Genomic DNA, 57,145 nt, shown 5'->3' on the forward strand with positions numbered 1-57,145 from the left:
CTGGTTCTCCGAGGAAGCCGTCCGCATCGGCGGCGACCAGGCCACCTCCGTGGACGGCAACACCCGGATCATGATCACCAAGGAGCCTGTCGGCCCTTGCGTGCTGGTCACTCCGTGGAACTTCCCACTCGCCATGGGCGCGCGCAAGATCGCCCCTGCCGTCGCCGCCGGCTGCACCATGGTGTTCAAGCCCGCGGAGCTCACCCCGCTCACCTCCCTGGCCTTGGTGCAGATCTTCCGCGAGGCAGGCCTTCCCGACGGCGTCCTTAACGTCGTCACCACGGCGAACGCCTCCAGCGTCGTGGGGACCTGGATGGGCAGCGGCATTGCCCGCAAGGTCAGCTTCACCGGCTCCACCGAAGTGGGCAAGATCCTGCTGCGCCAGGCGGCGGACAATGTCATGCGGTCCTCGATGGAACTGGGTGGAAACGCCCCGTTCATCGTCCTCGCCGATGCCGACATCGAAAAGGCCGTCGACGGCGCCCTGAAGGCCAAGATGCGCAACATGGGCGAGGCCTGCACCGCCGCCAACCGTTTCTTCGTGCACCGCTCCGTCGCCGGGGAATTCAGCGAGAAGTTCGCCAAGCGGATCTCCGAGCTGCAGGTGGGCAACGGCGCCCTGGAAGGGACCGACGTCGGACCCCTTATCGAACAGAAGGGGCTGGACAAGGTTGAGAGCCTGGTCGCCGACGCCGTCTCCAAGGGCGCACGGATCCTGACCGGCGGAAGCCGTCCGGACGGTCCCGGATACTTCTACACCCCCACGGTCCTGACTGACGTTTCCCAGGACGCGGAACTGATGCGCACCGAGATCTTCGGTCCGGTTGCGGCCATCACCGCGTTCGACAGCGAGGACGAAGTGCTTCGGCTCGCCAACGACACTGAATGGGGATTGGTCGGCTACGTGTTCACTGAGAACATGGACAAGGCCCTCCGCTTCTCCGCCGAGCTGGAGGTTGGCATGGTCGGCCTCAACACCGGCATCGTCTCCAACCCTGCCGCCCCCTTCGGAGGCGTCAAGCAGTCAGGCCTGGGACGCGAAGGCGGCAAAATAGGTATCGAGGAATTTCTTGAAACCAAGTACACCGCAATTGCCGTGTAGTAACGCATGTAGCTAGCAAAGAATGAGATGAGGGGGATGTCGATGGCAACACCGGAAGGGCTTTTTGTACTGGAAGGAAGGCCAACGGCGCAGCTGATCGCCGATCAGCTACGGGAACAGATCGTCCAGGGAACTTTCCGCCCGGGGCAGCAGATCAACGAATCCGTCATGGCCGGCCAACTGAATACGTCGAGGGGACCTCTCCGGGAGGCGCTGCAGCGTTTGTGCCAGGAGGGCATACTTGTCAGCCATCGGAACCGTGGCGTGTTTGTCCTCGAGCTGGAAACCGAGGATATCCAAGAGATCTACGCGGTCCGTGAATCTGTCGAATCGGCTGCGGCAAACGCCCTGCTGGACGGCAGCCCGGAGCAGATCAAAGCCACATGTGAACTCCTGCGGGAGACAATCGGTGAAATGGCGAAACAAGTAGCCGTTTCCGATTGGCAAGCGATCGCTCGGCTGGACATGCAGTTCCACACATCCTTCGTTGCCGGCGCAGGAAATTCCCGCTTGATACGGATCTACAAGACCCTGGCCGCCGAATCGAGGATGTGTATCGTCAACCTGGAAGTTTCCTACCCCCGGGTGGACGTCCTGGTGGAGGAGCACCAAAACCTGCTGGATCTCCTCGAGGCGGGCGACCGGAAGGGACTCCTTAAGGCGATCAAACGGCACATGCAAAAGGCGGTCGAGGACCTGACCGAAAAACAACCTGACCAGCAGGTCACGGCCTAGCCAACGACAAACCCTGAACGGCTGTTGCAGACCCGGAGTGTACCGGGCTTGCAACAGCCGTTTCGGGTTAAATAAGGCCAGACCCCCAGCCCCCACGACAGGTCCCACGATCGGCAAATTGTTGACAATTTGGCCAAGGGGGCGTTCCATTGCGGATAGGTGGCCTGGAAAGGGTGCCAGCACTGAGGCCGAACTCGATTAGTAGGTGCGTCGTGGCCGCGAAGATTCATCACCACAGTAATAGCGCGACGAGCGGGATTGACCCTGCGCTCAAACCACGGCTCAAGCGCCGGAGCATCTTCGAATACGCAGCCTGGCTGGCCTGCGGCCTGCTTGCCGTCGGCGTCCTGTATTCCGTATCAACAAATCCAAACTTCAAGTGGCACGTGGTCGCCCGATACTTCACCCACGAAACTATCCTCCGCGGGCTCATGCTCACGATTTTCCTCACGATAGCAAGCATGGCCCTGGGAACTTTGCTCGGCCTCGCGATCGCCATCCTGCGCTCCTCGCGCGTGAAGCCGGTTTCCATCGCCGCGAGCCTCTACATCACCCTGTTCCGTGGCACCCCGGTCCTGGTGCAGCTGATCTTTTGGTTCAACATCGCGGCTCTCTACCCAAACCTGACGATTGGCATCCCTTTCACGAACATCGGCACCGCCGTCGACACCAATGCGTTAATGGGGCCCATCACAGCCGCCCTCGTCGGCCTGACGCTCAACGAAGCCGCCTATATGGCCGAAATCATCCGCGGCGGCTTCTCCTCGGTAGGCAAAGGCCAGATCGAGGCCGCCGACTCACTCGGCATGAGCGGCGCGATGAAAATGCGCAAAGTCATCATCCCCCAAGCCATGCCCTCGATCATCCCTGCAACCGGCAACCAGGTGATCGGCATGTTCAAGGAAACCTCACTGGTCAGCGTGCTCGGCGTGGCCGAGCTGCTCCAGAGTGCACAACTCATCTATGCCCGCACCTACGAAACCATCCCCCTGCTCATCGTCGCCAGCCTTTGGTATCTCGTCATGACCCTCCTGCTGAGCTACCCGCAATCCAAGCTCGAGCAAAAATACTCCCGCGCAACCTCAGCCCTTCCCCGCAGGGCCAGGCGGATTTTCCACACCGAACCGGAAGGCGCAGCCCGATGAGCACCGACAGCACCAGCGCAGCGACAACAGGAAGCCCCTTTGTCCTGGAGGGAAGGCCCACTGCACAGCTGATTGCCGACCAACTGCGGGAGCAAATCGTGCAAGGTGCATTCCTCCCGGGCCAGCAAGTCAACGAGTCCGTGCTGGCCGTGCAGCTGAATACATCGCGGGGCCCCATCCGCGAGGCCCTGCAGCGGCTAAGCCAGGAGGGAATCCTCGTTAACAAGCGCAACCGCGGCGTCTTCGTGCGGGAACTAACCTCCGAGGATATCCGGGAAATCTACGCTGTCCGCCAGGCATTGGAGTCAACGGCTGCGCAGGAACTTCTTGATGCTCCGCCTGAAACCATTGAGGAAACGTGCAGCATCCTCAAGGACACTCTTGCCGAAATGGCCAAGCAGGTAGCGGTCTCCGACTGGCCGGCGATCGCGCGCCTGGACATGCAATTCCACACGTCTTTCGTGGCCGGTACGGGAAACTCCCGCCTCATCCGGAGCTACAAAACCCTGGCCGCCGAATCAAGGATGTGCATCCTCAACCTCGAAGTGTCCTATCCGAGGGTGGATGTGCTTGTCGAGGAGCACCAGGTTCTCCTCGATCTGCTTGCACGCCGTGACAGGAAGGCACTCCTCAGGGCGATCCGCCAACACATGGAAAAGGCTGTCGAGGATCTGACCACGCAACATGACAAGGCCTTGGGCGCATAGGGGCTGCGCAGCCCTGCGTGGAGCGGGCACCCACTCCCCCGCCTAATTCGCACCACCCACCCCTTCAAATTGTCAACAATCGACGATATGCTTGTTCTCACGATCCTGCCGCTTCCCACGGCATTCCCATTCCCGGCCGCTTCGGTCCCCGCGGCGCCACGCCACCAGAAAGGTAGAAACGTGCGACAGAGCAGTCACACATCTCTATGGAAGTCCCTCGAGCAGGGTGACCTCGTCATCCTGAGCCAGGGCGGAGTCCCTTGCCATCGCGGCTCGATCGATGACCGGACTGAAGATGGGCAATTAATCTGGGTGACCGATGACATCGGCCACCGCCGGCTTTTCCATATCGACGATGACTACGAACTGATGATTTACCGCGATACGTTCTCTCGTTAAAGCCGCCTGCACGCCGCGGACAAGCGAACACATGCTCACTTTGATGGTCCTAATCGCGGCTGGTTTCCTCACCAGTTCCGCTGCTTGTGCAAGCCCGCGCAGGAAGGTCAGGGGCGGCCATCCATTGACCTCCCGGCACTGGAAGTCCAAGACCCACCTGATCAAAGCCTCCGCTGCCGTCCTGGCGCTCGGAGCCGTCACACTGGCAATCCACCTGCAGCTTGGGGCGTCGTCTTGACGGCGGAAGGAACACGCATGCCCGGGGAAGTCCCCGCCGGCGGCATTCGAGGGGAACCGACCTGGGCCAGCGGCATTTCCCGGCGTTAGGCAAGAACGCAAAGATGTTCAGTTGGGCGACATCCGGCCTTCCCTCCGTGGTTTCCTCGCCGGCCTAGATTTGCGGACACCGCATCTACCGATTCAATGGAGACCGTCATGCCCACGCGTAATCACTCCCGGTTCCTGGGGGCCGCCGCAGCCCTCGCCCTTCTTACTGCGACTGCAATTCCGTCCCAGGCTGTCACCCCTGCCGACGCGCCCGTGGACCAGCAGGCCGGTGCCTTCTCTTTTGCCGTGATCGGCGATGTTCCCTACGGCACGGCTCAGTTCGACCGCTTCCCCGGGATGGTGACCGAACTGAACCGCCAGGACGAGTTGGGTTTCATCACCCACGTCGGCGATATTAAGGCCGGATCGGCGCAGTGCACGGACGAATACTTCGCCGCCATCAAGACACAGTTTGACCGCTTTGAAGCACCGCTGGTCTACACCCCCGGCGACAACGAATGGGTGGATTGCCACCGCGTCAACAACGGCAGTTACGATCCCCTCGAACGGCTGGCTGCCCTCCGGGAGCTGTTTTTCGCCCAGCCAGGCAAGACCCTCGGCGGCACCATGCCCGTGAAATCCGCCGTGGACCAGGGTCTTCCCGAGAACGTCACCTTCGCTGAGCAGCGGATCGCTTTCTCCGTGGTGAACGTTCAGGGATCGAACAACTCGCTTTTGCCGTGGTCGGGCCTGGGCCAGGCGGAACCCAACCAGGCGCAGCTCGCAGAGGTACAGACGAGGACGGCGGCCGATGTCGCCCAGTTGGAGCGCACCTTTGCGGACGCCGCCAGGGCCAAGGCGAGGGCCGTCGTCGTCATGACGCAAGCCGACATGTTCGACCCCTACATGCTGGCCAACGGCGTCGAAGAAAACCCGGAACTGGTGAGCGGCTTCCGTCCGATCGTCGAAGCCATCGCCGAAGGATCCCGTACCTTCAACGGTCCGGTGTACCTGTTCAACGGCGACAGCCATATCTTCAATGACGACTCACCGCTGGCCGAAGGGTCTCCCTGGTTGAACGTCTACAACGAGAGCGCAGTCGAAAACCTGCACCGCGTGACGGTGGAAGGTGCGGCGAGCAGCAATGAGTGGCTGCGCGTTACCGTGGCACCCAACTCCGTCACAGGCAACGATGTCCTGCGCTGGGAACGGGTTCCCTACAGCGGCTCCTAGGCTCTTAAACGAAAACTGGCCGGCCCCCTTCTGTGGGGCCGGCCAGTCTCGTTAAGGCTGTTAGTCGAGGCCGAGTTCGTCCTTGCTGAAGGCGTAGAGGTACGGGACACCGGTCTCGGCTTCGATCTTTTCCTTGGCGCCGGTGTTGCGGTCCACGATCACCGCGACCGCCACCACGTTGCCGCCGGCGTTGCGGACGCCCTCGACGGCGGTCAGTGCCGAGCCGCCGGTGGTGGAGGTGTCTTCCAGGACCACCACGTTGCGGCCTTCCACGGAGGGGCCTTCCACCTGGCGGCCCATGCCGTAGGACTTCTGGGCCTTGCGGACCACGAAGGCGTCCACGGCACGGCCGGCGTCGGCAGCTGCGTGCATCACGGCGGTGCCGACGGGGTCGGCACCCATCGTGAGGCCGCCGGCGCACTCAAGCTGGATGCCGGCGTCGTCGATCATTTCCAGCATGACCTGGCCCACCAGCTTGGAGGCCTCGTGGTGCAGGGTGATGCGGCGCAGGTCGATGTAGTAGTCGGCTTCCTTGCCGCTGGACAGGATCACCTTGCCGCGGACCACCGCCAGTTCCTTGATCAGTTCAAGCAGGCGGGCACGGGCAGCGGAGGCGTCAGCAACGGGAGTCATGGCTCCTAGTTTAGACTGGCGCGCGATCCGGCCGCGGCACTGCGTTGTCCCACCGGACCCGCGGTCCTGCGATGCTTGGAGGGTGCCATCGATCTCCACGGGAACACCCAGGACCGTGCTCGGCTGGAAACTGCTGCCGGCCGGTCTCCTGTCGCTGTCCGCTGTGCCGTTGTTTGCGCTGCAGGAAGACCTCGCCGGGTACGGGCTGCTCGGTTTGGGCGTGGCTGTCGCAGCATTGATCGACCTGCAGCTGATGCGGCACCTTGCACTGATCGCGGCCGGGATGGTCATCATCAGCCTGGTGCCACTGAACGCCGATCTCAGTCTTGGCCACATGGCCCTGATGGGCGGTGCGCTGGGGGCCGCTGTCCTCGTCCCGTGGCTGGTGTCCAGGTTCGCCTACCGGGAGGACATCATCCGCTTTCCGGTGAATACGGGGCGGAAGTGGCCGGTGGCGGCGAAGCTTTACCTGATCGGCGTGGTGGCGCTGGGGTACTTCATCCTGCCCGCCTACCTGATCAACACGGGTGTCTACCGGAACTGGCCGGATGCCTCGGACCCTGCCATCTTTTGGCGGCTTTTCCTCGGCGTCAACAGCGTGGGCATCTGGGATGAGCTGTTCTTCATCTGCACTAGCTTCACCCTGCTGCGCCGGCATTTTCCGGACTGGCTGGCCAATCTCCTGCAGGCCGTGATCTTTTCGTCGTTCCTGTGGGAGATCGGCTACCAGGCGTGGGGTCCGCTGCTGACTTTCCCGTTCGCGCTCCTGCAGGGGTACACGTTCAAGCTCACCAAATCCTTGACGTACGTTGTGTCCGTGCACCTGCTCTTCGACCTGGTGCTGTTCCTGGCGCTGGTGCACGCCCACAACCGCGACTGGCTGCCGGTGTTCCTCTACTAGTTCATTACTCTTGACTCCTTATGCAGCGCGCCACAGTTGAGCCCTGCCGACGCGGCTGGCTAGTCTTGGTGCCATGCGCAAACTCCAGGCGAAGATCATCGAGGAAATGGGCGTCCAGCCCCGGATCGATCCTGCCGAGGAGGTGCGCAGGCGCGTCACGTTCCTGAAGGAATACCTCAAGGCCACCCATACCAAGGGCTTCGTGCTGGGGATCTCCGGCGGCCTGGATTCCTCGCTGGCAGGGCGACTTGCCCAGCTGGCCGTGGAGGAGCTCGAGGGCGAAGGCGTCGAGGCCAGCTTCGTGGCCGTCCGGCTGCCCTACGGCACCCAGCACGACGAGGACGACGCCCAGGCGGCACTGGACTTCATCCAGGCCAAGACCGAGTGGACCTTCAACATCTCTGCCGGCGTTGACGGTGTGGAAGACGAGTTCGAGAAGACCACCGGCGCAGCGATCTCGGACTTCCACAAGGGCAACACCAAAGCCCGCATCCGCATGCTGGCGCAGTACGCGCTGGCCGGCGAGCACAACTATCTGGTGATCGGCACGGACCACGGCGCCGAGTCCGTCACCGGCTTCTTCACCAAGTTCGGCGACGGCGGCGCGGACATCCTGCCGCTGTTCGGCCTGAACAAGCGCCAGAACCGGGCCCTGCTGGCCGAGTTGGGTGCCCCCGCACGGATTTGGGAAAAGGTCCCGACGGCGGACCTGCTGGACGGCCAGCCCGGCCGCACCGACGAGGACGAGCTCGGCCTGACCTACGACCAGATCGACGACTACCTCGAGGGCCGCGAGGTTCCCGAAGGCGTCGCGAAACTCATCGAGGACAAGTACCTGCGCACGCGCCACAAGCGGACCGTCCCGGTCACCATCTTCGACAGCTGGTGGAAGTAACCGTCAGCCCGCGTCGTGACCGGCAGTCTCTTGCAAGGTTGCCGGCCGTCCACCCGTGAGGGAATCGACCGCCGCAGCCAGCAGGGAGCGTGCATGGTCCGTGGAGACGAACCCGCTGAGCCACCGGCCGGAGATCCCTTCCACCAGGCAGGTAAGGATCTCGGCGGTGGCTGCTGCTTCGTCTTCACCGGCCCCGTGGCCCGCGGCGACGAGGGCACGGGCGATTTCGCGGTTCCATTCCGCGGTTGTCCGCGAGAGCGGTTCACTCAGGTCCGGTTCAAAGACTGAGCAGGCCCGGAGTTCGTTCCATGCCACCGAGTTCCGCCGGACTTCCGGGTCGTCCTTGATTTCGTCGAGGAGCAGGTGGCGCAGGTGCCTGTCGCCGTCCGCGGCTGCCGGTGAGGCGGGAGTGTCGTCCTTCCCGACCTGCTTGTTGATGTAGTCAAGGGTGGCGGCGAGCAGTCCGGCACGGTCGGTGAAGTGGTAGTACAGCAAGCCGGACGAAACACCGGCTTCCTTTGCTACGTCGTTGACCCGCAATCCCCGCACCCCGTTCCTGGCGATGCAGGTGGTGGCGGCAGTGAGGATCTTGCCCAGTTTGTCAGTCATGGTTCGACAGTAATACGTGCTCCGTTGCCGTGGAGCGTGGGAGCCTCTGCGGCTCCGGCCAGAACCGGACGGCAGCCAGGTAGCCGACGGCTCCGATGGCCGTGGAGCCGAGGAAACTGAGGTCGATGCCGCCGGCCAACTGCGAGAGGGGGCCCGTGTAGAGGGACGTGTCCGTCGCCAGCACGCCAAACAGCGATCCGATGGCCCACGGGATGACTGCACGGAGGTTCCAGCCGCGGGTGTTCCAGTAGCGGCCGGACGAAGCGTTGGCACGGAAAAGCTGCAGATCCCGTGGACTGTACTTGCCGCGCCGCACCGCCAGGAAACCCAGGACATTGATTGCCACCCAGGGTCCAGCGAATCCGTTGAGTACCAGCGTCATGGCGGTGATGGAGTCGACGGCGTTGAAGACGAAGACGCCGAGGTACAGCAACCCGACGGCTGCTGCCGAGGTGATGAGCGTGGTATGGACACGACGGAGCCGGGGAAAGAGCGCTTCCAGGTCCAGTCCGCTGGCGTACAGGTTGAGCACGCCCTGCCCGAGCCCGCCTGCCAGGGCGATGACAAGGATCGGCAGCAGATACCAGGCTGGCGCGGAACGGACCAGGTCCGCTACGTAGGAGCCGCCCAGTTCCGGGATGGCCGCGGCCGTGAAGGCGCCGAAGAGTGCCGTGACAAAGAGGCCCAGGAACACCCCGAGGCATGTGGCGGCAACCACGGAGCGGTCCGAGTGGAGCTTCCGCGAGATGCGCCGGCTGTAGTCTCCCAGCGTGGGCGCATAGGACAACGGGCCGCCCACGGAGATGACGGCGGACAGGATCCAGGTGGGCCAGAAGTCGCCCAGCAGGTAATCCGCCTGCACGGAGGTTGGGCTGAACGTGGGGGCGAAGGCAACCACCCCCATGATCAGGAGAACGCCGACCACCGGGGCCACGAACTTCTGCATCGCCACCACGGTCCCGTGGCCGAACAGTGCCACCAGGATGATTTCCGCGGAAATGACGGCGTAGCCGATGGCCAAGGTGGTGCCGTCAACAGGCGTTCCCAGCAGCCTCTCGGCGGCAGCCACCAGCGCGTCGCCCGAAGTCCAGACCGCGATGGCGGCGTAGGCCAGGGCGAAGAGCAGGGTGAGGCCGGATCCGATCAGCCGGCCGCGTGTGCCGAAATGCGCGGCGCTGGAAACGGTGTTGTTGGTGCCGGTCCGCGGCCCCAGCAGGGCCATCGGCGCAATAAGGACCGTCCCGACGATGAGGCCGGTGAAGCTGGCTGTTACGGCGCCAACGAAGTCCAGTCCGAAGGTGATGGGGAGCCATCCGAAAACGATGACGGAGAAAGCGAAGTTTCCCCCGAAAAATACAGTGAAGAGGTTCCGGGGGCGGGAGGTGCGTTGCCCGTCCGGAATGAACTCAATGCCGACTGTCTCAATACTGCCGAAGCGGTCCTTGTGCTGGGACACGGCACCGTCGGGACCCGCGTCTTTGCGGAAGCGCGTGCTCATCATCTCAAGCCTTTCGTGAACTGCATCACCATGATGCAACGCATCCAAGATACGCTTTGACTGAATTTTCAGTCAAGAGCGCTTCGACAGCTGCCGTAACGCCAAACCTTCCGACCCTCAGGCGAGGAAGCCGCGCAAGAGGGATGCGGTACCCTCCAAGTGCTCCACGGTGACCCGTTCCGCCGTGACTGCGTCTCCCCTGAGGATGGCCTCCGCGATTTCCGCATGCTGTTCATTGGCGTGCTCGAGGTTTGTGCCCAGGCGGGGAATGCGGTCGAGCAGATCGTTGAGCCGTGCGCGCGTCTCCGCCACGGCACCCACCAGGCTGGCTGATCCGGACAGTTCGGCGATGGCGATGTGGAACCTGGCGTCCCTTGGACGGTAGGTTTCCGGCGTCGCACTCGTCAATTCCGAGAGGCACTGCTGCAGATGTTGCCGCGCGGCGGCAGTCAGCGCGGCCTTTGCCGACAGTGCCGCGGCCGCGGGCTCGATGATTCCCCGGAACAAGAGAACGTCTTCGACCTCCGCACGTTCCAGTGGGCGGCTCTCCGTGGGGCGCTGGACAGCCGAACTCGAGACGTAGGTGCCGCCGTAGCGACCCCGTTGGACTTCCAAGTAGCCGGCATTTTGCAGTTCACCCAGGGCGTCCCTCAGTGTGGCCCGGGAGACGCCAAGCCTCTCCGCGAGTTCGCGCTCCGGCGGAAGCTTCTCCGACGGCGCGAATATGCCCAGCTTGATGGTCTGCAGAAGGTGCTCGATGGTCTCCTCGAAGGCGTTCCCGCCGCGCACCGGGCGCAGCACGGAATACGAAGGGCCGAACGGAGAGTCCTGCATGGCGGAGCCTCCCCTTCACTAGGGCCGGAAGCCGGGCTATCGATGTTGGACCCATCCTATCCGCGCCCTTCTCAATGGTCACGTAGACAACCATTCTTCAGCGCCAATCTTTCTCATCCGGCATCTTTTTCGCCAAAATGCTTGACCGTGGCCTCGATCACCTCCAAACTGTGATGCAGCTCTTGGACTAAAAACAGTCCTTTAGAACGTGCGCACTTCAGAATTTCCCACTGCATTCCTCCCCTCTTAGGAAGACACATGGAAACAACAGACACAGCACGCAACGACGATGCTTATTTGCAGCACCGCAGGCTGAACCGCGGCGCCGCCGGTTGGGTGCTCCTTGCCGGGCTGGGCGTTGCCTATGTTATTTCCGGCGACTTCGCCGGCTGGAACCTCGGACTCGCCCAAGGGGGCTGGGGCGGACTGTTGATCGCCTTCGTCCTGATGGGCGTCATGTACACCTGCATGGTCTTCGGCCTCGCCGAACTTTCCTCGACCCTCCCGACGGCGGGAGCGGGCTATGCTTTCGCCCGCCGGGCCCTGGGTCCCCTCGGCGGATTCGCCACCGGCATGGCCGTGTTGATTGAGTACGCGGTGGCGCCTGCTGCCATTGCCACGTTCATCGGCGGCTACGTTGAAGCACTGGGCCTCTTCGGCCTCACCAACTCCTGGCCCGTCTACTTGGTCACCTACGCCATTTTCATCGGCATCCATCTGCGGGGCGTGGGTGAGGCGCTCAAGCTCATGTTCGCCATCACGGCAGTGGCCACGGCCGCCCTGTTCGCGGCCGCCGTCGGGCTCGCTCCCAAGTTCGACGCCGCCCGCCTCTTCGACATCGTCCCGGACGGTTCCGCCGGATCCAGCGCGTTCCTCCCGATGGGCATCAGTGGCATCCTTGCGGCACTGGTCTACGGAATCTGGTTTTTCCTCGCCGTCGAAGGTGTTCCCCTGGCAGCCGAAGAGACCTCGAACCCGAAACAGGACATGCCGCGGGGGATCATCGTCGCAGTACTCATCCTGGTGGTCTTCGGCGCGCTGATGCTCGTCCTCGTGCCCGGGGCCGCAGGATCACTGGCCATGAGCACCTCGGACAACCCGCTTCCGGAAGCCCTCCGGATCGCCTACGGCGGCAACACCTTCCTGGCCGACTTCATCAACTACGCGGGACTCGCCGGCCTGGTAGCGAGCTTCTTCTCGATCATCTACGCCTACTCACGCCAGCTGTTCGCGCTCTCCCGCGCCGGCTACCTGCCGCGCTGGATGTCCCTCACGGGGAAGCGCCGCACCCCGTACTGGGCGCTCATCGTGCCGGGGACCATCGGCTTCCTGCTCGCCGCCATCACCCAGGACGGCGCCTTGCTGATCAACATCGCAGTCTTCGGAGCCACCGTTTCCTATGTCCTGTTGAACCTCTCGCACATCGTGCTGCGCAGGAAGGAGCCGCTCCTGGAGCGCGGCTACCGCACTCCCGGCGGCGTCGTCACCACCTCGATCGCGTTGGTGCTGTCCGCCGTGGCAGTTGTGGCGACCTTCGTCGTCGACGTCTTCGCTGCATCTATCACCGCCGGCATCTTCGCCGCCGCCCTGCTCTATTACTGGTTCTACAGCCGGCACCGCATCGTCGCCGGCGCCCCCGAGGAAGAGTTCGCCCGACTGGCCCGCGCCGAAGCCGAACTCAAGTCCTAGCCCCAGATTCCACTCCATCCGAAACCACGTTGCGGAGACAGAATGAACATCCAAGATACACACCGGCAGTTGACGCTTGAGACCCTCAGGGAACTGGTGGCAAGCGGCGAGATCGACACCGTCGTCGTAGCCATCACCGATGCCCTGGGCCGGCTCCAAGGCAAACGCTGCGGCGCACGTTCCTTCCTCGAAGACGTGCTGGACCACGGCGCCGAAGGCTGCAACTACCTGCTGGCCGTGGATGTCGAAATGAACACTGTTGACGGCTACGCCATGTCCTCGTGGGAAACAGGCTACGGCGACATGGTGATGAAGCCGGACCTGGCAACCCTTCGCCGCGTTCCTTGGCTCGAAGGCACTGCGATGGTGCAGTGCGATGTGCTCTGGACCGACGGTTCCCCGGTGGCGGCGTCCCCGCGGCAGGTCCTGAAGGCCCAGCTCGAACGCCTCGAAAAGCTTGGATACCGCGCCCACATCGGCACGGAGCTGGAGTTCATCATGTTCAGCGACTCCTACTCCCAGGCCTGGGACAAGGGCTACACCGGCCTCACTCCGGCCACCCAGTACAACGTGGACTACTCCCTGCTGGCCACGTCCCGCCTTGAACCGGTGATCCGCTCCATCAGGAACAACATGGAGGCCGCCGGCCTGGTGGTGGAGTCCTCCAAAGGGGAATGCAACCTCGGCCAGCAGGAAATTACCTTCCGCTTCGACGAAGCCCTGGCCGCGTGCGATAAGCACAGCTTCTACAAGAACGGCGCCAAGGAAATCGCGGACCAGCACGGCAAGAGCATCACGTTCATGTCCAAGTTCAATGAGCGTGAGGGCAACTCCTGCCACATCCACATCAGCCTCACGGACCTGGACGGCAACGCGGTGCTGGCCGGCGACGGCGAGCACGGATTCAGTCCTGTCATGGAACGGTTTATCGCAGGCCAGCTCGCGGCGCTGCGCGAACTGACCTACTTCCTGGCCCCCAACATCAACTCCTACAAGAGGTACGTCGAGGGCAGTTTCGCGCCCACGGCCATCGCCTGGGGGCTGGACAACCGGAGCTGCGCCTTGCGGGTGGTGGGGCACGGACCCGGCCTGCGCACCGAAAACCGCGTGGGCGGAGGCGACGTGAACCCGTACCTCGCGGCAGCCGCCCTCGTGGCGGCCGTTATCCACGGCCTGGAAAACGACCTTCCGCTTCCGGCCATCACCAAGGGAAACGCCTACGACTCCGACGCCGACCGGCTGCCCACGACGCTGCGCGACGCCCGCGCCCTGCTGGCGGAGAGCAGCATCGCCCGCAAGGCTTTCGGCGACGACGTTGTGGACCACTACGTCCATGCCGCCGGTGTGGAACTCGCCGCCTTCGAAGGCGCCATCACAGATTGGGAGCGTATCCGTGGCTTCGAACGACTCTAAGGCCTACCGCCCGAAAATTGCACTGACCAGCTACTACCAGGAAGCGTCCTGGGGAGTCTGGAAGGAGGCGGCCGCGATCCTGCCGGGCACCTACGTCGAGGCCGTCGTCGCCGCCGGCGGGACGCCGCTCCTGCTGCCGCCGGTGGGGACCGACGAATCGGTGCTGGATCTGGTGGACGGGCTGATCGTGGTGGGCGGTCCCGACGTCGACCCCTCCCTTTACGGGGCAGAGCCGCATCCGCTCACCGCACCGCAGCCGCTGCGGGATGCGCACGATGCAGCGCTCACCCGCGCGGCCCTGGAACGCGGCCTGCCGCTGTTCTCGATCTGCCGCGGGGCCCAGTTGCTCAGCGTGGCCCTGGGCGGTTCGTTGGTGCAGCACATCCCGGACATCAATCCGGGCGCCAACTACCAGCCGGCGCCCGGAGTGTTCGGTGAAGCCGCCTTCAGCACCGAGGCGGGCAGCCTGATCGAAGGCCTGCTGGGGTCCTCCGGAACAGCGCCCTGCTACCACCACCAAGCGGTGGACGCCGTTCCCGCGGAACTCCGGGTGACCGCACGTTCCGCGGACGGCACCATCCAGGCCTTGGAGAGCGAGGACGACAACTGGGTCCTGGGCGTGCAGTTCCATCCGGAGCAGAATCCGGCAGACCTTCGGCTCTTCCACGGCTTCGTGGCGGCGGCGGCCGCCTACCGCGCCGAACGCCCGCTGACCGCCACCGAGACTACGAAAGCGATGTCCACACCATGACCGCCACTGTCTTTGACGTCATCAATCCGGCCACAGAAGAGGTCATCGAGTCGGTGCCGCTGGCCGGCGCCGGTGAAGTCGACGCAGCGATCGCCCGCGCCGCCGCTGCCTATGAAAGCTGGCGCCTGGTTGCCCCGGCGGACCGGGCCCTGCTGCTGCGCCGCTTCGCCGCCGCCGTCGACGCCGACCTGGAAAACCTGGCGCAGCTGGAAGTCAGGAACGCCGGCCACACCATCGGAAATGCACGCTGGGAAGCCGGCAACGTCCGGGACGTGCTGCAGTACTACTCGGCGGCCCCGGAGCGGAACTTCGGCAAGCAAATCCCGGTGGCGGGCGGCGTGGACGTCACGTTCCAGGAGCCGCTGGGCGTGGTGGGCGTGATCGTCCCCTGGAACTTCCCCATGCCGATCGCCGGCTGGGGGTTCGCCCCCGCGCTTGCTGCCGGGAACACCGTTGTCCTCAAGCCGGCCGAGGTAACCCCGCTAACGGCGATCCGGCTGGCTGAACTGGCCTTGGAAGCCGGCATCCCCGCTGGCGTCTTCCAGGTGATACCGGGCAAGGGTTCCGTGGTGGGGCAGCGATTCGTCACGCACCCGGCGGTGCGGAAGGTCGTCTTCACCGGTTCCACCGGCGTGGGAAAGCAGATCATGGCCGGCTGCGCCGAGCAGGTGAAGCGGGTGACCCTGGAACTTGGCGGCAAGAGCTCGAACATCATCTTCGAGGACGCGGACCTGGAGCTGGCCGCGGCGGCCACCCCCGGCGGCGCCTTCGACAACGCCGGCCAGGATTGCTGCTCCCGTTCCCGCGTCCTGGTGCAGCGCAGCGTGTACGAGCGCTTCATGGAACTGCTCGAACCGGCGGTGCTCGGCATGGCGGTGGGCGATCCCTCGGATGAGGCCACCGCCATGGGGCCGCTGATTTCGGCCCAGCAGCGCGAAACGGTTTCCTCGTTTGTTCCCGACGGCGCCCCGGTCGCCTTCCAGGGGAAAGCCCCTGAAGGCGCGGGGTTCTGGTTCCCGCCCACCGTCCTCACCCCGGGCCTGGACTCCCCCGCGTTCCGGGAGGAAATCTTCGGACCGGTGCTCGCCGTCGTTCCTTTCGACGACGAAGCCGAGGCCATCCGGATCGCGAACAACACCGAGTACGGGCTCTCCGGGTCCATCTGGACGTCCAAGGTGGACCGGGCGCTGCGGGTGGCCCGCGGCGTCGAATCCGGGAACCTGTCCGTCAACTCGCATTCCTCGGTCCGGTACTCCACGCCGTTCGGCGGCTTCAAGCAGTCGGGCCTGGGACGCGAGCTCGGACCGGATGCGCTGGCCGCCTTCACCGAAACCAAGAACGTCTTTATCTCCACCACCCCGGCCTGAGCCGGGCACCCCGAGCAACCACAAGAACAAAGGAGCCCACCATGAACGCAGTCATCTCCAACCGCCTCGAAGGCCGCAGCGCCGTCATCACCGGCGGCGCAAGCGGCATCGGACTTGCCACCGCACGCCGCATGGCCGCAGAAGGCGCCAAAGTCGTCATCGCAGACATCGATCCCACCACCGGCGAAGCCGCCGCTGCGGAGGTCGGCGGCATGTTCGTCAAGGTCGACGTCACCAGCGAAGAACAGGTCCGCAACCTCTTCGCCCAGACCAAGGAGACCTACGGCAGCGTTGACATCGCTTTCAACAACGCCGGCATCTCCCCGGCGGACGATGCATCGATCCTGGATACCGGCATTGATGCCTGGCGCCGCGTCCAGGAAGTCAACCTGACATCGGTCTACTACTGCTGCAAGTACGCCATCCCGTACATGCAGGAGCAGGGCAAGGGCTCCATCATCAACACGGCGTCCTTCGTTGCCGTCATGGGTGCCGCCACCTCGCAGATCTCCTACAGCGCTTCCAAGGGCGGCGTGCTGTCGATGAGCCGGGAACTCGGCGTCGAATTCGCCCGCCAGGGCATCCGCATCAACGCCCTGTGCCCCGGACCGGTCAACACCCCGCTGCTCAAGGAACTCTTCGCGAAGGACCCGGAGAAGGCCGCCCGCCGCCTGGTCCATGTTCCCCTGGGCCGGTTTGCCGAACCCGAAGAGCTGGCCGCCGCCGTCGCGTTCCTCGCCAGCGACGACGCGTCCTTCATCACGGCCTCCACTTTCCTTGTGGACGGCGGTATTTCCGGGGCCTACGTCACGCCGCTGTCCTGACCGGGCTGCCCCGTTTCCGGCCGCTGTTTCCATCCCGGTGGAAACAGCGGCCGGCTGCCTTCTGGCGCGGTCCCCGGGGCAGGCGTAGGGTCATGCTTGGCTGACAAACCGTAACCGCCGGCGAAGCAACCGGTGGACCCGCCGTCAAGGAGCCGCCATGGCCGGATGGAACGCCGATACCGCTGCCGGTCCGCTGGGCGCGTCCGTGACGCTCGTGGACGGCGCCAACTTCAGCATCTCGGGCCTGGCCGGGGACATGTACTCGGACCGCCCGCACGGCGTTTTCCACGCCGACACCCGGATCATTTCCCGCTGGCGCCTGACGGTCAACGACGTCACCCTTGAGCCGCTGGCGGCCCGGAACCTTGAGCCGTACCGCGGCGTGTTCATCGGCCGTCCCGGACGCATTGCAGGGCGGGCGGACAGCCCGCTGATCGTCGAACGCCGCCGGGAGACCGGCGTCGGGATGGAAGAACAGATCACTGTCCGCAACCACGCCCGCGAACCCGCCGTCTGCAACCTCGAACTCACCATGGACGCGGACTTCGCCGACCTTTTCGAGGTCAAGGACGCCCGGATCACCCGTTTCTGGGAGCAGCAGCGGCGGGTGGAAGGCGATTCCCTGGTCATCGAGGGCTCGTGGCGCGGCGCCCGCAAAGGCGTCGCAATCCACGCCCCGGACGCAGCCGTCCGCCACGAAGGCCTGGGATACACGCTGGTGATCCCGGCCCACGGCAGCTGGAGCGTGACAGTCACCGTTTCCCCGTTGCCCGACGGCGGTGAGTCGCCAGGGACTTTCCAGCACCTTCCGTTCCGCCACCTGAGTTCGGCGGAGTCCCCGGCGGAACTGCGGCGCCAGGAATGGATCCGGAAAATCCCTGCCCCGGAAATCGGGAATCCGTCTTTCGCCAGGACCCTGCAGCGCAGCCAGGAGGACATCGGCGCACTGCAGATCGAAGACCCGGAACGGCCGGACCGCACTGTGATGGCGGCCGGGGCGCCGTGGTTCATGGCCCTCTTCGGCCGGGACGCCCTCCTGTCCTCCTATATGGCCCTCACCTTGGATCCCACCCTGGTCCTGGACACCATGTGGAACCTCGCCGAACGGCAGGGCAGCAAGGTGGACCCTCTCACCGAGGAGCAGCCGGGGCGGATCCTGCACGAGGTACGCCCGGGCATCGGGACCACCCTCGCGCTGGGCGGGAAATCCGCCTACTACGGGTCAATCGATGCCACCCCGCTGTTCGTGGGCCTCCTGGGAGAGGCGAGCCGCTGGGGCCTGGATGGGGAGCAGATGGCCGCGCTGCTGCCCTACGCGGACCGCGCCCTGGACTGGATCAAGGATTACGGGGACCGGGACGGCGACGGTTTCGTGGAGTACCAGCGGCTCAACGACCAGGGACTGGTGAACCAGGGCTGGAAGGACTCCTGGGACGGGATCAACTTCGCGGACGGCCGCCTGGCCGAGCCGCCAATCGCCCTGTGCGAGGTCCAGAGCCATGTGTACAGCGCCTACACGGCCCGGGCCTGGCTGGCCTACGAAACCGGGGATCTGGACCTGGCCCGCGAATACCGCGAGCGCGCGGCGGACCTGAAACGGAAGTTCAACGAGCAGTTCTGGCTGCCGGACCGCGGCTACTACGCCATCGCCCTGGACCGGGACAAGCGGCCCGTGGACTCCTGCGCCTCGAATATGGGGCAATGCCTGATCAGTAGCATCGTCGACGAGGACAAAGCTCCACTGATGGTGGAGAAGCTGATGTCGCCGGAAATGTTCAGCGGCTGGGGCATCCGCACCCTGGCCTCGGACATGGGCGCCTACAACCCGGCCAGCTATCACAACGGCTCGGTGTGGCCGCACGACAACGCCCTGATCGCCACCGGCCTGATGCGCTACGGTTTCGTGGCCGAGGCGCAGCGGGTGGCGATGGCGTTGTTCGAGGCCGCGGAATACACCGACCACCGGCTGCCGGAGCTCTTCTGCGGCTTCGACCGTGCCGAGTACCCCGAACCCGTGCCGTACCCGACGTCGTGCTCACCGCAGGCCTGGGCCGCTGCCACTCCGGTGCAACTCCTGCGGGTGCTGCTGCGCCACGATCCCCATGTGGCGCTGAACGGGCTGTGGCTTTCCCCGGTCCTGCCCCCGGAACTTGGGGACGTCAGGATCAGCAACTGTCCCATCGGCAACAGCCGCATGACGATCACGGTGAAAGACAATGTGGCAACGGTGGACGGTCTCCCGCCGGGCATTACCCTGCATCACACAACCAGGCCTGTGCTGGCGGAACTGGTGGAGCTTAAGGAAAAGCTGAGTCCCGCCACCTGAGGAGAGCCCGCCATGCGGATTGGCCTGATCGCGCCACCCTGGGTCCCGGTTCCACCGACCGCCTATGGCGGCACGGAGGCCGTGGTCGATGCCCTGGCCACCGGCCTTGAGGCAGCCGGGCACAGCGTGCTGCTCGCCGCCTCCTCGGATAGCACCTCCCGGGTGGAACGGCCCGGCGGTTTCGCCCCCGCGGTCCGCTCCGGGATGGGGCAGAGCATTTCCGAACTGCCGCACGTGATCAGGGCGTATGAGGCCCTGGCCGGAGTGGACCTCATCCATGACCACACGCTGTCCGGTCCCCTGTACCGGCACCGTCCGCCGGGCATCCCGGTGGTTTCCACGATGCACACGGTCATGACCCCCGAACTGCGCAGCGTCTACCGGATGATGGCCCGCGACACCGCCCTGGTGGCGATCTCCCGAAACCAGGCCGCGGCGGCCCCGGATGTGCCGATCGCCCGGGTCATCCACCACGGCGTGGATCCTGCCGCCATCCCGTTCGGCGAGGGCCGCGGCGGGTACGCGTTGTTCCTGGGCCGGATGGACCCGACCAAGGGTGTGGTGGAGGCTGTCATGGCGGCCCGTGCGGCGGGAATCCGATTGAAGATCGCGGCCAAGATGAGCGCCCGGGCCGAAGTGGACTACTACCGGGAGGCGGTGGAGCCGCTGCTCGGCGGCAACGAGGAATTCCTGGGCGAACCGGATGCCGCGGGGAAGCTCGAGCTGTTGGGCGGGGCGCTGGCGCTGATCAACCCGCTGCAGTGGGACGAACCGTTCGGGATGGTGATGATCGAATCGCTCGCCGCCGGGACCCCCGTGGTGGCCATTCCGCGGGGCGCGGCCCCGGAGATCATCGACGACGGCGTCACGGGCTTCCTCAGGAACGGCACCGAGGAGCTGGGCGAGGCTTTGCGCGCGGCGGCCGGGCTGGACCGGCACCGCTGCCGGACCGCCGTCGAGCATTCCTTCAGCGCCGAGCTAATGGCCCGCCGGCATGCCGCACTCTATGCGGAGCTGCTGGGCGGCCGGCCTTCCTAACCCTTGGATGTCCTAGTATATTTTGCAATTGAGCGGGCCCCGGCTGCGGACGGCCTGCGAAGCGAAAGGCACGCCATGACTGTCACCGAAGACTTCCGTGCGGCCCGCGACCGGCTCCTGGAGCTGCGCACGGACTACGCCCGGGCCCACCGTGAATTCCAGTGGCCGCGCTTCGAGCACTTCAACTTCGCGCTCGACTGGTTCGACGCCATCGCTCAGGACCCGGACAAGGGCGGCAAGCCGGCGCTGGTGATCGTGGAGCAGGACGGCAGCGCCACGCGCCGCAGCTTCGCGGACCTCTCGGAAGCCTCCTCCCGCCTGGCCAACTGGCTGCGCGGCCAGGGAGTGCGGCGCGGGGACCGGATGATCGTCATGCTCGGCAACCAGGTGGAACTCTGGGAACTGATGCTGGCCGGCATCAAACTGGGCTTGGTGATGATCCCCACCACCACCCTGATGGGCCCCCGGGACATCGCGGACCGGGTGGAACGCGGCGGTGCCCGCTGGGCCGCCGTCGGGAGCGCGAACATCGCCAAGTTCGCCGAAGTCCCCGGCGAGTACACGCTCATCGAAGTGGGGCTCGGCGTCACGGACGGGGCATTGCGCTACGCGGACCATGCAACGGAAACCGCGGAATTCGTCCCGGACGGACCCACCCGCGCCGACGAGACCATGCTGTTGTACTTCACCTCCGGCACCACCTCGCGCGCCAAGCTCGTGGAGCACAGCCACAGCTCCTACCCCGTGGGCCACCTGTCCACGATGTACTGGATCGGGGTCGAGCCCGGGGACGTGCACCTGAACGTGGCTTCCCCCGGCTGGGCCAAGCACGCCTGGTCCAACGTCTTCACGCCGTGGATCGCCGAGGCCTGCGTGTTCGTCTACAACTACGAACGCTTCGACGCCAAGGCCCTCATAGAGCAGATGGACCGCGAAGGAGTCACCAGCTTCTGTGCCCCGCCCACCGTGTGGCGCATGCTCATCCAGGCGGACCTCACCCAGCTGAAGAACCCGCCCACCAAGGTGGTGTCCGCCGGGGAACCGCTCAACGCCGAGGTGATCGGGCAAGTCGAACGCGCCTGGGGCCAGATCATCCGGGACGGCTTCGGCCAGACCGAATCCACCGTTCAGATCGCCAACACCCCGGGCCAGCCGGTCAAGACCGGCTCCATGGGCCGGCCGCTGCCGGGTTACGACGTGGTCCTGCTCGATCCCGCCACCGGTGAAGAAGCCGACGACGGCGAGCTCTGCCTGCGCCTGGCCCCCCGGCCCGTTGGGCTCATGACCGCCTACTACGGCGACCCGGAGAAGACCGCCGAAGCGTTCCGCGACGGCTACTACCACACCGGCGACATGGCCAGCCGGGACGAAAACGGCGTCATCACCTACGTGGGCCGCGGCGACGACGTCTTCAAGTCCTCCGACTACCGGCTCTCCCCCTTCGAACTCGAAAGCGTCCTCATCGAACACCCCGCCGTGGCGGAGGCCGCGGTCGTCCCGTCCCCGGACCCGGTGAAGCTCTCCGTGCCCAAGGCCTTCGTGGTCCTGGCCCCGGGGCTCAAACCCGGGCCCCAGCTCGCGGAGGACATCCTGCGCTACTGCCGCGAGCACCTGGCCCCTTTCAAGCGGATCCGCCGCCTGGAGTTCGCCGAACTGCCCAAGACGATCTCCGGCAAGATCCGCCGCGTGGAACTGCGCCAAAGCGAGGAGCGGCGGCACGGCGAGGACGGCAAGCCAGGGGCCGGCCCGCTGCCGGCCGGACTCGGCGTCGAATATTCGGACTCCGAGTTCCCGGGCCTGAAGGACTGAGGACGCCATGGGAACCCCGCTGCCGCGCGACCCGATCGCCGACGCCCGCCGTAACTGGGAGCGTCACGGCTGGGGTGAGGTCGCCGCGCCGATGGCCGCCATCACCGCCATCATGCGCACCCAGCAGATCCTCACGGCCCGGATCGAGGCGGTGCTCAAGCCCCTGGGACTGACGTTCGCACGCTACGAACTGCTGGCCCTGCTCGGCTTCGCGCGCAGCGGCGCGCTGCCCATGAACAAGGCGAGCGCCCTGCTTCAGGTCCATCCCACCTCGGTGACGAACGCCGTCGACCGCTTGGAAAAAGCGGGCCTGGTGGTCCGCTCGCCGCATCCGACGGACGGCCGCACCACCCTGATCGAGCTCACCTCCGAGGGCCGCACCCTGGCCAAACGCGCGACGACGGCCCTCAACGCTGAGGTCTTCGCCCAGTCGGGTTTCGAGGACGGCGACGTGGAGCAGCTGATCCAGGTGCTGGGCCGCTTCCGCAAGGCGGCCGGCGACTTCGAGGACTGACCCCTAGGTCAGTGCTGTGGCGTTGGCCGGCGAGCCGGTGGCGCCGGTGATGTTGAGCGGCTTGATGCTGAGGAAGGCGTCCCGGTGCCCGGTGGCTTCCATGTGCCTGCTGAGGGGTCCCAGCCGCCAGAGCTCGCCCAGGGGCATGCCGAGTTTGGCGAGGAGTTGCTGGTGCATCATGCCGTGGTCGTTGGGCGCCGATTCCAGGAAGGGGCTGCCGGGAACCACCGGGAGGCACTCGAAGGCGAAGGTATCGGCGGCCAGGACGGCGAACTGGTGGTCCCAGGCCCAGGCAACGAATTCCTCCGACTGCGCCACGCCCGTGGCCCGGCGGGCGGCGCGGAGCTCCTGCTTCCGTTCAGGCGAGAGGCCGAGGAACCATTCGCACCAGCCGGTGTGGAGCATGAGGATGTCTCCCGGCTTCAGCTCCACCCCTTGCACGCTGGCCGCCGCCTGGATCAGGTCCAGCCCCAGCGGCTCGCCGGACGCATGGTCGATGGGGGCATCCTGGGCCCGGCGGTACCCGTCAAGGTCTACCAGCACTCCCCTGCCGACAATGGGCCGGTCCGCCCATTCCTGGATGCCGAGGTCCGGGGTGCCTTCACCGACGCGGTCATCCGGCGTGCCGTTGTAGAAGCCGACGTCGTCGGCGCGGCGGTGCCGGAGCCCGTCGATCTGGGTGGTTCCCTGCAGGTAGTAGCCGTCGAGATAGTCGTCCCGGTGGGCCGGATGCGAGGAGTAGATGGTGTGCCGCGGAGCCCCGCGCTTGAGGGACATGCCGGGGTCGAAGGCGTCCGCCGGGTAATCCAGGCCGAACACGGCCCCGGTCCGGATGCAGTTCCGTGCGTCCAGGACGGCGTCCGGGGTAATGAAGGACGGCGTGCCGCGGTCAGGATCCGGGAACAGGCCCCAGGATGTTCCGGCGAGCCGGCCCTCCCGTCGGAGGAGTCCGGCGAAGTCCGGGTACGTCCCGGCCGCGGGTCCGGCGTCGGGGAAAGCGGTCATCGGGTGCCGGCCTCCTGCTTCACGCCCTGGTCCTGGCGGCTCTTGTAGCCGAGCAGGAACCCGGCCACCGCGCAGAGGGACGCCGCGATGCACATGGGCGGCTTGACGGCGTCGTCGAAGAACGCGAGCCACGCTCCCTGCCCGGCGGCCAGGGCGGCCGCCTGGCCAACCACGAACAAGATGCCGCCCACAAGGAGGGCCGCCAGGGTCAGGACGAAGATGGCTTGGAGGGCCCTGCGGATCTGGTGCATGTCGAGGTTCCTTAGATGGGGAGCACGCCGAGAATGATCAGGACACCGATGCCCAGCAGGGGCAGGGCGTAGTGGGTGATCAGCCGGGCGAAGGTGGTGATCGGGTTGACGTCGGCGATGCCGCAGGCCACGTACAGCGGCGCACCGCCGGGCGGGACCGCCGCCTCGCAGGAGGAGAACACCAGGACGGCGACGGCTGCCGTGGTGGCCGGAACACCAGCCGCCACGAGCGTGGCGACCCCCACTGTCCCGACGGCGGCCATGGTCGCCGTGGCGGACAGCGGCGCCGCCACGGCGATGACGATCAGGCCGATGAGGATGGCCAGCAGCCACAGCGGCAGGTTCAGCTGCGTCAGCAGTGCGGTCATCTGCTTCGGCAGCCCGGTGGCGGCGAGGGCGTTGGCGCCGGCGAAGGCGAATAGCACGGTGATGCCCACGACGCCGAACCGGGGCGCCGAATCCTGCAGCAGGGCCCGCCAGACGCGGGCTCCACGGGGCAGCAGCTTCCATCCCAGCAGGGCGCCGGTGATGATGAGCACCACGGGAATCCAGACGATGATGCTGACGGTCTTGGTGATGTCCCCGCCGGTCCAGTCAGACAGAGCGGTAGCGATGGCCCCGGAGGTGAGGATCAGCGGCACGGCGACCACCACGAACAGGAGTAGCGTCGCCCAACCCTGGCCGAACGCCGTCCGGACAGCGAGCCGGTGCGAAGAGTCCAGAGGTGCCATGCCGCTGCGGCGGACCAGCAGCCAGGTGACGATGAGCCGGTGGAGGAAGCACCATAGTCCGCCGACCAGCAGCGGCAGGACCAGTTCGTTGACGTTGAGCAGCGGCCCCACCGTTGCGGATCCCACCAGGACGAACATCGAGGCGCTGAACGGGAAGGTGATGCCCATGCCCGCGTTCCCGGCAACCAGCGTGGCGGCCGAGGCCTTGTCCAGCTTGGACTTTTCCATCCAGGGGATGGTCACGGAGCCGACGGTCGCGGCGATGGCGGCCTGGTTGTGCACCACGCCGCCCAGGCCCGCGGAGGCCACCGTGGACACCCAGGCCGGCCCGCCCTTGACCCCGCCGATCAGGGAGTTCAGCAGGTCGATGAGTTTGTCCAGCACGCCCGCTTTGTCCAGCAGGTAGCCCATGAAGACGAACGCCATGGTCGCATAGACGATTTCGTCGGTGGCTGCCGTGTACAGCGCCTCCCAGCCCACTTGGGCAGCGGCAGCGCCGGTGAAGGGCAGCACCACGAGGAAGCCGAGGATCATGGCCTCGCCGACGCTGCGCTTGAGGAGGGTGGTCCAGAGCAGGATGACGGCCAGGTACGCTCCGAGGGCCCAGATGCCGATCATGTTGGCGCTCCTGGTGGGAATGGCATTGCTGGTGGCTGGTTCACCGTTGGTTCTGTCCTGATTCTTCCTCTTGCCCTGATTCTGCCCGATGCACGGTTCAGCGCAAGGCTGGTGCGGATTCGGCGGCCATGCGGGTGAGCGCGGCCGCGGAGGCGGTGCTCATTTCGGCGGGCACCTGCAGTTCGGCCGAGAGGTATTCGGCGGTGTCCTGCATTTCCTTCGAGCGCCGCTGCGCGTGCTTGGCGGTGCCCACGAGGAACCTGTCGATGACTGCCTGGCCGTCGCCGGCCAGCTGCCGGGCGATCTGGCCGCGGATCCAGTCCTCCAGGCCCGCGGCGCGCCCCGCGGTGACCGCTTCGACGACCACCGACGCCAGGCCCTTCATCAGGACGCTGCGCAGCAGCTTGTGCGCCATGGCGGCGCCCGGTTCGCCGTCGGCAATCTCGACGGCGGCGCCCAGCGGCGTGAGCAGGTGGGCCACAGCCTGGGCTCCCGGGCCGCTGGCCATCAGGGGCGTCTGCGCGCCTTGGGTGGGGACGGGGCCGAGGATCGCGACGTCGGCGAAGAGGGCCTTGCCGGGCAGCCGGCCCAGTTCCCGCATGACGTGGGGCGAGGAGGACGTGAGGTCCGCGTAGCAGCTGCCCTCGGGCAGGACCGGGAGGCATTCCGCCGCGACACTGCGCGCGGCGGCCGCGCCCGTGAGGACGAGGACGATGTCCGCGCCGCGGCAGGCGTCCGCCGCGGTTGCTGCCCGGGTCACCCCGGCAGGGGTTGTGGGGGCAACGGGATCGAATCCCGTCACCTGGTGGCCCGCGGCGACGAGGGCCGAGGCGTAGATGGCGCCGGCTTCACCGAGTCCAATGACGGTGCACGCTGTCATGGTTCCTTTTCTTTCCTGCTTGGCGCTTATTTGCTGCGGTCCGCGATGATCGCGGCCCTGCGGTTGGTTTCGTCCGCGAAGACGGCTTCGGCGGCGTCGGCGACGGCGGCGGCCTGTTCGCGGGGAATGACCACCACGCCGTCGGAGTCAGCCACGATGACGTCACCCGGCATCACGGGGACGCCGCCGAAGGCGATGGGGGTGCCCAACCTGGAGGGGCCGTTCTTGTAGGGTCCGGCCGGGGTGACGGCGCGGGCGAAGACGGGCATCCCGATCTCCCCGAGCGCTTCGGCGTCGCGTGCCGCGCCGTCGAGGACGAATCCGGCCAGGCCGAGGGTGATGGCGCGTTCGCCGATGAGTTCACCCAGGAGTGCCCGGGACTCGTCTCCCCCGCCGGCAACCACGATCACGTCGCCGGGCCGGGCCGCCTGCAGTGCGCGGTGGATTCCCTGGTTGTCGCCGGGTCGCGTCCAGACCGTGAAGGCGGGTCCGGCCAGGCGGGCACCGGGCCAGACGGCCTGGATCGCGGAGTCTGCAACGCCGAGGCGGTCCATGGCATCGCCGATGTTGGCGGCCGGGAGCTTGGCGAGGCGCTCGACCACGTCCCGGGCGGGACGGGGGAATTCGGCGTCGATGTCTTCAAGGACTGGGGTTGTCATGGCGGGTGCCTTCCGTAGGGCTGCTTGGTGAATCAGTCTTTTTTGGTGACCAGCGGGAGGACCTTCTTGAAGTCGTCCTCCTGGCCTGCCCAGAACTGTGCGTAGTCCGCGCCGGAGAGGTAGCTGGTCTGGAGCCCGAGGTCCTCCATCTTCTTGACCACGGTGGGATCCTCAATGGCCTTCTTCAGTGCTGCTTCGAGCTTCTTGGCCACAGCGTCCGGCAGGCCCGCAGGTGCGGAGTAGCCGCGCACGGTGCCGGCTTCGATGTCGTAGCCGGCTTCCTTGAAGGTGGGGACGTCCGGCAGGGAGGGAGCGCGTTCGGCGGTCATGACGCCCAGGACGCGGACCTTGCCCTGCTTGTTCAGGTCGGTCACGTCGCTGACGTTGGCCACGAGGATGTCCACGTGCTTGCCGAGGAACGCGGTGGTGGCCTGCGAAGCGCCTTCCGAGAAATGCACGGGCGCGAACTCGGCGCCGGTGGTTTCCTGCAGCTGCGCGAGGGCGAAGTGTTCGCCGGTCTGCAGGCCGGTGGTGCTGGCCGTCATCGACTTCGGCTTGGCCTTTGCGGCGTCCAGCAGTTCCTTGAGCGTCTTGTACGGGCTGTCCGGCTGCACGGCGATTACGGTGGGGTCGATCACCTGGCGGCCGAGCGGCTGGAAACTGCTGCGGGTGTACTTGGCTCCGCGGGCAGGATCCAGCGGCGAGACAACAACCGACGGCGAGCCGGTGGCACCGATGGTGTAGCCGTCGGGTTTCGCGCTGGTCAGCTGGGTGTAGCCGATCTGCCCGCCGGCCCCTGGCTTGTTGACGACCTCGACGTTGGTCCCGAGTTCCTTTTCCAGGATGGGCTGGACGAGCCGGGCCGCGGTGTCCACGGCTCCCCCCGAGGAGAAGGAGACGATCAGTTCGATGGTCTTGCCCTTCTTGGGGAAGTCGGTTCCGGAGTTGTTGGCGTTGTTGGAGCCGCCGGCGTTGGCGCCGCAGCCGGTGAGTGCGATGAGGGTTGCCGCAGCAAGGACTGCTGCGAGGCGTGTGCGGGGCATGGTTCTTCTCCTTTGAAGGGGGTGGTGTTCAGGCAGTTGGGGTGGCTTAGGTTTCGGGGTCTTCGTTGAGCGCCTGGGGTTTCCGGAGCTTCAGGAGCGGGCTCAGGATGATCAGTACGCCGATGGCGATCAGGACCATCGAAATGGGGCGGTTGAGGAAGATGCCAAAGTCGCCCTGCGAAATCTCAAGCGATTCGCGCAGTGAGCGTTCCATGAGGGGGCCGAGGACCAGGGTCAGGACCATGGGCGCCAGCGGGATGTCCAGGTGCCTCAGGGCCAGGCCCAGGAGTCCGAAGCCGATCATGACGAAGACATCGAAGACGTTGAAGTTGATGGTGTACGCGCCGATGACCATGAAGAGCAGGATCAGGGCGGTGAGGATGGGCGCGGGCACCCGGAGGATGGAGGTCCACAGGCCCACCAGCGGGACGTTCAGCAGGAGCAGGAGCAGGTTGCCGATGAACAGGCTGGCGATGATTGCCCAGGCAATTTCCGAGTGTTCGGTGAAGAGGGTCGGTCCCGGGGTCAGGCCCTGCTGGAGGAACGCGCCCATGAGGACGGCGATGGTCGGCGAAGCAGGGATGCCCAGGGTGAACAGCGGGATCAGCGCCGCGTTGGCGTGGGCGTTGTTGGCCGTCTCCGGCCCTGCCACGCCTTCCACGGCTCCCTTGCCGAGCTGGTTGCGGTGCTTGGAGAACTTCTTCTCCGCACCGTACGCCAGGAGCGAGGACACCGAACCGGTCATGCCCGGGATGAGGCCCAGGCCGAAGCCGATCCCGGTGCCGCGGGCCATGGAGGGAGCGCTGCGGCGCCACTCGGTTCCGGTGGGAAGCAGGGACCGCAGGCCGGGGGCGTGCACGGCGGAGGCGCTGGTGTCCTTCCGGTAGGACAGGATCTCGGAGAGTCCGAAGACACCCACGATCACCGCCACGAAGCTGACGCCGTCCAGGAGGTTGTCGGAGCCGAAAGTGAACCGGGGCGCGCCGGCCACCGGGTCGATGCCCACCATGGAGATCAGCAGGCCCAGGGCTCCGGAGATGAGGGCCTTGACCATGGACTTGCCGGCCAGGGCCACGAGCAGGGAGATGCCCACCACCATCAGAGCGAAGAACTCGGGCGGGCCCACCAGCAGGCCCAGCTCGCCGAGGGGCTTTGCCGCCGCCACCAGGCCCAGGGTCGCGATGGTTCCGCCAACAAAGGAGCCGACGGCGGCAATCGTCAGCGCGGCGCCGGCCTTGCCGATCTTGGTCATGGCGTAGCCGTCGATGGTGGTGATCGCCGAGGCCGCTTCGCCGGGCGTGTTCAGCAGGACGCTCGTGATGGTTCCGCCGTACGCCGTCCCGTAGAAGATGGCACAGAGCATGATGATGGCGCCGGTCGCGTCGAGGTTCATGGTGAGCGGGATCAGCAACGCGACGCCGGCCACCGGTCCGATGCCGGGCAACACGCCGATGATGGTGCCCAGCAGGCAGCCAAGGAAAGCGAAGATCAGGTTCTGCCAGGTCAGGGCGGCGGCGAAGCCGCCGATCAATTCGTTGAGGGTGTCCACGACTAGAGTCCGATCGAGTTCAGGAAAGGGATGCCCGCAGCGGGCAGGGTGACGTTAAGCCCGTAGTTGAAGGCGTAGAACGCCCCCACGCTGCCGGCGAGCGCGATGATCAGCGATGACGGCCAGCCCCTGTGTCCGCGGACCTTGAGGTGGAACATCAGGAAAAGGAACATGCCCAGCTGGAAGCCGATCAGGTCCAGCACCGCGGCCAGGACCGCGAGGCTCACGACGACGGCGATCACCAGTCCGAGGTCGGCGCCGCCCGGGGTTTCGCTGGGGCGCCGGAGCTCCTGGAGGAGCCAGAGGACGGACATTGCCACCAGCAGGGCGCCCATCGCGAACGGGAACAGCCCCGGCCCGGGGCCCAGGGAGGTCCAGAGGCCAAGCCCGAGGGAACTGACCAGCGCGTAGACGCCCACTACGACGAAAGCGCCAATGCCGGCCAGCACGGACTTGGCTATACGCCCCTTGGTTCCGGGCTTGGCCATGAGTGACTCCGTTGTCATCGTTTCCTTCTTGCGTTCAGTGGTTCTTACCACTCTATGGATCTAGATTTCATAGAATGAAAGAATATTGCGTATGGAGAAATAGTGACAGGAGCCACAAAGCCTGTCAAGCGCAAGGGGCTTACATAGAATGAAAGGATGACCGTGAGCCCCACGCACTCAGCCAGCTCCGCCGAGGAGAGCCCGAAGGCTGCCAACATGCGTTCCCTGTCCAGGGCAATGGAAGTCTTCGCCGAACTGCAGCGCGCCGAGCGGCCGCAACGGCTGAGCGACCTCGCCCGGGCCTGCGGCATGAGCCTGCCCACCACGCTCAGGATTTTGCGCGTGCTTCAGGACTTCGGGATGGTCAGCCAGACCGATAAGTCCTACCGGATCGGCCCGGCCGTCCTTCCCGCCGCCAGGAGCTACCTGGAGAACGACCCCCTGGTGGTCGCGGCCCGCCCGATCCTCCAGCAGGTGGCATCGCAGACCGGGCTTACGGCCTCGCTCTACACACGGCTCGGCTTCGAGCGGATCCTCGTGGCGCGCGTCGACGGCGCTTCACCGCTCCGCTACGACCTCCCCCTGGGCAAGCGCCTGCCCCTCACCGTCGGGGCGGCGGGCAAGATCCTGCTCGCCTCGGCGTCGGAGGAAGAGCTCGGCCAGGTGGTGGCCGCGGCCGTCGCCGCAGGCCACGAAAAGGACACATTCAGCCCCGGGGAACTCCGCGAACGCCTGCCGCGGCCCGGCACCGACTTCGCCTACTCCGAGGACGAACGGGCCACGGGAGTGCTGTCGGTGGCCGTCGCCGTGCCGCACCGGAGCGGCCGCCCCAGCGAGTCGATTGCCCTCACCAGTCCCGTGGAGACCGCAACCGAGGAAGGCATGAAGGCCGGCGTGCCGGAACTCCGGCGGGCTGCCGGGCGGCTGTCGGAACTCCTCGAAGGCTCCGTGTACTAGCCACGCCCTCCGGGAACCGTCATCCGCCGTGCCGGATTCCCGGCACCGCCAGCGCGGCACCTGGGCCGAGCAGCGCACCGGACGTCAAGACCCCCGCAGTGCCGCCCGATTCCAGGCGACGGACGGCCTCGACGGCGATTGCCGCCGTCGTCTCCGTCCCGGCAGCCTCGGCCCATCCCTCGGCAACCGCGCCGCGGCTGTTGCTTGCCTGGACCCAGACCCGGGAAGGTTCCCTGCCCGGTCCCCCTGGATCCGCCGGCCCGCCGTGTTCGGCCGGTGCCCGGCCGGGGGCGGACGGGAGCCGGAAGCCGGTCCGCGCCCAGTGCCGTGCGAGCGGAACGGCCAGGCGGGAGAGCACTGGCCCCAGGCGGCTCGTGTAGTACGCGGCGACATCTGGCACCCCCGTTGCCCTGGCCACCGCGAAGACCTCCCCCGAGCCGATCGGGACGCCGGCACGCGGCCCCTCGGGCAACTCGAACACCCGGATGCTGTCCGGCGTCCGGATCAGCTGCCCCGCTTCCACGCTCCATCCGCCGGCCGCCAACAGTTCGGAGGACGTCCGACGCACGCCGCCGCTGCGGTTTCCACCCGGCGAGGACCGCACGATGGTCACAGCGCCGGCGTCCGGGACTTTGCGGAGCACGCGATGCGCAACGCCCTCGACGACGGCGGTGGCAAAGCCCGCCCCGGGAACGACGGTGATGCCCGCCCGCTTTGCGGCCCGATCCAGGGGCCAGGCCCGGAGGAACACGGTCAGTTCGTTGGAAATGTCGACGTAGTGGCAGCCGCCGCGAAGGCACGCTCCGATCAACGCCGGCGCCGTCACGGCCATGGGCCCGGCCGCGTTGACCAGGACCTGAACTCCCCGCAGGAGGCTCGCAAGGCCGGCGGGATTGTCCAGCGGTGCGCTCCGCCACGGAACACCCAGGCCCGCTGCTGCCTCCGCCACCTTGGCGGGATTCCGGCCGCCCACGGACGTTTCCAGGCCCGCCGCTTTTGCCGCACTGGCAATTCGCAGGCCGACGGACCCGCAGCCATAGACCATGAGAATCGAACCCACCCCCTGTAAATCCCCCGCATCACCGCCGCATTTCCGGCCAGGCCGCGCTTTTTGGCTACACTGTGCTTCATTATGGTGCAAAAGGCGGGAAGGCCACGGAACGCGGACCTGGACGTTGCCTTGATCCGGGCAACGGAAGAACTGATCCTTGATAAAGGCTTCGGCGCCCTTTCCGTCGAGGCCATTACGGCCAAGGCCGGAACCACCCGGCCCGCCTTTTACCGGCGTTTCGCCGGCATCCCCGATCTCGTCCTGGCCGTGATGCTGGAGCGCTTCAGCATCGATTTGGATGTTGAATTCGATGCCGGGAACCTCCCGGCCGACCTTGAAGCGATCCAGCGGGACCAGGTATCCCTCTTCGAGGATCCGCTGGTCAAATCCAGCCTCGCTGGATTCCTCAATTCATTGCACGACAACGAACAATTACGGACGGCATTCCTCGCAAATTTCTTCGCCCCCCGGCGGGCCGGAGTCGCTACAATCATCCGTAGGGCAGAAACCCGGGGGGAAATCCCGGAATGCACGGATGTTGGATGGATTTGTGACCTGATCACCGGGCCGCTAGTAATGCGAATCCTGTTGCCTGGGCTTCCACCGTTGGACGAAAGGCTTGTTTCGAATACTGTTGCCAGCGCCCTCTTCGCGCTGGGCTATCGCTCATCTTAGGGGAGATGTTGCATGGATGGCCGGATCACGCGGACGCTTGTCCACAAGGCTTCGGAAGACGCCGTCCTAATTGGCCCCGCCCGCAGCATTGACGGGCATCACTGGGAATTCGAGGCCAGGCTTCCGCGGGATCCATCCGCCCCGGATACCGCGGGGATTCCAACCATCCTTGGCCTCGAACTCATGCGCCAGACCGCCATCGCGTACTCACACTTGCAAGGCGGGGTGCCCTTGGAGTGGGCCCTGCTCATGAACGAACTCAGTTTCGGCTGGTTGCGGGATATTCCGGGGGACACGGTCGGCCCGTTCACCGGTCATGTCACCGTCAGCACCCTGGCAGAGGACCGCCGGAAGGGGCTTGTGAGCGGGCTCGAACTCGAAGCGGCCCTACTGGCCGAGGGTGCGATGCTGGGCACGGGCCGCGGCAGGCTGTCCTGCCTTTCACCCACCGCATACCGCGCGATCAGAAGGAACGCCCCGGCCGTGGACAGGACCGCCGGCTCTTCTCTCCGTTGCGGCCTCGCCGACGTCGGCCGGCGCGGCAATGCGCTTCGGGGAGCCTTGGCCTGGAACTGGGATGATCCGTTGATTTTCGACCACTTTTCCGACCATCTGCCCGGCATGCTCCTCGCCCGCGGCATGCTGGATGCCCACCTGGCACTCACCGGCTCCGAGGCAGCACGGCTGGACATCACCTGCAAGAACTTCGGTGAATTCAATGCCCCGGCCGAGGTCTCTGCCGTCCAAACTGCAGCCGAGGAAACACACGTTTCGATCAGCCAGCTCGGACGGACACTGGCCACCGGTATTTGCCGTGGATTGCGGCCCAATTCAGCAGCCTTCCCGCTATTGACCCTGGACTCGCCGCACGCCTAAAATTCCGTTACAAAGCAAACTGTAATTAAACCGGGGGCAGGTATTTTTCCTGCAATTTTGAGGATGGGGGATCCGCTATTCACAGCTCTATCGATCTACATCCTCGAAAAAGCCCCACCGGGCTTCGCACCCGATTTCAGGTCAACCCGTAGCGGACACATTTCCCGGGTTGGCGCGCGCCAATAGCGCACCTCCTTCGTAACCCCGGATACCTCCGGCCGGCGTTGTGCCGTGACCGTAGCCGGGAATCGCATTCACATTTCCGGAACCCCGCGCTGCATTGCGCCGAAATCAGTAATCCGCGCCCTTTTGGCGGTAGCAGGACAGGGAATGCTGCCACCAATAATCAAAGATGGGGGAATCCTTCTGCCGCTGCGCTGACGGCACTTCCGGCGCCGCGGCCTTGTGAAAGCGATCCGCCCGGCACGCCTCCACGGACGGACGCACGTTGAAGCAAAGTTTCACCAGTCAAGGAGTGAAATGACATGAGCAACGCAATCGATTCGATCCTCCACCTGGAATGGGATGCGCTCGATATTCCCAACACGGACCATCCCCTGGCGACGACCCGCCGGTACGCCGTCCCGACTCCACAGAATGCCGAGGAAAACGACAAAGCCTGGAACCACCTCTACGGGGCAATGATCGCCGGGCTCGGGCTCAAACCGGATTCCTTCCAGCTGAATTACCCGTTCCTCACCTGGGACTGGCCCATCACCAACGTCGGATACACCTCCGCCGCGCAATACGATTTCTGCGCCACCGCGCCGCAATTCAGCGCCACGGGCGCCTACGTGTCCTCCGGAGTGAAATTCAACGACGCCTACGGACAGGTGCTCAATGTCGTCGCCGCCGATACCAGCGACCCCACCTTGGAGCAGAAGATCAGCCAGGCGCGGAACGTCCTGAACATCGCCACCAACGACTACAAGATCACCTACGACCAGGCGAGCCGTGCCTACGTGCAGGAGACTGGGGGCACTAACGACCCGCCGTTCCTGAAGTGGCTGGGCAGCTTCAGCGGAAAGTCCTGGGCGGTCCAGTTGGATGCGGCGGACAAGACGGTCCAGGCCAAGCAGCGCGTCCTGAACCAGCTGCTGTCCGAAACCAGCACCCCCGGCCTGAACGACGCGATTGCGCGCTACGGAACCAAGGACTACTACACGCTGCTGCAGGATCCTTCGCTCAGTTCCTTCCCCGCAGTACCGGGCTATTCGCTCGGGATGGATGCAACCACCTGGCTGCAGAAAGTCCAGGCCGGAACCGGGGGAAGCAGCGGTCAGATCGGCTTCAGCAACAGCCAGGCCGAGTACGACTACAGCAAGACCTGGGCCAAGGGCAGCGCCTCGGTAGGCAACTTCTTCTGGAGCGTGAACGTGGGCGGCTCCTGGGAGCGGATCGACGAATTCAGCACCGACAACTCGCTCGAGGTCAGCGTGAACTTCGAGGCCTGGGACACCATCTCCATCGGGGCGGGCCTCTGGTACAACGGGGCGTTCGTCAACAGCGTCTCGGAAGGCCCGTTCATCCGCGGCTACTCCGCGTACGGCGCCGGCGGGTCGAAAGCGGTGTGGGGGCCGAACGGCATCATGAACGTCCAGAAGGTGGGCATGGTGGTCTGCTACAAGCCGTCCTTCAGCATCAAGGTCAGCAGTTCGGCCTTCAGCTCCTTCTCGCGGAAGTGGGAGGTCTCCGCCGGGGTGCGGATCGGACCGTTCGACTTCACGGGCGGTGGCGGCAGTTCCTCCTCCGGGTGGACCGCGGATTCCGCGACCAACACTTTCTCGGGAACGTCGACGGCGGAAACGGCCCTGATCCTCGGGACCACCATCGCGCTGGTGAACCCGGAATAGGTCGCGGACATGGCCCTAAGCCAGGAGCAGATCGAGCCGGTGCTGCAAAGCGTCAGCCCGTGGCTTTCGAACGCGAACGTCACCGGGCTCACGGTGGGACCAAAGGCCGTCAGCGGCCGGCAGACGGAGGAACTGGCCGTCGTCGTCCATGTCGTGGAAAAGAAGCCGCCGTCAGAGCTGGGAATTGACGACCTTCCGGTACCGCCTTTCGTGGAAGTTCACGTCCAGGACGACGGCGGCGCACCGCACGTGGAACAGGTCCCCACCGATGTGGTCGAGTCAGGGGTGATCCGGCTTTGTCAGCTGGATGACAGGGTCCGGCCGGCACCTGGCGGGTACATGATCGCCGTGCCCGATGGCTTCTTCACGGACGCCACCGGAACCCTGGGCGTCAATATCACCTGGGGAGGCCGGTTCCGCCTGCTGACGAACAATCATGTGATCTCCAAGAACGGTACGCGGGGTCCCACCGTCTACCAGCCGGACTGGGCGCTGTGGGGCAACACCCTCACCACGGTCTCCGGCTATGAACCGGTGGTAACCTACGCGAACCGCAACCAACCCAACCCGGTCTTCAACAGAACCGACCTGGCGTGGTGCGACATGACGGCCACGGACGGTGATCCGAGCATCCACGGCATCGGCGTGCCCGCCGGGCTCCGCAGCCCGGCGGTGAACGACGCGGTGCAATGGATCGGAAAGACCACCGGCGTGGTGCAGAACGCCGCCATCACCAGTGTGACCGGCCGGTTCGTACTGGAGTTCATGGACGGCCGCTGGGCCTGGTTCAAGGATGTCATCAGCTTCAACCAGGGAACCGTCCGCCAGGGCGATTCGGGGTCCGCCGTCTTCGCCACGGCGGACTCGATGGTGGTCGGGCTGATCTTCGCCAACGACAGCCACAACGCCGGCTTCGCGGTGCGGATCCCCTGAAACCGTCATCCGAAAAGTGGGGTCCTGCCCTGCCGCCCAGCGCGACAGGACAGGACCCTCCCAAAGGTAGCGTGCTTTGTACTGTGGCGGGAGCTTTCTTCAGCTACTCAGGTCGTTGCAGTTCCAGCCATCCAGCGATGACAAAGTGCTGGACTGCGACCGCCCCATGGTCTGGAAGTCCTTACCGGGATCAGCTCACGCTATCCGTGGCATGTGCGGACGGGTTATCCTTGCGAAAACCATTGGTGCCCGGCATGCTCCGTTGACGGACTGACGTCCCGCCGTGAGTCTGCTGCGTGACGGAGGTAGTGGTTGTGACGGAATACGACGTGCTTGCCGAGGTGTACGAATGGCTCATCTCGGATGCGAAGTTGCCTCCCGCCGAGTTCGCTGCGTCGTTCGACGACGTCCTCAGACTCCTGCCGTCGAACGCACGCGTCCTCGACTGTTCGTGCGGGACCGGACAGTTGGCGGTTGGCCTCGCCGGTCGTGGCATGCAGGTTGTCGCAACTGACGCCAGCGAAGCGATGGTTCGCCGGACTTCAGAGTTGGCTGAGGAGTTCGGGGCCTCCGTCCAGGCCGTGCGGGCGAACTGGGAAGAGTTGCCGGACCATTTCGAGGACGAGACGTTCGACATGGTGTTCTGCATTGGCAACTCGCTTCACCATGCCGCGGGCGCGACAGGCAGGGGTGCTGCTCTGGAGTCGATGTCACGGCTTCTGCGCCCTGGCGGGCGCTTGGTGCTCACGTCCCGCACCTGGGAGCTCGTGAGAGCCAGGGGATCCCGGCTGGACATCAGGGACCGGCTCGTCCGCCGGAACGGTCGCGATGCCGTCGTGATCTATCGCTGGGAGATTGCGCCGCATTGGGAGGATAAGCACCACATCGAGATTGCGATCGCCCAAGTTGATGCGACCGGACTGATTCATGTCCGCTCGGAACTGCTGTCCTGCTGGCCGTACCGGTACGAGGAACTCGAAGTAGAGCTGCACCGGGCCGGACTCCGGACGGAAGTGAGCACGTTCGATCTCGAGGCAGAGAACTACATGGTGGTCGCGAGCAAGGTATAGACACCGGCGCCCAACCAAAGATCGATTGCTCCGTAACTGTCGTTTTCAGCCCTGAAAACGACAGCTACGGAGCAATCGATGCGGGTGCTGATTCTCGCCGCAGAATACGATGGTCAACGACGTGCACTTACAGCTGATTGGATGTTTCTGCGCAATGCTGGATCTTCGCCGACTCACCCTGCTGAGGGAAGTCAAGCTTCATGGCAGCATGAGCGCCGCTGCGCGGGAACTCGCTTATAGCCACTCGGCTATTTCCCAACAGCTCGGGCTCTTGGAGAAGGAAACTGGCGTGATCCTTCTGGAGAAAGTCGGCCGCAGCGTTAAACTCACCCCAGCCGGCGAGGAGCTCGTCCAGAACACGGAAGCCATCCTCGCCGCCATGGAGCGTGCGGAGGCTGATCTGGCGACCTCACACCAGCGCCCCCAAGGCGTGGTGACGGTGGCTGCATTCACTACTATCAGCCGGAACGTCATGCCGGCAGCCGTGGCAGAACTGGCCCGAAACTTTCCGCACCTGGACGTGCATCTACGGCGCGAGGACCCCGAACTTGCGGTTACACAGCTGCTCTCGCGGCAGGTTGATGCGGTTGTCACTGACTCCTTTCCCGGCACTCCAGGGGCTCCAAGTGGAGGCATCAGCACCACGGTGATCGGCCAGGACCCTGTCCGTGGCTACCTCCCCCGTGGCCACACTTTTGAGAACTTTGATCAACTCCGAAACGTGCGTTGGGTCCTCGAACCCCTCAGCTCGGCGTCCTCGCAGTGGGCCTTGCGGGTATGCCGGGAACTCGGGATTGAGCCCATCGTCGCCCACGTCTCCTCCGACCTCCTTTTTCATCTCAGGATGGTCGAGCAAGGGCTGGCCGCAGCCTTTCTGCCCGACATGGTGGTACATGAGGTTGGCAGCGACCTCGCACCGAGTTCCTGGCTGCCCTCGGATCAGCAGCGAAGCATCCAGTATCTGGTCAGGTCGGGGTCGGAGCTCAGTCCGGCACTCCTGGCTGTGCGGGACGCCATAGTCCGGGCGTTCGAGGCTGCGTTCCGTAAGTAATACTTACATATAGCGGTCAGAAGGATTCGCTTTTTTTAACCGGTGAAGCTGTTTAGATTTGCTTTACATTCAGGAATTCCCTCGCGCCTGCGGGTGGTTCCTGCTGCCTCACTGCACATTGGCCACGAGCATCCGAAAGCGCGTACACAGGGACGAGGGGTGAGAGCCAGCACCAAGGACCAACCGGGCGCCAAACCGAAAGCAGGGTCGATGAGCCTCACTTCCACCGTCACAGCACCCCTGATTGCAGCGGACCCGGACAACCTCCGGCATGCCGACGCCGTCATCCAATCCATCGAATTGCCCGGCCAAGGGATCCCGGTCCAGGACCCGGCGACCGCGGAAACCATCGCGCACGTTCCCGACGCCGACGTCGAGACGGCGCTGGCAGCAGTCGCGACCGCCGACAAGGCTGGCGTGGAGTGGGCGAAGACCTCCCTCCGCCACCGCGCCGACGTCCTGCGCGCCTGGTACGATAAGCTCGTCGCCCACTCCGAGGACCTCGCCTACCTCATCTCGCGCGAGATGGGCAAGCCGCTCGCCGAGGCCCGCGGCGAGGTCAAGTACGGTAACGACTTCGTGCGCTGGTACGCCGAGGAGGCCGTGCGCCCCGTCGGAAACTTCCGGGAAACGCCCGACGGCGGCGCGAACCTCCTGACGCGCCGCTCCCCTGTCGGCCTGGCCGTCCTCATCACGCCGTGGAACTTTCCCCTCGCCATGGCGACCCGAAAGATCGCACCGGCACTGGCTGCGGGCTGCCCGGCTGTCATCAAGCCCGCCACCCTGACGCCCCTGACCACATACTTCGCAGTGCAGCTCGCCGTCGAGGCCGGGGTGCCGGAGGAGCTGGTCCAGGTCGTCACCACGTCGAAGTCGGGGGCCTTCAGCGAGGCCGTCCTCCTCGACCCCCGCGTGCGCAAGGTGTCTTTCACCGGTTCGACGCCGGTGGGCCGCCGGCTCCTGGAGCTCGCCTCCCGGAACGTCCTGCGCAGTTCGATGGAGCTCGGCGGCAACGCCCCGCTCATCGTCTTCGACGACGCCGACCTGGAACGTGCCGTGGAAGGCACGCTTGCCGCGAAACTGCGTAACGGCGGACAGTCCTGCATCGGGGCCAACCGCATCTACGTCCAGGACGGCATCGCTGATGACTTTGTGGCCGCACTCACCGAACGCTTCGCCCAGATCCAGGTCGGGCACGGCCTCGGCACCGGGACGGGCCTCGGCGCACTGATCGATGACCGCGCCGTCGCGGAGATGAAGGCCTACACCGAGAACGCCGTGAGCCTCGGCGCAGAGCTGCTGACCGGCGGCCACGGCTACGACTCGCCGGGCAACTTCTTCGCCCCGACCGTCCTGGACCGGGTGACGGCGGATTCCGATGTTGCCACGTCCGAGATCTTTGGCCCCATTGCCGCGGTCCAGCGGTTCAGCTCGGAATCCGAGGTCATTGGCCGTGCCAACGCGACAGAGTTCGGCCTCGCCGGCTACGTGTTCACGGAGAACCTCGACCGCGCCCTCAACGTGGCGGACAGCCTCCAGACGGGCATCGTGGGCATCAACCAGGGTGTGCCGTCCAACGCCGCGGCTCCGTTCGGCGGCATCAAGCAGTCGGGCCTTGGCCGCGAGGGAAGCTCGGAGGGCCTCGAGGAATACGAGAACATCCGTTTCTACAACGTGTCCCGCCGCGCAACGGCCTAGACCTTGATATTCGCCATGGACATCACCGCTACCGTGGCTTAAAATTGTCAACAATTGACACTTCAGTCGAAGGAGAGCTTCATGCAGCCATACATTTACGTACCCAAGGACAAGATCGAAGGCGAACTCGAGCCCAACGGCCACCGCGCCGGCTACGACTCGGGTGACCCCAAGACGGCCATCCTGAAGTTCGGCACCAACGACATCAAGACCGGCGTATGGGAGTGCCAGCCCGGCGGTTGGAACATCACCCCGCGCGAGGACACCGAGGTGTGCTACATCGTGAGCGGCCGCGTGCGGGTCACGGACAACGGCTCCGGCAACGTCTACGAGGTGTCGGCGGGCGACGTCGTCGTGCAGCCCAAAGGCTGGACCGGCCGCTGGGAGGTCCTCGAGACCATCCGCAAGGTCTACATCCATGGCTTCGACGCCTAACATGACGCCCTAAGCTGCGGGCCGCCCCTCCTCAAGGGGTGGCCCGCACGTTGTTTAAGGACGATTCTCCCGAGGCCATACCGCTTCCCTGGCATCGCCAAATTGTTGACAATCACACACTCGAAGCGTATTGTCGACAATCGACGACGTAGTTTCGTCGACAATCGACAACCTGCAATCTGCTTCAATCCCAACTGGAGGACACGTGGTATTCGAAACCAAACCAAAGTTCGTCACGTTCGATATGAACGGGACGCTCATCAAGTTCGCGATCAACGACACCATGCGTGACGTCCTGGGCGAGCGCCTGCCGGCGGAGGTCGCCGATGAGTACCTGCGCATCTGCAAGGCGTACCGGATTGACGAGTGCATGGGCGCGTACAAGCCCTTCCACCAGATCGTTAACGACTCCATGGAGCGCGCCTCGCGCAAGGTCGGCCTCGAGTTCCGCGCCGATGAGGCACGCGAGGTCTACGACCGGATCCCGTCGTGGGGCCCCTACCCCGGTGTCACTGCGGCGCTGAACCGTCTCGCGGAAGCCGTTCCGCTGGTCATCATCACCAACAGCGACACTGTGGTTGCCGAGAAGCTTGCGGCGAACCTCCAAGCTCCGTTCGCGGACATCATCACCGCTGAGCAGATGGGCTGCTACAAGCCGCGCCTCGCCGCGTTCGAGTACATGTTCGACAAGCTCAACGTGACCCCGGACGAGATCGTGCACGTCTCTGCCAGCCCGATGTACGACCACCGCCCGGCAGCCATCATGGGCATCGAAAAGAAGGTCTACGTCGACCGCGGCTTCGAGCACGACGAGTACTGGCTCGGCTACGAGCGCATCACCGACATCTCGGACCTCCCGGTCCTCTTCGGCCTGCCGCGTCCTGACGCTTCCTAAGGGAGACCTGGGTACAGATGAGCCTGCCACTAGCTCAAACCGTCAAGGGCCGCACGGCTTCAGAACGGCTCCAGTCCCTCGGCCTGGAGCTGCCCGAGCTCGACAGCAACGCCTACTTTGTCCACCACCGGGCAGTGGGCGAGAGCATCCATATCGCGGGACAACTGCCTTTCAAGGATGGCGTGCTGCTGGGCCAGGGCATCGTCGGCCGGGACGTCGATCTGGAGACGGGGAAGGAGTTAGCGCGACAGGCTGCGCTCAACTGCCTCGCCGCCGCAGTCCAGGCAGCCGGCGACCTGGAGCGGGTCCGGATCGTGCAGATGCTCGTCTTCGTAGCCAGCCAGCCGGACTGGGGCTTGCAGTCGCAGGTCGCCAACGCGGCCAGTGAGCTGCTCATCGAGGTCCTCGGTGAGAACGGTCGGCACTCCCGCACCGCGATCGGGGTCGCTGGCCTGCCGCTCAACACCCCGGTGGAAATCCAGATGGTCGTCACTGCGGTCCAGGGACCCGCATGAATGTTCGGGACCCGCTCTTGCGGGTCCCGAACGATCAAAAGTCGAGGAAGCCAGCATCGCTGCCCTCGGTCATTCATCCACAGAATCATGAGGAGTACAGCGTGAACCGGCTTCAGCGAGCACTGGACGCTCTCGTCGAGCGGGTCGACACCCCGGCCCCGATCATCCTTGCCGACGTGATGCAGGACAACATCGACCGCATGCAGGCCTTCGCCACCCGGAATGGCCTCGACGTCAGGCCGCACGTCAAGACGCACAAGTGCGTGGAGATCGGACGGCGCCAGGTTAAGGCCGGTGCCGTCGGAATCACTGCGGGCAATGTGGGCGAGGCCGAGGTCTTCGCCGGAGCCGGATTCGACGACATCTTCATCGCGTACCCGATCTGGGCGGCCGGGACAAAGGGGCCGCGGATCCGCCGGCTCGCCGAGACCACCCGGCTGCGGGTCGGCGTCGACAATTTCGCGGCCATCGACGCCCTTGCCGACGCGATGGGGGACGACGCCGACCGCCTCCAGGTCGTGGTTGAAGTTGACTGCGGTGCCCGTCGTTCCGGCGCGCCAGCAGAGGCTGCCGGCGACCTCGCGACGGCCGCCCGTAAGCGCGGCCTGGTACCGGCAGGGGTCTTCACCTATCCGGGACATGGCAGTTCCGGCCCTGAGGCCCGCAAGAGCGCAGCCCAGGACCAGGAGGCCACCCTCATCACCGCCGTACGCAGCCTCTCCGCGATCGGTATCACACCCGAGGTGGTCAGCGCCGGCTCCACGCCCACCGTCGAGTTCGCCACCAACAGCGTGATTACCGAGATCCGGCCCGGGGAGTACGTCTTCAACGACCTCAACAACATGCGGCTTGGTGCCTGCACTGAGGACCAGATCGCCCTATTCGTGGCCGGTACTGTGGTCAGCGACTGGGTTCCCGACCAGGTCATCCTCGACGTCGGCACCAAGGTGCTTGGACGTGAAGGCAGCCCCGAGCGCGGCTACGGCGGCGTCGCCGGTACCACAGCAGTCCTCTCAAAGCTCAATGAGTACCACGGATTCCTCCCGCTGCCCTCCGGAGACTTCAGCCCGAGCGTAGGCACTGTCCTTCCGGTGGTGCCCAACCACGTCTGCCCGATTGTGGTCAATTTCGAAGAGTACATCGTCACCGACAGCACGGGCACGTCCCTGGAGCGATGGCCGGTGGACGCCCGCGGATTCCTCAACTGACCGGTCCGCCACGGGAATTCCCCACCGAAGCTCTCTAACCAATCAACGTAGCCAATAAGGAGTGTCTGACATGAGACTTGATAGAGTCACGGCCCTGGTGACCGGCGCCAACAGCGGAATCGGGCAGGCGGTGTGTTCCCAGTTCCGCAGTGAGGGAGCCCGCCTGCTGCTCACCGGACGCAGGGAGCAGATCGACAGCGCCGAGCCCGGGGACCTCTACGTCCCCGGAGACCTGAACGACGAGGCCTTCGTCGAGCGCCTCGCCCGCGAAGCCGCCGAGACCTACGGCACAGTCGACGTCGTCGTCCTCAACCACGGCCTGCAGGTCAGCGGCCCGCTGACGGAGATGTCCTATGAGGACGCGAAGAACACGCTGCACAGCAACCTCTTGAGCTCGTTCCTGGTGATGAAGCACTTCGCGCCGCTCATGCCCGCCGCCGGCGGCTCGTTCGTCCTCGTCAGCTCCCGCCTCGGCATGGTCGGCAAGCCCGGGGAAGTCCTGTACTCCGCAGCCAAGGGCGGGCTGATCATGCTCGCCAAGGGTGCAGCGATCGAGTGGGCAGAGCGGAACATCCGCGTGAACGTCGTCGCCCCCGGACTGACCGCCACCCCGATCATCGAAGCGTCCTTCCAGCGCAGGGAAGACCCCGCGGCCTACCGCCGCCAACGCGAGGGGCAAATCCCGCTCCAGCGCCTCGCCACACCCGACGAGATCGCCAACGCCATTCTCTTCATGGCCTCACCGGAATCCTCCTACATCACCGGGGCGGTCCTGCCCGTCGACGGCGGATACACCGCCGCTTGAACACCTCAACGCTTCACAGAAAACGAAGGACAACAATGACAGCCCTTGCAGCAGCACCCCGGAACGGAGAGCTCGGCTTTTGGATGGCCGGGCTCGCGCACAAGAGGCCCTCGTACCCCCGCTTCACCGGCGACGGCTCAGTAGACCTGGCCATTATCGGTGGCGGCTACACAGGCCTCTGGGCAGCGTACTTTGCTAAGAAGCTCGAGCCGTCACTCTCGGTCGCGGTTTTTGAAGCAGAACAGATTGGCTACGGCGCATCCGGCCGGAACGGCGGGTGGCTTTCTGCGATGCCGGCCGGCAACCGTGCCAAGTTTGCCCGCGCGTCGGAGGGCGGCATCGAGGCGAGCCGTGCCTTGCAGCAGGAGTTTATCGCCGGCGTCGATGCTGTCCTGGATATTCTTCAGGCCGAAGGCATTGATGCGGATCAGGTCAAAAGCGGTGCGCTGATAGCTGCCCACACGAAGGCCGGGCTTGGCCGCCTGGCTGTCCGGCGTGACGCCGAGCGGAAGTACGGACTGACCGACGACGACGTCTACCTGCTGGACCGTGAAGAGTTCCAGAAGGAAGTCAACATCTCCACTGTCCACGGCGGAATGTTCTACAAGCACTGCGCCCGGATTCACCCGGCGAAACTCGTCTACGGACTCGCTGACACCGTTACCCGCATGGGAGTGAACATCTACGAGGGCAGCCGGGTAGGCAGCATCGACGGCAACACCCTCACGCTGGATGGCGGGCGGGTGACTGCGGCCAAGACGTTCGTTTGCACCGAAGGGTATTCCGGACAACTGCTTGGCAGCAGGAGCCTGATCCCGATCAATTCTTCGATGATCGTCACCAAGCCGTTGTCGGACGAAGAGTGGCAGCAGATTGGCTGGAACGGGCCGCAGAACCTCAACGACTCCGCGCACACCTTCATCTATTCACAACGAACAGCCGACGGCCGCATCGCCATCGGCGGCCGTGGCAGGCCGTACCGCTACGGGTCCGGGACGGGCGGCGCCGGCGCGACTGCCCAGTCCACGATTGACCTGCTTACCACCAAGCTCAGTGCTTTCTTCCCGGGCATCAACTTCGAAGTGGACCATGCCTGGTCCGGAGTCCTGGGCGTTACCCGCGACTGGAACGGCGGTGTGCAATGGGACCCGGCGTCCGGAATCGGGTCTTCGACTGGTTATGCAGGACACGGCGTGACCGCGGCCTACCTGGGCGCCAGGACCTTGGCGGAACTGGCCTTCGACCGGAAGACGGAACGAACGTCACTTCCCTGGGTGGGGTACCGCGCACCGAAGTGGGAGCCCGAACCCCTTCGCTGGCTGGGCGTTCACAGCATGTACAGCCTGTTCGGCTTCGCCGACAAGTGGGAAGAGCGCAGGGATTCCACCGAGACCTCGCTCCTGGCAAAGTTCGGCAGCAGGCTCGCCGGACTTCACGAATAGTAAGCAGCTCGCCCGAGCTGAACATCAAATACCTGGACCAACCCGTAACGAAAAGGTGTTCCAAATGACCGACGGAAAACTCGCAGTCATCGGACTGGGCAGCATCGGAAGCATGGCCCTGTGGCAAGCATCCCGCCTGTCCGACTCCGTAGTCGGCTTCGAGGCCGCAACCCCCGCCCACGGCCGCAGCGCCGTGGGCGGAGACACCCGACTCTTCCGCATGATCTACCGCGGCAACCCCGACTTCTACCCCATCCTGCAACGCTCCCAGCGGCTCTGGGCCGAACTCGAAGCCGAAACCGGCCAGGATATCCTCACCCGCTGCGGCGGCCTGTCCATCGGCACCGCCAACGGCACCTACATCAACGCTGTCCTGGAAACCACCAGGGCCACCGGCGCCGAACACCAGTTCCTCAGCCACGCGGAACTGGCCGAACGGTACCCGCAGCACAAGCTGCACGACGGCGACGTCGCCGTCTTCGACCCGAACGCCGGAGTCCTCCGCACCGACCGCGCGGTCACGGCGGCAGTCGCCGCCGCCGAAGCCAACGGTGCCACGGTCCACCGCAACACCCCCGTGGACAGCATCACCGAAACCAACGACGGCGTTGTCGTCACCGCCGGCGGCCGGTCCTGGACCTTCGAGAACGTCATCGTCGCCTCCGGCGGCTGGTCGCGCAGGTTCATGCCCGACTACCTCACGGCCGCAACGGAAACGAAACGTCTCATCCTGACCTGGTTCGTCGCCCAGAACGGGGCCGAATTCACCCCCGGGAAATTCCCCACCTTCAGCCGGGTCTACGGGGACCGGTCCATGTACGGCGCACCCGCCGTCGACGCCGTCACCGTCAAGGCAACACTTGACGGCCGCGGGCGCCCCACCCCCAACCCCGACGCCGTCCCCCGCGACCTCACCGGTGCGGAAATCGCCGAGACCGTCGAGACCGTCAGCGAATTCCTCCCCGGACTCATCCCGAACACCGTGCGCACCGACGCTTTCCCCGAGCTCTACACCAAGGACGGCCAACCCCTCCTTGGTCCGTTCAGCGAAGGCAGCCGGGTCTATTGCGCCACCGGATTTTCGGGTGGCGGATTCAAGAATGCCACCGGATTTGGGGAAATTGCCGCTCATGAGGCTTTGGCCAAGCGCACGTTTGAAGGAATCGATTTCGTACGCCCTCAACGGTTTCTCCCGGCATTGGCTGTTTGACAAATAGGTAGTACGCATTCGCTGAAATGAGGGGGCTATCAATGGCCGCAACGGAAGAACAGTTTTCGCTGGAAGGGAGGCCGACGGCTCAGCTGATCGCAGACCACCTGCGCGAACAAATCGTCCGAGGAACCATCCGGCCCGGACAACAGATCAATGAATCCCTGGTGGCGAGCCAACTCAACACGTCCAGAGGGCCTCTCCGGGAAGCACTTCAACGCCTATGCCAGGAGGGGATCCTGATCTATCGGCGCAACTACGGGGTGTTTGTCCTGGAGATTGGACCGACGGATTTTAGGGAGATCTATTCGGCCCGGGAGACCATCGAGTCCACCGCTGCCCGCATACTCCTGGACGGCGGCCCGGTGCAAATCCGGGACGCCGTCGAAGTGCTGAAGGAAATCGTGGACGGGATGGCGAAGCACGCGGTCGCCTCCAACTGGGAGGCCATTGCCGGGCTGGACATGCAGTTCCACTCGTCCTTCGTCGCCGCGGCGGGAAATTCCCGTCTGAACCGCATCTACAAGGCGCTGGCAACCGAATCACGGATGTGCGTCCTGAACCTGGAAGTCTCCTACCCAAGAATGGAAGTTTTGGTGGAAGAGCACCAGGATCTTCTGGAACTGCTGGAGGCAGGCGACAGGGAGGGCCTCCTCGCCGCCATCAAACGGCACATGCGAGAGGCCGTTACCCACCTCATCGCAACCCAACAAGAGCAGGGCCGCCCTTGAATACACGGGCCCAATCATCGGAGTCCCGGTATAATCGACAATCGACAATGAAGGGGCAGGATGGAAGCCACGTTTAAATGGCCCTCGCAGCGCACCACGACGCCGGAGGGCGTCTACGGTGTTCTGCGCACAGCGATCCTCGACGGCACCCTGCCGCCGGGCGGGCAGCTTCGGGAAGTGCACATCGCCACTGACCTCGGGATTAGCCGCTCGCCGCTGCGTGAGGCAATGTCCAGGTTGGAGGAGGAGGGGCTCATCGTAAAGATCCCCTTCCGGGGATCTTTCGTCGTGGAGGTAAGCGCCCGGGAGGTCGCCGAGATCGCGTCAGTCCGCCTGCTTGTGGAACCCTACGCGGCTGAGCTATCCGCCGAAGTGTTGTGTGGACCCGGGCGGCCGCAATTGATGCAAACCGTAGAAGACCTCCACCGGGCCACGGAGAAGAATGACATTCCGGCCAGCATCGACGCGCACTTGCGCTTCCACAGGCTGTTCTACGACTTCTCGGGCAACAGCGTGCTGCAGAATCTTTGGAATGGCTGGGAGACGAAGCTGCGGCTGTACCTTGCAGTGGACCACCGCACGTACAGCGACCTCCATGTCATAGCCGTTGAGCACCAGAAGCTGGCCGAGCTTGCCCTGGAAGGCGACATCAACCGGTTCCGGCAGGAACTGGCAGCACACTTCCAAACGGCCCTGCAGGCTTAGGCGATACGGCGCCGGCCTACCCGCCCATCGACCGCACCACCCCCTTCCGCCGTGGTCCGCGGCATTTGAGGATTGTCAACAATCGACGATATGCTTAATCGGGCAATTCGCCCGTCTAGTGGAAAGCGCACCATGCACTCAAAAGCCGCGGAACACGGATCCGTCTTGGAAAGGCTTCGGGACGCGGGCGTGCCCGTGGAAGCCTCTGGTCACTGGCTGGCCGCATACTCCTACGATGCGTCCAATTACCGGATTCCGCCTCTCGGCGTTGTGTTCCCACGGAGCGTTGCGGACGTCGTCGCCGTCATGGCTGCGTGCCGGGAAACCAAAACTGCTCTCATCAGCCGGGGCGGCGGGACGTCCATGGCGGGAAACGCCATCGGCCCAGGTATTGTGCTGGACTTCTCAAGGCACATGAACCGGATCATCGCCATCGATGCGACGACAGGAACGGCAGACGTCGAAGCCGGCGTTGTGCTTGCACACCTCACCCGGGGAACCGAAGGCGCAACCGGCGGAAGCCTCACTTTCGCCCCCGATCCGTCCTCAAAAAACCGTGCCACGATCGGTGGTGCGATCGGAAATGACGCGTGCGGCAACCACTCTGTCCGCTATGGACGAACCTCCGATCACGTCCACGAGATCGACGTCGTCACCTCCGATGGCGCCCTCCTCACCGCATCGGGCAAGGGCATCCGGGCGACCGATCCGTCCGACGGCTACTCCGTGTCCCGGGCATTCGAGTTGGGTGACGCCCTCAGGAAGCTCGCCCAGGACAACCTGGCACCTTTCCGTCGCGAACTTGGCCGCATCCAGCGCCAGGTTTCGGGTTACCACCTAGCCAACCTGCTGCCGGAGAACGGCCTGAACGTCGCCAGGGCACTCGTCGGCACCGAAGGTACCTGCGCCGTCGTCGTCCGTGCCCGAATGAAACTCGTTTCCAGGCCATCCAGTGCCTTGCTGGTCTGCCTCGGCTATGCCGACGTGGTCGACGCAGCGAAGGACATCGAGACCATCCTGGAATTCTCGCCGGCAGCGGTCGAGGGCATCGACGAAGCCATCGTGGATACCATGCGCCTGCGCCGCGGAGCCGACTCGGTCCGGGGCCTTCCCCGCGGCAGCGCCTTCCTCTATATAGACCTCGACGGCGACGACGCGGACGAAGTGGCCAGCCAAGCCGCGCTGTTGCTCGAAAGGCTCGCCGCAAACGGCCGCCTGCTCGATGGGCGGACCGTTCCGGACCCCGCTGAACGCGCCACGTTGTGGCGGGTGAGGGAGGACGGCGCAGGCCTGTCATCGAGGCCCGCCAGTGGCGGGGAGTCCCAAGCCGGCTGGGAGGACTCCGCCGTTGCCCCGCAGAACCTCGCAGCCTACCTGGCCGACTTCCGGACGCTCTTGGATGACTATGGGCTGACCGGGATCATGTACGGACACTTTGGCGCGGGATGCATGCACATCCGCATCACCTACGACCTTCGCACGGAGGAAGGCCGCAGCGTGTTCCGTAAGTTCACGCAGGCCGCCGCCGAACTCGTGGTCCGCCACGGCGGCTCCCTGTCCGGTGAGCACGGCGACGGACGTGCCCGCTCGGCATTGCTCTCGCAGATGTATTCACCCGGCATGCTTGCCGCGTTCGAAGAGTACCGCAGGCTCTGGGATGAGGCAGGAATCCTGAATCCGGGCTCGATCACCGATCCGGATCCATTTGACGCCAACCTGGCACTCGAGGGCATCCCCGAACGTGAATGGAGGACACACTTCGAACTCCGGCCGGTCGAGGCTGCCGCGGCCGGAGCGGACCCGTGGGTGCATGCCGTCCAGGCTTGCATCGGCGTCGGAAGATGCCGCTCGGACTCCGGCGGGGTGATGTGCCCGAGTTTCCGGGCCACGGGGGACGAGAAGGACTCGACGCGCGGGCGGTCCAGGGCGCTCCAGGACATGGTCCGGGGAGCACGCACCATCGACGAGGGCTGGAAGTCCGAGGACGTCCGTGAGGCGTTGGACCTGTGCCTGGCCTGCAAGGCCTGCTCCAACGACTGTCCCGCAGGCGTGGACATGGCCAGCTACAAATCGGAGTTCTTCTCGCACTATTACGAGGGCAGGCTCCGGCCCATGTCGCACTTCTCGCTCGGGTGGCTGCCCAGATGGCTGAAGCTCACGTCCCGCATCAGTCCGCTGGTCAATGCCGTCCTGGCCGGCCCGCTCGGAAAGGTGGTAGCGGCGGCCGGCGGCCTCACCACCCGGCGTGCCATGCCGAAGTTCGCCTCCAGGAAGATGCTCAGCGATGCCCTCGCGGGCTTTGCGGAGGCGCCCGCGGGCGCGGACACCGTGCTGTTCGTCGACTCGTTCACCCAGGGTTTCCGGCCGGAGGTGGCGGCCGCCGCTGCCCGGGTTATCGAAGGCACCGGAAGGCAGGTCTCCTGCGAGACAGACGCCTGCTGCGGCCTGACCTGGATCTCGACCGGCCAGCTGGACACAGCGAAGAAGATGCTGGGCAAGACGGTCGCCAAGCTGGACGACGGCGGCAACGCACCCATCGTTGTCATCGAGCCCAGCTGTGCCGCAGCGCTGAAGAAGGACGGCCCCGAACTTCTCGGCAGCGAAGCCGCCGAACGCGTTTCGCGCAGGATCCAGAGCTTTGCCGAAGCAGTGAAGCAATGGGTGGATGAGGGCTGGCGGCCCGGGGCTGTGCCACCGGCGGTGACAGTCCAGACGCATTGCCACGAGTACTCAACCTTTGGAGCGACGGTGCAGAGGAAAGCACTGGCGGCCCTCGGTATTGCCGATGTCACGGAAGCAACAGGCTGCTGCGGCGTAGCAGGAAACTTCGGATTCGAAGCCAACCACTACGAGATTTCCATGAAGGTGGCGCAACAGGCACTTGCTCCCGCCCTCGAAAACACTGCAACAGACACCCCGGTCCTTGCCGATGGCTTCAGCTGTGCGATGCAGGTCAAGCAATTGGAGCCGGAACGCAAGAGCCTCCACCTTGCCGAACTCCTGGATCCGGAAGGTGGCCCACAACGCGCCTTGTGACGTTCCTACCGCCCCTTGAACTCCGGCGGGCGCTTCTCCGTGAACGCGGCCATGCCTTCCTTCTGGTCCTCGCTGGCGAACAGGGAGTGGAACACCCGGCGTTCGAACACCACGCCCTGCGCCAGGCCCATCTCGAAGGCGGCGTTGACGGCTTCCTTGGCCAGCATGGCGGCCGGCTTGGATTTGGCGGCGATCAGTTCGGCGGCTTTCAGCGCTTCATCGATCACGACGGCGGCCGGCACCACGCGTGACACCAGCCCGGAGCGCTCGGCTTCTTCGGCGTCGATGAACCTGCCGGTCAGCACCATGTCCATGGCCTTGGCCTTGCCGACGGCACGGGTGAGCCGCTGTGAGCCGCCCATGCCGGGGATGACCCCGAGGTTGATTTCGGGCTGGCCGAACTTGGCGTTGTCCCCGGCGATGATGATGTCGCACATCATGGCCAGCTCGCAGCCGCCGCCCAGGGCGAAGCCGGAGACCGCGGCGATGATCGGGATCCGCAGGCGGGTGAGGTTTTCCCAGCCGCGGAACCAGTCCTCGGCGTACATCTCGAGGTAGCCCTTGGCAGCCATTTCCTTGATGTCGGCGCCGGCGGCGAAGGCCTTCTCGGAGCCGGTGATCACCACTGCCCCCACCTCCGGATCGGAGTCCATGGCGGTCACCGCGGCAACGAGTTCCTCCATGGTGGCCTTGTTCAGTGCGTTCAGCGCCTGCGGCCGGTTCAGGGTCACCAGCCCCACCCGTCCGCGGGTTTCCACCAGGATGTTCTCGAATTGCTGCGCCAAACCGTTCCCCTTCGCTGTGTGGTCCCTCAGTAGACCCGTGCCTTCAATACGCAAGGCTACTTGCCCGACTTGTCCCGGATATCCGTGATGATCCCCGAGAAGTCCCGCGCGGCGCCGCCTTCCGCGGCGAAGGCATCGTAGATCTTCGAGGCCAGGTGCCCCATCTGCCCTTCGACGCCGGTACTCTCCAGGGCGTTCACGGCGAGCCTGAGGTCCTTCGCCATCAGCGCCCCCGCGAAACCTGGCTGGTAGTCCCGGTTGGCCGGGCTGGTGGGCACGGGCCCGGGCACCGGACAGTTGGTGCTCAGGGCCCAGCACTGGCCGGAAGCATTGGAGGCGACGTCGAACAGGGCCTGGTGCGTCAACCCCAGCTTCTCGCCGAGCACGAAGGCCTCGCTCACCGCGATCATTGAGACGCCCAGGATCATGTTGTTGCAGACCTTGGCGGCCTGCCCTGCCCCATGGTCGCCGCAGTGCACGATCCTCTTGCCCATATGCTCCAGGATCCCCTTCGCCGCCTCGAAGTCCTCGGGCAGCGCCCCGACCATGAAGGTCAGGGTCCCTGCCTCGGCTCCCACCACGCCGCCGGACACCGGGGCGTCCACGGAGCGGTGCCCGGCTTCGACCGCGATGGCTGCCGCTTCCCGCGCTTCGTCCACGTTGATGGTGGAGCAGTCCAGGAACAGGGTGTCCGGGGCGGCGACGGACAGCAGCCCGGACTCGCCGTCCACGCCGCGGTAGGCGTCCAGCACGTGCTTGCCGCTGGGCAGCATGGTCAGGATTACGGCGGCGCCTGAGGCTGCTTCGGCGGCGGAATCCACCATCGGCACACCGTGCGCCTTCGCCGCCTCCACTGCGGCGGGCACGGGATCGAAGCCCACCACCGTATGGCCGGCCTTGATGAGGTTCACGGCCATCGGCCCGCCCATGTGGCCCAGGCCCAGGAAGGCGATGGTTCCGGTGCTTGCGTTCTCAGACATGGCGCGACTCCTTTGATTCGAAGGTCAGTTCCTGCCCATCAAGCGGTTCGAAATAGCGTTCGACGGCGGCCCGGTCCACGCCTGCCAGGGTTGCCGGCTTCCATTGCGGGTTGCGGTCCTTGTCCATCACTTGCGCCCGGATTCCCTCCCGGAAGTCTGCACCCGCCAGGCAATGCACACCCACCCGGAACTCCTGCGCCAAAGCCTCCTCCAGGGAGCGCCCGCGCACGCGGCGCAGCGACTCCAGCGTCACCTTCACGGACGTCGGCGACTTCGCCTCGATCGTATCCGCGGCCTCTGCCGCCTCCCCGCCGGCAGCGCCGTGATTCCCAAGACCTCGGAGCCGCCGCACGATCTCCTCGGCGTCGTCCGAGGAATAGGCGGCGTCGATCCACTCCCGCTGCCCCGCCAATGCCGAGGCCGGCGGCGCTTCGGCGAACCGCGCGACGGCGTCATCCGGCGTCGGGCCTTCCAGCGTTGCCTTTTCGAGCGCCGCCGCGAGGGCGGGCAGCTCAGCAGACGGGACGAAGTGATCTGCCAGCCCGAGGTACAGGGCATCCGCTCCGGAGAGGTGTGCACCGGTCAAAGCGGCGTGGGTGCCAGTCTCGCCCGGCGAGCGCGAGAGCAGCAAGGTCCCGCCGACGTCGGGCACAAAACCGATGGTGGTTTCCGGCATGCCGGTGCGGGTGCGTTCGGTGACGATCCGGTGCGAGCCATGGGCCGATACCCCGACGCCGCCGCCCAGCACCAACCCGTCCATGAAGGCCACGTACGGCTTCGGATACCGGGCGATCAGGTCATTGAGCCGGTATTCGTCGCGCCAGAAGTCGGCGGTGGCGTGGCCGCCGTCGAGCATGTCCTGATAGATCGCCACGATGTCGCCGCCCGCGCACAGCCCCCGCTCCCCCGCGCCATGCACCAGGACGGCGGCCACGGAATCGTCCGCGGCCCACGCGCTGAGTTGCTCCAGCAGGGCCAGCACCATGCCGTGGTTCAGTGCGTTGACGGCCTTCGGCCGGTTGAGTGTGGCGACGCCGAGCCCGCCGCGCTGCTCGAAAAGGACCTCCGCTTCGTCCCCCATCAGCTGCCAGCCGGCATCACGAAGCTGGCGCCCTGGCGGACCCCGGAGGGCCAGCGCGTGGTGACCGTCTTGGTCTTGGTGTAGAAGCGGAAGGCGTCCGCGCCGTGCTGGTTGAGGTCGCCGAAACCGGAGGACTTCCAGCCGCCGAAGGTGTAGTACGCGATCGGCACAGGGATGGGGACGTTGACGCCCACCATGCCGACTTCCACACGGCTGGCGAAGTCGCGGGCGGCGTCGCCGTCGCGGGTGAAGATCGCCACGCCGTTGCCGTACTGGTGCTCGGAGCAGAGCCGGAGCGCTTCGTCGTAGTCCGCCGCGCGCAGCACGCTGAGCACCGGGCCGAAGATCTCCTCCTTGTAGATGGACATGTCCTTGGTGACGTTGTCGAAGAGGGTGGGGCCCAGCCAAAAGCCGCCGGGGTAGCCGTCCACGGTGAGGCCGCGGCCGTCGGCGAGGAGGGTGGCGCCGGCGTCGACGCCCGCTTGGATGTAGCCTTCGATCCGTTCCTTGGCCGCGGCCGCCACCACGGGGCCGAAGTCCACGCCATCATCCATGCTGGGACCCACCTTGAGGTCCTTGATGCGCTCCTGCAGCCGCTCGACGAGGGCGTTGGCCGTCTCTTCGCCCACCGGCACCGCCACGGAAATGGCCATGCAGCGCTCCCCGGCGGAACCGTAGCCGGAGCCGATCAGTGCGTCCGCTGCCATGTCCAGGTCCGCGTCCGGCATGATCACCATGTGGTTCTTGGCGCCGCCGAAGCACTGGGCGCGCTTTCCGTGGGCTGCGGCGGTGGCGTAGATGTACTGGGCAATCGGGGTGGAGCCCACGAAGCCGATGGCCTTCACGCGCGGGTCTTCAAGGAGGGCATCCACCGCTTCCTTGTCGCCGTTGATGACGTTGAAGACGCCGTTGGGCACCCCGGCCTCGTTGTAGAGCTCGGCGAGGCGCAGTGGCACGGAGGGGTCGCGCTCGGAGGGCTTGAGGATGAAGGCGTTGCCGGCGGCGAGCGCGGGGCCGGACTTCCACAACGGGATCATGGCCGGGAAGTTGAACGGGGTGATGCCCGCGACGACGCCGAGCGGCTGGCGCATCGAATGGACGTCGATGCCCTGCCCGGCGCTGTCCGAGAACTCGCCCTTGAGCAGGTGCGGCGCTCCGGCGGCGAATTCCACCACTTCTATGCCGCGCTGGATGTCGCCCTTGGCGTCGAGGAAGGTTTTGCCGTGCTCGGACGAGAGCAGGGTTGCCAATTCGTCCATGTGCTCGTTGACCAGGTCCACGAACTTCAGGAGGATCCGGCCGCGGCGCTGCGGGTTCATGGCGGCCCATTCGAGCTGGGCCTTCTCGGCGTTGGCCACCGCCTCCTGTACCTCGGCCTTGCTGGCCAGCGGAAGTTTGGCCTGGACCTCGCCGGTGCAGGGATCGTAGACGTCGCCGAAGCGGCCGGATGTGCCGTCCACCCTCTGGCCGTCGATGTAGTGGGAGAGTTCGCGGACCATCAGAATGCTCCTTCGCATTGCCGGAAAAGACTGCCGGAAAAACCGTGCTGCGGCCGCGCCGCGTGGCGTGCGGACTACGGATTTCGGCACGGGCTGGGCCATCTGGTCCCGAATATACTCGGACTTCCTACTATTTTCCAGAGTGGCGCAGGGCGGACTCACGGCTGTCTGCCGAGGTTATTCCCGGAGATTTCCTGAGATGGTTGACTTTCTCCATGACCAACGATCTGCCCTCCGAGTCGCCCTGGAGCGATGAGTCCCAAGAAACTGCTGACATCGCTGGCCGCGAGGATTTTGCACGCGTTGTCGCCTCGCGCATTGATTCCTGTGCGATGGGACAAAGCTCAACAGTGTTCGGGCTCGTTGGACCTTGGGGAGGCGGCAAGACCACTCTTCTCAAGGATGTGATTTCGCGGCTAGACACTTGGGAGTGCGTATGGTTCAGCCCCTGGTCCGTTTCAGATGCCGAGTCGATCACGGCAGAGTTTGTATCCGCGCTCTCGGAGGCATTCCCCAAGTCCAAATCAGTGAAAGATAGGCTTTCACAGTACTCGCGCTTCGGAACCCCCTTGCTGAAACTGATCCCAGTGGTCGGTGATGCCGCTTCTTCCATGGCCCAAGAGGCCATTACCGATCTGACGAAGCGTCCGTCCTGGCACTCGGAGTTTGGCAAGCTGAGCCGCGAGATCGCCGAGCAGGACGTCCGCGTCCTTGTCATTATCGACGACGTGGATCGACTAGATGGTGATGAACTGCGCGCGCTGCTTCGCGTAGTTCGATTGCTCGGACGCTTCACAAACGTGCATTACCTCCTGGCCTACGATCAGGCGACCATTGAGTCGGCCCTCCGTTCAACGGGCGCCGACGGCGAGAGCTCTGAGTTTATGGAAAAGATCGTTCAATACCCATTCGAGGTCCCGCCGGTACCCATGGTGGTTCGCCGGCGTTGGAGCAGAGCCATCCTAGATTCCGTCGACCCGATGGGTGACCGTTCTGGTTGGCTACATCAAGAGGCACGGGAAGACCTCGTCGCAAGTCTTGCTACAGGCTTGGAAACCCCCCGCGCTGCTCAGCGTCTCAGGGAGCAGATGAATAGTCTTTCTGCGCTAATCACTAATGCAGAAGTAGACGTGCTGGATTTCACCGCGCTAACCTGGCTTCGTATCAATCACCATCGCGTTTGGAATGACATCCGTTTGAATTCTACCTTCTACCTCTCATGGAAAGAGAGTGACTCGGAAGAAACCGAAAAGGGGACCTTTGAACGACTAGCGCCCATCGTTTCCCGCGGCCATATCAAGCCAGTCAGGGATATCGTTCGCTTTCTATTTCGGCCGACACATCTCGCATGGCCAGGCCAGTCGCGGCGGGGACGGATGCAGAACTCTCGATACTTTGACCGATACTTCCACGTGGGTCTTGCCGAGGATGACGTAAGTGAACGGAAAACGCGGAGCGCGCTTAAGGATCTCACCGAAGGAAAGCACACCAGCGAGGACATCGATTATCTAGATGCGATCATTCTTGGAGAGGATCCGGAACGATCGGCACTCGCAGTGGACATAGCGAGCAGCGAGCGCCGTTCCAGCAGGACGTCGACTCCTGAGATCCTCAAGTATGTGGAGACTGTTCGCGCAGCACTAGTGTTGATTAATGATCCGCATCCATTTCGTCTTTCAGCAACTGAACGCTGGCTTGCCAGAGAGATCTTTCTGACGATCGAAGGCGGTCATTTCTCGTG

At 65.2% G+C, this 57,145-nt stretch carries 53 protein-coding genes (1 of these 53 cut by a window edge); 36 read left to right on the forward strand and 17 right to left on the reverse strand.

Going from position 1 to position 57,145, the window contains the following annotated elements; translation table 11 throughout:
- The 6 genes from BLP88_RS11410 to BLP88_RS11435 form a co-directional block, all read left to right on the forward strand.
- The coding region (locus BLP88_RS11410; RefSeq protein ID WP_074589307.1) for an NAD-dependent succinate-semialdehyde dehydrogenase at positions 1-1,102 on the forward strand (1,102 nt) is incomplete at its 5' end.
- 36 nt (positions 1,103-1,138) lie between these two features.
- On the forward strand, positions 1,139-1,837 hold the full coding sequence (locus BLP88_RS11415; RefSeq protein ID WP_217635147.1) for a GntR family transcriptional regulator: 699 nt from the start codon (positions 1,139-1,141) through the stop codon (positions 1,835-1,837).
- A 212-nt stretch (positions 1,838-2,049) separates the two neighbouring features.
- Positions 2,050-2,982, forward strand: a complete 933-nt coding sequence (locus BLP88_RS11420) for an amino acid ABC transporter permease (protein ID WP_245679848.1) — start codon at positions 2,050-2,052, stop codon at positions 2,980-2,982.
- Complete coding sequence (locus BLP88_RS11425) at positions 2,979-3,689, forward strand: GntR family transcriptional regulator (protein WP_084111106.1); 711 nt, start codon at positions 2,979-2,981, stop codon at positions 3,687-3,689. The genes BLP88_RS11420 and BLP88_RS11425 overlap by 4 nt, the downstream gene beginning before the upstream one ends.
- 87 nt (positions 3,690-3,776) lie before the next feature.
- Positions 3,777-4,088 carry a hypothetical protein gene (locus tag BLP88_RS11430; protein WP_218871909.1) on the forward strand — a complete coding sequence of 104 codons (312 nt, stop codon included), beginning with the start codon at positions 3,777-3,779 and terminating at the stop codon, positions 4,086-4,088.
- A 435-nt stretch (positions 4,089-4,523) separates the two neighbouring features.
- A complete protein-coding gene (locus BLP88_RS11435) occupies positions 4,524-5,588 on the forward strand; it encodes a hypothetical protein (protein WP_074589309.1) in 1,065 nt (354 codons plus the stop codon).
- A gap of 60 nt (positions 5,589-5,648) precedes the next feature.
- Here BLP88_RS11435 and pyrE read toward each other — a convergent pair whose 3' ends face one another.
- Positions 5,649-6,221 (reverse strand): orotate phosphoribosyltransferase, encoded by a 573-nt coding sequence (pyrE, locus tag BLP88_RS11440; RefSeq protein WP_074589310.1) that lies wholly within the window; start codon positions 6,219-6,221, stop codon positions 5,649-5,651.
- Between the two features lie 82 nt (positions 6,222-6,303).
- Here pyrE and BLP88_RS11445 point away from each other — a divergent pair, with 82 nt between their 5' ends.
- Together BLP88_RS11445 and nadE are read left to right on the forward strand one after the other, a co-directional pair.
- On the forward strand, positions 6,304-7,122 hold the full coding sequence (locus tag BLP88_RS11445; protein ID WP_074589311.1) for a CPBP family intramembrane glutamic endopeptidase: 819 nt from the start codon (positions 6,304-6,306) through the stop codon (positions 7,120-7,122).
- A 73-nt stretch (positions 7,123-7,195) separates the two neighbouring features.
- A complete protein-coding gene (gene nadE, locus BLP88_RS11450) occupies positions 7,196-8,017 on the forward strand; it encodes an ammonia-dependent NAD(+) synthetase (protein WP_074589313.1) in 822 nt (273 codons plus the stop codon).
- A 3-nt stretch (positions 8,018-8,020) separates the two neighbouring features.
- Here nadE and BLP88_RS11455 read toward each other — a convergent pair whose 3' ends face one another.
- The 3 genes from BLP88_RS11455 to BLP88_RS11465 form a co-directional block, all read right to left on the reverse strand.
- The gene (locus BLP88_RS11455; protein ID WP_074589315.1) at positions 8,021-8,626 is read right to left on the reverse strand and encodes a TetR/AcrR family transcriptional regulator; all 606 of its coding nucleotides are present in this window, start codon (positions 8,624-8,626) and stop codon (positions 8,021-8,023) included.
- On the reverse strand, positions 8,619-10,124 hold the full coding sequence (locus BLP88_RS11460) for a purine-cytosine permease family protein (RefSeq protein WP_217635148.1): 1,506 nt from the start codon (positions 10,122-10,124) through the stop codon (positions 8,619-8,621). The genes BLP88_RS11455 and BLP88_RS11460 overlap by 8 nt, the downstream gene beginning before the upstream one ends.
- A gap of 117 nt (positions 10,125-10,241) precedes the next feature.
- Positions 10,242-10,958: a FadR/GntR family transcriptional regulator gene (locus BLP88_RS11465; protein WP_074589319.1), complete on the reverse strand. Its 717-nt coding sequence runs from the start codon at positions 10,956-10,958 to the stop codon at positions 10,242-10,244.
- 258 nt (positions 10,959-11,216) lie between these two features.
- Here BLP88_RS11465 and eat point away from each other — a divergent pair, with 258 nt between their 5' ends.
- The 9 genes from eat to BLP88_RS11510 all read left to right on the forward strand — a co-directional run bounded on the left by eat (position 11,217) and on the right by BLP88_RS11510 (position 22,689).
- The gene (gene eat, locus BLP88_RS11470) at positions 11,217-12,647 is read left to right on the forward strand and encodes an ethanolamine permease (protein ID WP_074589320.1); all 1,431 of its coding nucleotides are present in this window, start codon (positions 11,217-11,219) and stop codon (positions 12,645-12,647) included.
- A 42-nt stretch (positions 12,648-12,689) separates the two neighbouring features.
- Positions 12,690-14,060 (forward strand): glutamine synthetase family protein, encoded by a 1,371-nt coding sequence (locus tag BLP88_RS11475; RefSeq protein WP_074589322.1) that lies wholly within the window; start codon positions 12,690-12,692, stop codon positions 14,058-14,060.
- Entirely contained in the window at positions 14,041-14,811 is a 771-nt protein-coding gene (locus BLP88_RS11480) for a gamma-glutamyl-gamma-aminobutyrate hydrolase family protein (RefSeq protein WP_074589324.1), read from the forward strand. Before BLP88_RS11475 ends, BLP88_RS11480 begins: the two co-directional genes overlap by 20 nt.
- The gene (locus tag BLP88_RS11485) at positions 14,808-16,178 is read left to right on the forward strand and encodes an aldehyde dehydrogenase family protein (protein ID WP_074589326.1); all 1,371 of its coding nucleotides are present in this window, start codon (positions 14,808-14,810) and stop codon (positions 16,176-16,178) included. The genes BLP88_RS11480 and BLP88_RS11485 overlap by 4 nt, the downstream gene beginning before the upstream one ends.
- Positions 16,179-16,219: 41 nt before the next feature.
- Positions 16,220-17,002, forward strand: coding sequence for a 3-oxoacyl-ACP reductase (locus BLP88_RS11490; protein ID WP_074589328.1), 783 nt, complete (start codon positions 16,220-16,222; stop codon positions 17,000-17,002).
- Positions 17,003-17,159: 157 nt separating this feature from the next.
- Positions 17,160-19,328 carry an amylo-alpha-1,6-glucosidase gene (locus BLP88_RS11495; RefSeq protein WP_074589329.1) on the forward strand — a complete coding sequence of 723 codons (2,169 nt, stop codon included), beginning with the start codon at positions 17,160-17,162 and terminating at the stop codon, positions 19,326-19,328.
- Positions 19,329-19,340: 12 nt separating this feature from the next.
- The gene (locus BLP88_RS11500; RefSeq protein ID WP_074589331.1) at positions 19,341-20,366 is read left to right on the forward strand and encodes a glycosyltransferase family 4 protein; all 1,026 of its coding nucleotides are present in this window, start codon (positions 19,341-19,343) and stop codon (positions 20,364-20,366) included.
- Between the two features lie 75 nt (positions 20,367-20,441).
- Positions 20,442-22,175 carry an AMP-binding protein gene (locus BLP88_RS11505; protein ID WP_074589333.1) on the forward strand — a complete coding sequence of 578 codons (1,734 nt, stop codon included), beginning with the start codon at positions 20,442-20,444 and terminating at the stop codon, positions 22,173-22,175.
- Between the two features lie 7 nt (positions 22,176-22,182).
- On the forward strand, positions 22,183-22,689 hold the full coding sequence (locus BLP88_RS11510) for a MarR family winged helix-turn-helix transcriptional regulator (protein WP_074589335.1): 507 nt from the start codon (positions 22,183-22,185) through the stop codon (positions 22,687-22,689).
- Positions 22,690-22,692: 3 nt separating this feature from the next.
- On the opposite strand, the gene BLP88_RS11515 is transcribed toward BLP88_RS11510, so the two are convergent.
- The 8 genes from BLP88_RS11515 to BLP88_RS11550 form a co-directional block, all read right to left on the reverse strand.
- Positions 22,693-23,694, reverse strand: a complete 1,002-nt coding sequence (locus BLP88_RS11515; protein WP_074589336.1) for a cyclase family protein — start codon at positions 23,692-23,694, stop codon at positions 22,693-22,695.
- Positions 23,691-23,945 (reverse strand): hypothetical protein, encoded by a 255-nt coding sequence (locus BLP88_RS11520; RefSeq protein ID WP_074589338.1) that lies wholly within the window; start codon positions 23,943-23,945, stop codon positions 23,691-23,693. The genes BLP88_RS11515 and BLP88_RS11520 overlap by 4 nt, the downstream gene beginning before the upstream one ends.
- An 11-nt stretch (positions 23,946-23,956) precedes the next feature.
- On the reverse strand, positions 23,957-25,294 hold the full coding sequence (locus BLP88_RS11525; protein WP_074589340.1) for a TRAP transporter large permease subunit: 1,338 nt from the start codon (positions 25,292-25,294) through the stop codon (positions 23,957-23,959).
- Between the two features lie 97 nt (positions 25,295-25,391).
- Positions 25,392-26,174: an NAD(P)-dependent oxidoreductase gene (locus BLP88_RS11530; protein ID WP_074589342.1), complete on the reverse strand. Its 783-nt coding sequence runs from the start codon at positions 26,172-26,174 to the stop codon at positions 25,392-25,394.
- A gap of 26 nt (positions 26,175-26,200) precedes the next feature.
- A complete protein-coding gene (locus BLP88_RS11535) occupies positions 26,201-26,833 on the reverse strand; it encodes an RraA family protein (protein WP_074589343.1) in 633 nt (210 codons plus the stop codon).
- 32 nt (positions 26,834-26,865) lie between these two features.
- The gene (locus BLP88_RS11540; protein ID WP_074589345.1) at positions 26,866-27,876 is read right to left on the reverse strand and encodes a tripartite tricarboxylate transporter substrate binding protein; all 1,011 of its coding nucleotides are present in this window, start codon (positions 27,874-27,876) and stop codon (positions 26,866-26,868) included.
- A gap of 46 nt (positions 27,877-27,922) precedes the next feature.
- Entirely contained in the window at positions 27,923-29,425 is a 1,503-nt protein-coding gene (locus tag BLP88_RS11545) for a tripartite tricarboxylate transporter permease (protein ID WP_074589347.1), read from the reverse strand.
- A gap of 2 nt (positions 29,426-29,427) precedes the next feature.
- Positions 29,428-29,931: a tripartite tricarboxylate transporter TctB family protein gene (locus BLP88_RS11550; RefSeq protein ID WP_074589348.1), complete on the reverse strand. Its 504-nt coding sequence runs from the start codon at positions 29,929-29,931 to the stop codon at positions 29,428-29,430.
- A gap of 138 nt (positions 29,932-30,069) precedes the next feature.
- Between BLP88_RS11550 and BLP88_RS11555 the strand changes: the two genes are divergently transcribed.
- Positions 30,070-30,870 carry an IclR family transcriptional regulator gene (locus BLP88_RS11555; RefSeq protein ID WP_074589350.1) on the forward strand — a complete coding sequence of 267 codons (801 nt, stop codon included), beginning with the start codon at positions 30,070-30,072 and terminating at the stop codon, positions 30,868-30,870.
- A 19-nt stretch (positions 30,871-30,889) separates the two neighbouring features.
- On the opposite strand, the gene BLP88_RS11560 is transcribed toward BLP88_RS11555, so the two are convergent.
- Positions 30,890-31,930 (reverse strand): saccharopine dehydrogenase NADP-binding domain-containing protein, encoded by a 1,041-nt coding sequence (locus tag BLP88_RS11560; RefSeq protein WP_074589352.1) that lies wholly within the window; start codon positions 31,928-31,930, stop codon positions 30,890-30,892.
- Positions 31,931-32,002: 72 nt separating this feature from the next.
- On the opposite strand from BLP88_RS11560, the gene BLP88_RS11565 reads away from it, so the two are divergent.
- From BLP88_RS11565 to BLP88_RS11645, 17 genes are all read left to right on the forward strand, one after another.
- Positions 32,003-32,596, forward strand: a complete 594-nt coding sequence (locus tag BLP88_RS11565) for a TetR/AcrR family transcriptional regulator (protein ID WP_139163369.1) — start codon at positions 32,003-32,005, stop codon at positions 32,594-32,596.
- A 12-nt stretch (positions 32,597-32,608) separates the two neighbouring features.
- Positions 32,609-33,472, forward strand: a complete 864-nt coding sequence (locus BLP88_RS11570) for an AfsA-related hotdog domain-containing protein (RefSeq protein ID WP_074589354.1) — start codon at positions 32,609-32,611, stop codon at positions 33,470-33,472.
- 485 nt (positions 33,473-33,957) lie between these two features.
- A complete protein-coding gene (locus BLP88_RS11575) occupies positions 33,958-35,325 on the forward strand; it encodes a hypothetical protein (RefSeq protein WP_074589356.1) in 1,368 nt (455 codons plus the stop codon).
- A 9-nt stretch (positions 35,326-35,334) separates the two neighbouring features.
- Entirely contained in the window at positions 35,335-36,258 is a 924-nt protein-coding gene (locus BLP88_RS11580) for a hypothetical protein (protein WP_074589358.1), read from the forward strand.
- Between the two features lie 314 nt (positions 36,259-36,572).
- Positions 36,573-37,328, forward strand: coding sequence for a class I SAM-dependent methyltransferase (locus BLP88_RS11585; protein ID WP_074589528.1), 756 nt, complete (start codon positions 36,573-36,575; stop codon positions 37,326-37,328).
- Positions 37,329-37,437: 109 nt separating this feature from the next.
- On the forward strand, positions 37,438-38,379 hold the full coding sequence (locus BLP88_RS11590) for a LysR family transcriptional regulator (protein WP_084111115.1): 942 nt from the start codon (positions 37,438-37,440) through the stop codon (positions 38,377-38,379).
- A 210-nt stretch (positions 38,380-38,589) separates the two neighbouring features.
- Complete coding sequence (locus BLP88_RS11595; protein ID WP_074589361.1) at positions 38,590-40,077, forward strand: NAD-dependent succinate-semialdehyde dehydrogenase; 1,488 nt, start codon at positions 38,590-38,592, stop codon at positions 40,075-40,077.
- Between the two features lie 81 nt (positions 40,078-40,158).
- Entirely contained in the window at positions 40,159-40,512 is a 354-nt protein-coding gene (locus tag BLP88_RS11600) for a cupin domain-containing protein (RefSeq protein ID WP_074589363.1), read from the forward strand.
- 205 nt (positions 40,513-40,717) lie between these two features.
- Positions 40,718-41,407 (forward strand): haloacid dehalogenase type II, encoded by a 690-nt coding sequence (locus tag BLP88_RS11605; protein ID WP_074589364.1) that lies wholly within the window; start codon positions 40,718-40,720, stop codon positions 41,405-41,407.
- Positions 41,408-41,424: 17 nt separating this feature from the next.
- Positions 41,425-41,922 (forward strand): RidA family protein, encoded by a 498-nt coding sequence (locus BLP88_RS11610; RefSeq protein WP_074589366.1) that lies wholly within the window; start codon positions 41,425-41,427, stop codon positions 41,920-41,922.
- 101 nt (positions 41,923-42,023) lie between these two features.
- Positions 42,024-43,130 carry an alanine racemase gene (locus tag BLP88_RS11615; RefSeq protein WP_074589368.1) on the forward strand — a complete coding sequence of 369 codons (1,107 nt, stop codon included), beginning with the start codon at positions 42,024-42,026 and terminating at the stop codon, positions 43,128-43,130.
- A 70-nt stretch (positions 43,131-43,200) separates the two neighbouring features.
- A complete protein-coding gene (locus BLP88_RS11620) occupies positions 43,201-43,935 on the forward strand; it encodes an SDR family NAD(P)-dependent oxidoreductase (RefSeq protein ID WP_074589370.1) in 735 nt (244 codons plus the stop codon).
- Between the two features lie 35 nt (positions 43,936-43,970).
- Positions 43,971-45,377, forward strand: a complete 1,407-nt coding sequence (locus BLP88_RS11625) for an NAD(P)/FAD-dependent oxidoreductase (RefSeq protein WP_074589372.1) — start codon at positions 43,971-43,973, stop codon at positions 45,375-45,377.
- Positions 45,378-45,441: 64 nt separating this feature from the next.
- Positions 45,442-46,587 carry an FAD-dependent oxidoreductase gene (locus BLP88_RS11630; RefSeq protein ID WP_074589373.1) on the forward strand — a complete coding sequence of 382 codons (1,146 nt, stop codon included), beginning with the start codon at positions 45,442-45,444 and terminating at the stop codon, positions 46,585-46,587.
- Between the two features lie 41 nt (positions 46,588-46,628).
- Entirely contained in the window at positions 46,629-47,318 is a 690-nt protein-coding gene (locus BLP88_RS11635) for a GntR family transcriptional regulator (protein WP_074589375.1), read from the forward strand.
- 60 nt (positions 47,319-47,378) lie between these two features.
- Positions 47,379-48,023, forward strand: a complete 645-nt coding sequence (locus BLP88_RS11640) for a GntR family transcriptional regulator (RefSeq protein WP_074589377.1) — start codon at positions 47,379-47,381, stop codon at positions 48,021-48,023.
- 132 nt (positions 48,024-48,155) lie between these two features.
- A complete protein-coding gene (locus tag BLP88_RS11645) occupies positions 48,156-51,059 on the forward strand; it encodes an FAD-binding and (Fe-S)-binding domain-containing protein (RefSeq protein ID WP_074589379.1) in 2,904 nt (967 codons plus the stop codon).
- 5 nt (positions 51,060-51,064) lie between these two features.
- On the opposite strand, the gene BLP88_RS11650 is transcribed toward BLP88_RS11645, so the two are convergent.
- The 4 genes from BLP88_RS11650 to BLP88_RS11665 are packed head-to-tail and all read right to left on the reverse strand — an operon-like array spanning position 51,065 to position 55,404.
- A complete protein-coding gene (locus tag BLP88_RS11650) occupies positions 51,065-51,844 on the reverse strand; it encodes an enoyl-CoA hydratase (protein WP_074589380.1) in 780 nt (259 codons plus the stop codon).
- A gap of 56 nt (positions 51,845-51,900) precedes the next feature.
- On the reverse strand, positions 51,901-52,824 hold the full coding sequence (mmsB, locus tag BLP88_RS11655; protein ID WP_074589382.1) for a 3-hydroxyisobutyrate dehydrogenase: 924 nt from the start codon (positions 52,822-52,824) through the stop codon (positions 51,901-51,903).
- On the reverse strand, positions 52,817-53,905 hold the full coding sequence (locus tag BLP88_RS11660) for an enoyl-CoA hydratase/isomerase family protein (protein WP_074589384.1): 1,089 nt from the start codon (positions 53,903-53,905) through the stop codon (positions 52,817-52,819). Before BLP88_RS11660 ends, mmsB begins: the two co-directional genes overlap by 8 nt.
- The gene (locus BLP88_RS11665) at positions 53,905-55,404 is read right to left on the reverse strand and encodes a CoA-acylating methylmalonate-semialdehyde dehydrogenase (protein WP_074589386.1); all 1,500 of its coding nucleotides are present in this window, start codon (positions 55,402-55,404) and stop codon (positions 53,905-53,907) included. The genes BLP88_RS11660 and BLP88_RS11665 overlap by 1 nt, the downstream gene beginning before the upstream one ends.
- A 215-nt stretch (positions 55,405-55,619) precedes the next feature.
- Between BLP88_RS11665 and BLP88_RS11670 the strand changes: the two genes are divergently transcribed.
- Positions 55,620-57,145: the 5' portion of a KAP family P-loop NTPase fold protein gene (locus BLP88_RS11670; protein ID WP_074589388.1), read on the forward strand. 544 nt of this gene lie beyond the right edge of the window; only the first 1,526 of its 2,070 coding nucleotides appear in the window; it begins with the start codon at positions 55,620-55,622; the stop codon falls past the right edge of the window.

Origin of the sequence: Arthrobacter cupressi (assembly GCF_900099975.1) — a bacterium.
Lineage (GTDB): Bacteria > Actinomycetota > Actinomycetes > Actinomycetales > Micrococcaceae > Arthrobacter > Arthrobacter cupressi.

Excerpts from the sequence above, each read along its gene's own strand:
- BLP88_RS11630 (WP_074589373.1), top strand. The coding sequence starts at position 45,442 with ATGACCGACGGAAAACTCGCAGTCATCGGACTGGGCAGCATCGGAAGC.
- BLP88_RS11640 (WP_074589377.1), top strand. The coding sequence starts at position 47,379 with ATGGAAGCCACGTTTAAATGGCCCTCGCAGCGCACCACGACGCCGGAG.
- pyrE (WP_074589310.1), bottom strand. The coding sequence starts at position 6,221 with ATGACTCCCGTTGCTGACGCCTCCGCTGCCCGTGCCCGCCTGCTTGAA.
- nadE (WP_074589313.1), top strand. The coding sequence starts at position 7,196 with ATGCGCAAACTCCAGGCGAAGATCATCGAGGAAATGGGCGTCCAGCCC.
- BLP88_RS11595 (WP_074589361.1), top strand. The coding sequence starts at position 38,590 with ATGAGCCTCACTTCCACCGTCACAGCACCCCTGATTGCAGCGGACCCG.
- BLP88_RS11490 (WP_074589328.1), top strand. The coding sequence starts at position 16,220 with ATGAACGCAGTCATCTCCAACCGCCTCGAAGGCCGCAGCGCCGTCATC.
- BLP88_RS11465 (WP_074589319.1), bottom strand. The coding sequence starts at position 10,958 with ATGCAGGACTCTCCGTTCGGCCCTTCGTATTCCGTGCTGCGCCCGGTG.
- BLP88_RS11645 (WP_074589379.1), top strand. The coding sequence starts at position 48,156 with ATGCACTCAAAAGCCGCGGAACACGGATCCGTCTTGGAAAGGCTTCGG.
- BLP88_RS11475 (WP_074589322.1), top strand. The coding sequence starts at position 12,690 with ATGAACATCCAAGATACACACCGGCAGTTGACGCTTGAGACCCTCAGG.
- BLP88_RS11505 (WP_074589333.1), top strand. The coding sequence starts at position 20,442 with ATGACTGTCACCGAAGACTTCCGTGCGGCCCGCGACCGGCTCCTGGAG.
- BLP88_RS11435 (WP_074589309.1), top strand. The coding sequence starts at position 4,524 with ATGCCCACGCGTAATCACTCCCGGTTCCTGGGGGCCGCCGCAGCCCTC.
- BLP88_RS11455 (WP_074589315.1), bottom strand. The coding sequence starts at position 8,626 with ATGACTGACAAACTGGGCAAGATCCTCACTGCCGCCACCACCTGCATC.
- BLP88_RS11460 (WP_217635148.1), bottom strand. The coding sequence starts at position 10,124 with ATGAGCACGCGCTTCCGCAAAGACGCGGGTCCCGACGGTGCCGTGTCC.
- BLP88_RS11665 (WP_074589386.1), bottom strand. The coding sequence starts at position 55,404 with ATGGTCCGCGAACTCTCCCACTACATCGACGGCCAGAGGGTGGACGGC.
- BLP88_RS11610 (WP_074589366.1), top strand. The coding sequence starts at position 41,425 with ATGAGCCTGCCACTAGCTCAAACCGTCAAGGGCCGCACGGCTTCAGAA.
- BLP88_RS11520 (WP_074589338.1), bottom strand. The coding sequence starts at position 23,945 with ATGCACCAGATCCGCAGGGCCCTCCAAGCCATCTTCGTCCTGACCCTG.
- BLP88_RS11590 (WP_084111115.1), top strand. The coding sequence starts at position 37,438 with ATGGTCAACGACGTGCACTTACAGCTGATTGGATGTTTCTGCGCAATG.
- BLP88_RS11600 (WP_074589363.1), top strand. The coding sequence starts at position 40,159 with ATGCAGCCATACATTTACGTACCCAAGGACAAGATCGAAGGCGAACTC.
- BLP88_RS11555 (WP_074589350.1), top strand. The coding sequence starts at position 30,070 with ATGACCGTGAGCCCCACGCACTCAGCCAGCTCCGCCGAGGAGAGCCCG.
- BLP88_RS11535 (WP_074589343.1), bottom strand. The coding sequence starts at position 26,833 with ATGACAACCCCAGTCCTTGAAGACATCGACGCCGAATTCCCCCGTCCC.
- BLP88_RS11525 (WP_074589340.1), bottom strand. The coding sequence starts at position 25,294 with ATGATCGGCATCTGGGCCCTCGGAGCGTACCTGGCCGTCATCCTGCTC.
- BLP88_RS11550 (WP_074589348.1), bottom strand. The coding sequence starts at position 29,931 with ATGACAACGGAGTCACTCATGGCCAAGCCCGGAACCAAGGGGCGTATA.
- BLP88_RS11530 (WP_074589342.1), bottom strand. The coding sequence starts at position 26,174 with ATGACAGCGTGCACCGTCATTGGACTCGGTGAAGCCGGCGCCATCTAC.
- BLP88_RS11540 (WP_074589345.1), bottom strand. The coding sequence starts at position 27,876 with ATGCCCCGCACACGCCTCGCAGCAGTCCTTGCTGCGGCAACCCTCATC.
- BLP88_RS11415 (WP_217635147.1), top strand. The coding sequence starts at position 1,139 with ATGTCGATGGCAACACCGGAAGGGCTTTTTGTACTGGAAGGAAGGCCA.
- BLP88_RS11510 (WP_074589335.1), top strand. The coding sequence starts at position 22,183 with ATGGGAACCCCGCTGCCGCGCGACCCGATCGCCGACGCCCGCCGTAAC.
- BLP88_RS11620 (WP_074589370.1), top strand. The coding sequence starts at position 43,201 with ATGAGACTTGATAGAGTCACGGCCCTGGTGACCGGCGCCAACAGCGGA.
- mmsB (WP_074589382.1), bottom strand. The coding sequence starts at position 52,824 with ATGTCTGAGAACGCAAGCACCGGAACCATCGCCTTCCTGGGCCTGGGC.
- BLP88_RS11580 (WP_074589358.1), top strand. The coding sequence starts at position 35,335 with ATGGCCCTAAGCCAGGAGCAGATCGAGCCGGTGCTGCAAAGCGTCAGC.
- BLP88_RS11635 (WP_074589375.1), top strand. The coding sequence starts at position 46,629 with ATGGCCGCAACGGAAGAACAGTTTTCGCTGGAAGGGAGGCCGACGGCT.
- BLP88_RS11565 (WP_139163369.1), top strand. The coding sequence starts at position 32,003 with ATGGTGCAAAAGGCGGGAAGGCCACGGAACGCGGACCTGGACGTTGCC.
- BLP88_RS11625 (WP_074589372.1), top strand. The coding sequence starts at position 43,971 with ATGACAGCCCTTGCAGCAGCACCCCGGAACGGAGAGCTCGGCTTTTGG.
- BLP88_RS11500 (WP_074589331.1), top strand. The coding sequence starts at position 19,341 with ATGCGGATTGGCCTGATCGCGCCACCCTGGGTCCCGGTTCCACCGACC.
- BLP88_RS11575 (WP_074589356.1), top strand. The coding sequence starts at position 33,958 with ATGAGCAACGCAATCGATTCGATCCTCCACCTGGAATGGGATGCGCTC.
- BLP88_RS11570 (WP_074589354.1), top strand. The coding sequence starts at position 32,609 with ATGGATGGCCGGATCACGCGGACGCTTGTCCACAAGGCTTCGGAAGAC.
- eat (WP_074589320.1), top strand. The coding sequence starts at position 11,217 with ATGGAAACAACAGACACAGCACGCAACGACGATGCTTATTTGCAGCAC.
- BLP88_RS11430 (WP_218871909.1), top strand. The coding sequence starts at position 3,777 with ATGCTTGTTCTCACGATCCTGCCGCTTCCCACGGCATTCCCATTCCCG.
- BLP88_RS11515 (WP_074589336.1), bottom strand. The coding sequence starts at position 23,694 with ATGACCGCTTTCCCCGACGCCGGACCCGCGGCCGGGACGTACCCGGAC.
- BLP88_RS11425 (WP_084111106.1), top strand. The coding sequence starts at position 2,979 with ATGAGCACCGACAGCACCAGCGCAGCGACAACAGGAAGCCCCTTTGTC.
- BLP88_RS11495 (WP_074589329.1), top strand. The coding sequence starts at position 17,160 with ATGGCCGGATGGAACGCCGATACCGCTGCCGGTCCGCTGGGCGCGTCC.
- BLP88_RS11660 (WP_074589384.1), bottom strand. The coding sequence starts at position 53,905 with ATGGGGGACGAAGCGGAGGTCCTTTTCGAGCAGCGCGGCGGGCTCGGC.
- BLP88_RS11485 (WP_074589326.1), top strand. The coding sequence starts at position 14,808 with ATGACCGCCACTGTCTTTGACGTCATCAATCCGGCCACAGAAGAGGTC.